Origin of the sequence: Acidovorax kalamii, assembly GCF_002245625.1 — a bacterium.
Classification (GTDB): Bacteria; Pseudomonadota; Gammaproteobacteria; order Burkholderiales; family Burkholderiaceae_C; genus Acidovorax; species Acidovorax kalamii.
The window spans coordinates 112445-167759 of sequence record NZ_NOIG01000003.1; the positions used below are offsets into that span (position 1 = coordinate 112445).

At 65.2% G+C, this 55315-nt stretch carries 49 protein-coding genes and 2 tRNA genes (1 of these 51 only partly in view); 18 read left to right on the plus strand and 33 right to left on the minus strand.

Annotated features, from left to right (window positions below; translation table 11 throughout):
* Together CBY09_RS02815 and CBY09_RS02820 are read right to left on the minus strand one after the other, a co-directional pair.
* Positions 1–92: the 5' portion of an NUDIX domain-containing protein gene (locus CBY09_RS02815; protein ID WP_094286202.1), read on the minus strand. The gene continues 538 nt to the left of window position 1, outside the view; the window shows 92 of its 630 coding nt (coding positions 1–92); it begins with the start codon at positions 90–92; the stop codon falls past the left edge of the window.
* Positions 89–499, minus strand: a complete 411-nt coding sequence (locus CBY09_RS02820) for a DUF4406 domain-containing protein (protein WP_094286325.1) — start codon at positions 497–499, stop codon at positions 89–91. The genes CBY09_RS02815 and CBY09_RS02820 overlap by 4 nt, the downstream gene beginning before the upstream one ends.
* A 75-nt stretch (positions 500–574) precedes the next feature.
* Between CBY09_RS02820 and CBY09_RS02825 the strand changes: the two genes are divergently transcribed.
* The gene (locus tag CBY09_RS02825; RefSeq protein WP_094286204.1) at positions 575–1336 is read left to right on the plus strand and encodes a DeoR/GlpR family DNA-binding transcription regulator; all 762 of its coding nucleotides are present in this window, start codon (positions 575–577) and stop codon (positions 1334–1336) included.
* 8 nt (positions 1337–1344) lie between these two features.
* On the opposite strand, the gene CBY09_RS02830 is transcribed toward CBY09_RS02825, so the two are convergent.
* Positions 1345–2250: a LysR substrate-binding domain-containing protein gene (locus CBY09_RS02830; RefSeq protein WP_094286206.1), complete on the minus strand. Its 906-nt coding sequence runs from the start codon at positions 2248–2250 to the stop codon at positions 1345–1347.
* Positions 2251–2397: 147 nt separating this feature from the next.
* Between CBY09_RS02830 and CBY09_RS02835 the strand changes: the two genes are divergently transcribed.
* Complete coding sequence (locus tag CBY09_RS02835) at positions 2398–3363, plus strand: DMT family transporter (RefSeq protein ID WP_240515561.1); 966 nt, start codon at positions 2398–2400, stop codon at positions 3361–3363.
* A 93-nt stretch (positions 3364–3456) separates the two neighbouring features.
* On the opposite strand, the gene CBY09_RS02840 is transcribed toward CBY09_RS02835, so the two are convergent.
* The 5 genes from CBY09_RS02840 to aceE form a co-directional block, all read right to left on the minus strand.
* Positions 3457–4878, minus strand: coding sequence for an aspartate kinase (locus CBY09_RS02840; protein ID WP_094286208.1), 1422 nt, complete (start codon positions 4876–4878; stop codon positions 3457–3459).
* A gap of 503 nt (positions 4879–5381) precedes the next feature.
* Complete coding sequence (locus CBY09_RS02845) at positions 5382–7106, minus strand: EAL domain-containing protein (protein ID WP_094286223.1); 1725 nt, start codon at positions 7104–7106, stop codon at positions 5382–5384.
* Positions 7107–7296: 190 nt separating this feature from the next.
* Positions 7297–9147, minus strand: a complete 1851-nt coding sequence (lpdA, locus tag CBY09_RS02850; protein WP_094286225.1) for a dihydrolipoyl dehydrogenase — start codon at positions 9145–9147, stop codon at positions 7297–7299.
* 19 nt (positions 9148–9166) lie between these two features.
* Positions 9167–10834 (minus strand): dihydrolipoyllysine-residue acetyltransferase, encoded by a 1668-nt coding sequence (gene aceF / locus CBY09_RS02855; protein ID WP_094286226.1) that lies wholly within the window; start codon positions 10832–10834, stop codon positions 9167–9169.
* Positions 10835–10853: 19 nt separating this feature from the next.
* On the minus strand, positions 10854–13562 hold the full coding sequence (aceE, locus tag CBY09_RS02860; protein WP_094286228.1) for a pyruvate dehydrogenase (acetyl-transferring), homodimeric type: 2709 nt from the start codon (positions 13560–13562) through the stop codon (positions 10854–10856).
* Between the two features lie 168 nt (positions 13563–13730).
* On the opposite strand from aceE, the gene CBY09_RS02865 reads away from it, so the two are divergent.
* From CBY09_RS02865 to CBY09_RS02885, 5 genes are all read left to right on the plus strand, one after another.
* Positions 13731–16292 (plus strand): PAS domain S-box protein, encoded by a 2562-nt coding sequence (locus CBY09_RS02865; protein ID WP_094286230.1) that lies wholly within the window; start codon positions 13731–13733, stop codon positions 16290–16292.
* Complete coding sequence (locus CBY09_RS02870; protein WP_015013997.1) at positions 16289–16915, plus strand: response regulator transcription factor; 627 nt, start codon at positions 16289–16291, stop codon at positions 16913–16915. The genes CBY09_RS02865 and CBY09_RS02870 overlap by 4 nt, the downstream gene beginning before the upstream one ends.
* Before the next feature lie 76 nt (positions 16916–16991).
* Entirely contained in the window at positions 16992–17846 is an 855-nt protein-coding gene (gene folD / locus CBY09_RS02875; RefSeq protein ID WP_094286232.1) for a bifunctional methylenetetrahydrofolate dehydrogenase/methenyltetrahydrofolate cyclohydrolase FolD, read from the plus strand.
* 81 nt (positions 17847–17927) lie between these two features.
* On the plus strand, positions 17928–19973 hold the full coding sequence (locus CBY09_RS02880; protein WP_094286235.1) for a M3 family metallopeptidase: 2046 nt from the start codon (positions 17928–17930) through the stop codon (positions 19971–19973).
* 71 nt (positions 19974–20044) lie between these two features.
* Positions 20045–20698, plus strand: coding sequence for a glutaredoxin family protein (locus CBY09_RS02885; protein ID WP_094286237.1), 654 nt, complete (start codon positions 20045–20047; stop codon positions 20696–20698).
* 131 nt (positions 20699–20829) lie between these two features.
* Here the strand turns inward: CBY09_RS02885 and rpiA are convergent, their stop codons facing one another.
* The gene (gene rpiA, locus CBY09_RS02890) at positions 20830–21525 is read right to left on the minus strand and encodes a ribose-5-phosphate isomerase RpiA (protein WP_094286239.1); all 696 of its coding nucleotides are present in this window, start codon (positions 21523–21525) and stop codon (positions 20830–20832) included.
* Between the two features lie 36 nt (positions 21526–21561).
* On the opposite strand from rpiA, the gene CBY09_RS02895 reads away from it, so the two are divergent.
* Positions 21562–22614 (plus strand): quinone-dependent dihydroorotate dehydrogenase, encoded by a 1053-nt coding sequence (locus tag CBY09_RS02895; protein ID WP_094286241.1) that lies wholly within the window; start codon positions 21562–21564, stop codon positions 22612–22614.
* A gap of 94 nt (positions 22615–22708) precedes the next feature.
* On the opposite strand, the gene CBY09_RS02900 is transcribed toward CBY09_RS02895, so the two are convergent.
* From CBY09_RS02900 to uvrB, 16 genes are all read right to left on the minus strand, one after another.
* A complete protein-coding gene (locus CBY09_RS02900; RefSeq protein WP_420807436.1) occupies positions 22709–23056 on the minus strand; it encodes a hypothetical protein in 348 nt (115 codons plus the stop codon).
* Positions 23053–23448: a phage holin family protein gene (locus CBY09_RS02905; protein ID WP_094286243.1), complete on the minus strand. Its 396-nt coding sequence runs from the start codon at positions 23446–23448 to the stop codon at positions 23053–23055. Before CBY09_RS02905 ends, CBY09_RS02900 begins: the two co-directional genes overlap by 4 nt.
* Before the next feature lie 51 nt (positions 23449–23499).
* Complete coding sequence (locus CBY09_RS02910; RefSeq protein ID WP_094286245.1) at positions 23500–23802, minus strand: DUF883 family protein; 303 nt, start codon at positions 23800–23802, stop codon at positions 23500–23502.
* A gap of 147 nt (positions 23803–23949) precedes the next feature.
* Positions 23950–25047, minus strand: coding sequence for an NAD(P)/FAD-dependent oxidoreductase (locus tag CBY09_RS02915; protein WP_094286247.1), 1098 nt, complete (start codon positions 25045–25047; stop codon positions 23950–23952).
* 48 nt (positions 25048–25095) lie between these two features.
* A complete protein-coding gene (locus CBY09_RS02920) occupies positions 25096–26136 on the minus strand; it encodes a histone deacetylase family protein (protein ID WP_094286249.1) in 1041 nt (346 codons plus the stop codon).
* Positions 26137–26306: 170 nt separating this feature from the next.
* Positions 26307–26381: transfer RNA gene (locus CBY09_RS02925), tRNA-Val, on the minus strand.
* 47 nt (positions 26382–26428) lie between these two features.
* A tRNA-Val gene (locus tag CBY09_RS02930) sits at positions 26429–26503 on the minus strand.
* 38 nt (positions 26504–26541) lie between these two features.
* A complete protein-coding gene (gene dnaQ / locus CBY09_RS02935; RefSeq protein ID WP_094286251.1) occupies positions 26542–27255 on the minus strand; it encodes a DNA polymerase III subunit epsilon in 714 nt (237 codons plus the stop codon).
* Position 27256: 1 nt separating this feature from the next.
* A complete protein-coding gene (fdx, locus tag CBY09_RS02940; protein WP_094286256.1) occupies positions 27257–27595 on the minus strand; it encodes an ISC system 2Fe-2S type ferredoxin in 339 nt (112 codons plus the stop codon).
* A gap of 42 nt (positions 27596–27637) precedes the next feature.
* Positions 27638–29509 carry a Fe-S protein assembly chaperone HscA gene (gene hscA, locus CBY09_RS02945; RefSeq protein WP_094286329.1) on the minus strand — a complete coding sequence of 624 codons (1872 nt, stop codon included), beginning with the start codon at positions 29507–29509 and terminating at the stop codon, positions 27638–27640.
* A 73-nt stretch (positions 29510–29582) separates the two neighbouring features.
* Positions 29583–30101, minus strand: coding sequence for a Fe-S protein assembly co-chaperone HscB (gene hscB / locus CBY09_RS02950; RefSeq protein ID WP_094286258.1), 519 nt, complete (start codon positions 30099–30101; stop codon positions 29583–29585).
* A 104-nt stretch (positions 30102–30205) separates the two neighbouring features.
* Positions 30206–30529 carry an iron-sulfur cluster assembly protein IscA gene (gene iscA, locus CBY09_RS02955; RefSeq protein WP_063459049.1) on the minus strand — a complete coding sequence of 108 codons (324 nt, stop codon included), beginning with the start codon at positions 30527–30529 and terminating at the stop codon, positions 30206–30208.
* Positions 30530–30544: 15 nt separating this feature from the next.
* The gene (gene iscU / locus CBY09_RS02960; protein WP_094286261.1) at positions 30545–30949 is read right to left on the minus strand and encodes a Fe-S cluster assembly scaffold IscU; all 405 of its coding nucleotides are present in this window, start codon (positions 30947–30949) and stop codon (positions 30545–30547) included.
* 38 nt (positions 30950–30987) lie between these two features.
* Positions 30988–32208, minus strand: a complete 1221-nt coding sequence (locus CBY09_RS02965) for an IscS subfamily cysteine desulfurase (protein ID WP_094286263.1) — start codon at positions 32206–32208, stop codon at positions 30988–30990.
* Between the two features lie 111 nt (positions 32209–32319).
* Positions 32320–32856 (minus strand): Fe-S cluster assembly transcriptional regulator IscR, encoded by a 537-nt coding sequence (gene iscR, locus CBY09_RS02970; RefSeq protein WP_015013980.1) that lies wholly within the window; start codon positions 32854–32856, stop codon positions 32320–32322.
* Between the two features lie 243 nt (positions 32857–33099).
* Complete coding sequence (gene uvrB, locus CBY09_RS02975; protein WP_094286331.1) at positions 33100–35190, minus strand: excinuclease ABC subunit UvrB; 2091 nt, start codon at positions 35188–35190, stop codon at positions 33100–33102.
* Positions 35191–35295: 105 nt separating this feature from the next.
* Here uvrB and CBY09_RS02980 point away from each other — a divergent pair, with 105 nt between their 5' ends.
* Together CBY09_RS02980 and CBY09_RS02985 are read left to right on the plus strand one after the other, a co-directional pair.
* A complete protein-coding gene (locus CBY09_RS02980) occupies positions 35296–36492 on the plus strand; it encodes an amino acid aminotransferase (RefSeq protein WP_094286265.1) in 1197 nt (398 codons plus the stop codon).
* Entirely contained in the window at positions 36485–37114 is a 630-nt protein-coding gene (locus CBY09_RS02985; protein WP_094286270.1) for a nucleotidyltransferase family protein, read from the plus strand. The genes CBY09_RS02980 and CBY09_RS02985 overlap by 8 nt, the downstream gene beginning before the upstream one ends.
* 84 nt (positions 37115–37198) lie before the next feature.
* Here the strand turns inward: CBY09_RS02985 and ygiD are convergent, their stop codons facing one another.
* Positions 37199–38062 (minus strand): 4,5-DOPA-extradiol-dioxygenase, encoded by an 864-nt coding sequence (ygiD, locus tag CBY09_RS02990; RefSeq protein ID WP_476692197.1) that lies wholly within the window; start codon positions 38060–38062, stop codon positions 37199–37201.
* Positions 38063–38237: 175 nt separating this feature from the next.
* Between ygiD and CBY09_RS02995 the strand changes: the two genes are divergently transcribed.
* The 3 genes from CBY09_RS02995 (at position 38238) to CBY09_RS03005 (ending at position 42823) form a co-directional block, all read left to right on the plus strand.
* Entirely contained in the window at positions 38238–39128 is an 891-nt protein-coding gene (locus CBY09_RS02995; protein ID WP_094286276.1) for a CoA transferase, read from the plus strand.
* 14 nt (positions 39129–39142) lie between these two features.
* Positions 39143–39835: a DUF1294 domain-containing protein gene (locus CBY09_RS03000; protein ID WP_094286278.1), complete on the plus strand. Its 693-nt coding sequence runs from the start codon at positions 39143–39145 to the stop codon at positions 39833–39835.
* Between the two features lie 465 nt (positions 39836–40300).
* Positions 40301–42823: an EAL domain-containing protein gene (locus tag CBY09_RS03005; protein ID WP_240515562.1), complete on the plus strand. Its 2523-nt coding sequence runs from the start codon at positions 40301–40303 to the stop codon at positions 42821–42823.
* 45 nt (positions 42824–42868) lie between these two features.
* Here CBY09_RS03005 and CBY09_RS03010 read toward each other — a convergent pair whose 3' ends face one another.
* On the minus strand, positions 42869–45370 hold the full coding sequence (locus CBY09_RS03010; protein WP_094286280.1) for a YgiQ family radical SAM protein: 2502 nt from the start codon (positions 45368–45370) through the stop codon (positions 42869–42871).
* Between the two features lie 191 nt (positions 45371–45561).
* Here CBY09_RS03010 and CBY09_RS03015 point away from each other — a divergent pair, with 191 nt between their 5' ends.
* A complete protein-coding gene (locus tag CBY09_RS03015; RefSeq protein WP_094286282.1) occupies positions 45562–46524 on the plus strand; it encodes a bifunctional helix-turn-helix transcriptional regulator/GNAT family N-acetyltransferase in 963 nt (320 codons plus the stop codon).
* A gap of 40 nt (positions 46525–46564) precedes the next feature.
* Positions 46565–47113, plus strand: a complete 549-nt coding sequence (locus tag CBY09_RS03020) for a GNAT family N-acetyltransferase (protein WP_094286284.1) — start codon at positions 46565–46567, stop codon at positions 47111–47113.
* 85 nt (positions 47114–47198) lie between these two features.
* Here the strand turns inward: CBY09_RS03020 and CBY09_RS03025 are convergent, their stop codons facing one another.
* Entirely contained in the window at positions 47199–47390 is a 192-nt protein-coding gene (locus CBY09_RS03025) for a hypothetical protein (protein ID WP_094286286.1), read from the minus strand.
* A 205-nt stretch (positions 47391–47595) separates the two neighbouring features.
* On the opposite strand from CBY09_RS03025, the gene CBY09_RS03030 reads away from it, so the two are divergent.
* Together CBY09_RS03030 and CBY09_RS03035 are read left to right on the plus strand one after the other, a co-directional pair.
* Entirely contained in the window at positions 47596–48189 is a 594-nt protein-coding gene (locus CBY09_RS03030; protein WP_094286288.1) for an IMPACT family protein, read from the plus strand.
* A gap of 83 nt (positions 48190–48272) precedes the next feature.
* The gene (locus CBY09_RS03035) at positions 48273–48488 is read left to right on the plus strand and encodes a YjfB family protein (protein WP_094286290.1); all 216 of its coding nucleotides are present in this window, start codon (positions 48273–48275) and stop codon (positions 48486–48488) included.
* A 35-nt stretch (positions 48489–48523) separates the two neighbouring features.
* Here CBY09_RS03035 and CBY09_RS03040 read toward each other — a convergent pair whose 3' ends face one another.
* From CBY09_RS03040 to CBY09_RS03055, 4 genes are read right to left on the minus strand one after another with little or no spacing between them, the layout of a single operon-like run.
* Positions 48524–49669 (minus strand): NAD(P)/FAD-dependent oxidoreductase, encoded by a 1146-nt coding sequence (locus CBY09_RS03040; RefSeq protein ID WP_094286292.1) that lies wholly within the window; start codon positions 49667–49669, stop codon positions 48524–48526.
* 13 nt (positions 49670–49682) lie between these two features.
* Positions 49683–51245: an amidase gene (locus CBY09_RS03045; protein ID WP_094286294.1), complete on the minus strand. Its 1563-nt coding sequence runs from the start codon at positions 51243–51245 to the stop codon at positions 49683–49685.
* Positions 51246–51279: 34 nt separating this feature from the next.
* Positions 51280–52266 carry a Bug family tripartite tricarboxylate transporter substrate binding protein gene (locus CBY09_RS03050; protein ID WP_094286296.1) on the minus strand — a complete coding sequence of 329 codons (987 nt, stop codon included), beginning with the start codon at positions 52264–52266 and terminating at the stop codon, positions 51280–51282.
* A gap of 45 nt (positions 52267–52311) precedes the next feature.
* Complete coding sequence (locus tag CBY09_RS03055) at positions 52312–53664, minus strand: D-serine ammonia-lyase (RefSeq protein WP_094286297.1); 1353 nt, start codon at positions 53662–53664, stop codon at positions 52312–52314.
* Between the two features lie 93 nt (positions 53665–53757).
* On the opposite strand from CBY09_RS03055, the gene CBY09_RS03060 reads away from it, so the two are divergent.
* The gene (locus CBY09_RS03060; protein ID WP_094286298.1) at positions 53758–54711 is read left to right on the plus strand and encodes a LysR substrate-binding domain-containing protein; all 954 of its coding nucleotides are present in this window, start codon (positions 53758–53760) and stop codon (positions 54709–54711) included.
* Positions 54712–54729: 18 nt separating this feature from the next.
* Here the strand turns inward: CBY09_RS03060 and CBY09_RS03065 are convergent, their stop codons facing one another.
* Positions 54730–54948, minus strand: a complete 219-nt coding sequence (locus CBY09_RS03065; protein WP_133066228.1) for a hypothetical protein — start codon at positions 54946–54948, stop codon at positions 54730–54732.
* Between the last annotated feature and the right edge of the window lie 367 nt (positions 54949–55315).

Below are 55315 nucleotides of genomic sequence, written 5' to 3' on the forward strand. Positions count from 1 at the left end.
TTGTCGGAGAGCACCTGCACATCCAGCAGCTTCACGTGCTCGGTGCGGGCGTTCAGCTCGGCGATGGGGATATCGGGCACGGGGCGGATCATGCGGCGTGCCCCTGGTTGCGAACCGGGCGCAGGGGCAGCTCCTCCACGTGATGGAACACCGGGAGCCCGCGTGCGCGGGCCTTGGCCACATCCATGTCCGCGCCACGCGAAGCGCCGGGCAAGCGCAGCACTGCATCGCAGCGCGCCAGCAGACGCTCGGCCACGGGGTACTGGTAGGCGTGAAAGACCGCGTCGCCCGGCTCACGCCCGCCCGCCGCATGGATGATGGGCAGGGCCAGCCACTCGCCCACCAGGGGCAGATGGCCGCGTTCGTAGATTGGCAGTGCGGCCGCCTCCAGGCGGGCCCGGTTGGCGGCGATGCGGGCGGGGTCTCCGTCGGTGCCCGAGAGGTAGGGGCCGGCGATCAGCACCAGCAGAGGGAGGTCAGTGTCAGGGGCGGCGGACATGGTGTTGCGCAATTTAATTTACGCAATATCATGCACAAACATGCAAATTCGTGCAATCTTCTTTTGTAGCCCCCCATGCTGACCACCCAACGCAAGCAACTCCTGCTCGACCGCCTGCGGCAGGACGGACAGATCGTGGCCAAGGCCTTCAGCGAAGAGCTGGGCATCTCGGAAGACACCGTGCGGCGCGACCTGCGCGAGCTGGCTGCCGAGGGCCGCTTGCAGCGTGTGCACGGCGGCGCCCTGCCCGCCTCGGCCGCTGTGGGCAGCTTGCAAGTGCGTGAGCAACTGGCCCCTGAAGACAAGCGCGCCCTGGGCCGCGCCGGGGCCGCCCTGGTGTTGCCCGGCCAGGTGGTGATCCTGGATGGGGGTACCACCTCACTGCAGGTGGTGCAGCACCTGCCGCTGGACTTGCGCGCCACCGTGGTCACGCACAGCCCGGCCGTTGCCGTGGCGCTGGCCGGGCACCTGCACGTGGAGGTGCTGGTGCTGGGTGGCCGGCTGTTCCGCCATTCCATGGTGAACGTGGGAGCCAGCGTGGTCGAGGCCGCAGCCCAGTTGCGGGCCGACCTGTACCTGATGGGCGTGACCGGTGTGCATGCCGAAGCCGGCCTGACCACGGGCGATTTTGAGGAGGCCGCCGTCAAGCGTGCCCTGCACCAGCGGGCGGCAGAAACGGTGGTGCTGGCCTCGCTCGACAAGCTGGGCACGGCATCGCCATTCAGTGTGGCCCCCTTGCGCGAACTGGCCGCGCTGGTGGTGCCTGCCACCACGCCGCAGGCCTTGCGCAAAAAGCTGCAGGCCGGTGGCGCCAAGATGGAGGTTGCTGCAGGCTGATCAGGCCATCAGACAGTAGCGGTGCCAGCGCCCAGGCGCAGATGTGAGACCAAGGCTGCAGCAAAGCCCGTCAGTACTGCCCCCTTGCGCACGCAGATCTGCAGATCACGCTGCGCCCAGGGTTCATCCAGCTCCACCAGCACCGGCGGTTCGCTCAGGCCCGCCACCTGCAGGGCCGCCCCCCGGGGCACCAGCCCAATGCCCACGCCCGCGCCCACCATGCGGCACACGGCCTCGAAGCTGCGCACCTGAATGCGCACGTCCAGGTGCCGCCCCAGCGCGGCGGCGGCGTTGGTCGTGAAGGTGTGGATGGCCGAGCCCGCGTGCAGCATCACAAAGGCCTGGTCCAGCACCTCGGCAAAACCCACACGGCCGCGCCCTGCCAGCGCATGGCCTGCGGGCACGATAAGCACCAGGCGGTCCTGCCGATAAGGTGCCAGCTCCACCCCGGCGCCCGTGCCGCTGTCTGCCAGCACGCCCACCTCGATCTCGCCGTTGGCCACGGCGACCACAATCTCGGCGCTGGTGCGCTCTTCCAGGCTCACGCTGACCTGGGGATGCCGCTTGAGGAAGCCTGCCAGGTCGTCGGGCAAAAAGGTGTGCGTGGCATGCGTGTTGGCCCACAGGCTCACATGGCCGCGAATGCCGGTGGCAAAGGGCGAGAGATTGGCATGCATCTGCTCGATGCTGGCCAGCACCTGGCGGGCGTTGCGCAGCAGGGCCTCGCCCGCCCGGGTCAGCGCCACGCCGCGCGTCTGGCGCTCGAACAGTGAGGTGTTCAGCGCCTCCTCCAGCCGCCGCAGCCGGTGGCTGGCCGACGACGGAGCCAGGTAGGCACGCGCCGCGCCCCGGGTGAGGTTGCGCTCTTCGGCAATGGCGACAAAAAGGCGCAGGTCGGTGAGGTCGTAGTTCAAGGCGGCTCCTTGCGTTCGTATAAAACGAATGCACGCTTGCTGGATCAACAATTGTGCCGTGCTGTATATGGGTGCAGGATCCTTGTCATCCAATAAAAAGCACGCAAATCGTTCGGCCCAGCCGCATGAAATGCACGAACCCACTCCATGCCCTGGAAAAACTGGTCCTCCGAACGCCTTGGTCTTGCCCTCGCCATCCTGGCGGCGCTGGGCTTCTCCTTCAAAGCCATCTTTGTAAAACTGGCCTACGCCGTGCCCCAGGCCGTGCCAGTGGACTCCGTCACCCTGCTGTGCCTGCGCATGGCGTTTTCGGTGCCGGTGTTCGCCTGGGTGGGCTGGCGCGCCAGCCGCCACCTGGCGCCGCTGCAAGGGCGCGACTGGCTGGCCATTGTGGCGCTGGGCCTGCTGGGCTATTACGGCGCGAGCATCCTCGACTTCATCGGCCTCCAGTACATCACCGCCAGCCTGGAGCGGCTGATCCTCTTCACCTACCCCACGCTCACCATCGTGATCGGGGTGCTCTTCATGGGCAAGCGCGCCTCGCGGCGCGAGCTGGGCGCGCTGCTGCTGTCCTACGCAGGCATTGGCCTGGCTTTTGCGCACGACTTGCATGTGGCGGGCGACACGCGGGCCGTGCTCATCGGCGCGGGCTTCGTGTTCGGCTCGGCCGTGTCGTATGCGTTCTACCAGGCGGGCAGCGAGCCCGCCATCCGGCGCATGGGTGCGGCGCGCTTCACGGCACTGGCCATGCTGGTCTCCACCGGCGCCACTCTGCTGCATTTTGTGGTGTCGCAGCCTGTGGGCGCACTGGTGCAGCCCGCGCCGGTCTACCTGCACGCGCTGGGCATGGCCGTGTTCTCCACCGTGTTGCCGGTGTTCATGACCTCCGCCGCCATCCGCCGCATTGGCGCCTCAAAGACGGCGCTCATCGGCACGCTGGGCCCCATCCTCACCATCTTTTTTGGTGCGTGGCTGCTGGGCGAGCCGTTGTCCGTCTGGCAACTGGGGGGTGCCGCCCTGGTGCTGGCGGGGGTCTTGCTGATCAGCAAAATCAGCATTCAAACAGGCTTTCTGCGCCTGATGGACAAGACTTTATTGCTATATAAAAAGTAGCAAAATCTCTGCCGCGTTTAATCCACCTCAGGCAAACAAGGGCGCAAAAAAAGCCCGCACGGGGCGGGCTGTGGGCTGGACGCAGAAGCCTTCTCAGGCGCGCGGAACAGGTGAGCCGGAGTTCACGCACAGCGCCATGTTCAGTGCCTTGATGGCGGTCTTGTAGTCCTCGCGTTCGATCACGAACTGCATGTTCACCTGCCGCAGGGTCTGCGACACGCAGTTCACGTTGACCTGCGCATCCGCCAGCGCCTGTGCGGCCTTGGCCAGCACGCCGGGGATGCCGATGTTGGAGCCGATGGTGCAGACGATGGCACTGGGCTTGATCGTCACGACCTGGTAGTCCTCCTGCAGCTGCGCCACCAGCTCGGGCGTGACCTGGCTGTCCCACACCAGGTGCGCGATGGAGTTGGCGTTGGTCGCCTTCAGGATGTAGCTCACCTCGTGCTTGCAGAACACGTTCATCAGGCCCGCATCGAAGCCCACGGTGCCCACCATGCTGGGGTCATGGATCTCGATCAGCGTGACCTTGTCGGTGCCGGTCACGATCTCCACGCGGGCGCGCTCGCCCACGAAGTCTTTGGTGATCAGCGTGCCGGGGTGGTCGGGCTCGAACGTGTTCTTCAGGCGGATCGGGATGCCTGCCAGCTCCATCGGCTTGGCGGCCTTGGGGTGGATGGCTTCCATGCCCACGTCAGCCAGCTGGTCGGCCACGTCGTAGTTGGTGGCGCCCACCACGATGGCGTTTTCCAGGCCCACCAGGTTGGGGTCGGCGGACGACAGGTGGAACTCCTTGTGGATCACGGCCTCGGCGGGGCGCACTTCCACAGCGATCTTGCTGAACGTGACCTCGGAATAGCCCCGGTCAAACTCGCGCATGATGCCTTCGGTGCCCTTGGTGTAGCCGGTGGCCACCACCACCTTGTCGCTCAGGTCCAGGCCCTTGAAGCTTTGCGCAATCCGCTCGTCAATGGTCCAGGCTTCGTTGTCGTCAAAGCCGGCCAGATCCATCAGCACGGCCTTCACGCCGTTGGCCTTGAGGATCTCGACCGAGTTGAACGCACTGTGCGATTCGCCGATGGAGGCGAGCACCTCGCGTGCGGCCAGCAGCACATCGTGGCGGCTCAGGTAGCCGCTGGCAAGCACGTGCTGCATGGCGCCCAGGTACTCGCGCGCCTGGCCAATGCGCTGGTCGATGAAGGCATCGGCCACATCCAGCGGCAGGCCCAGTTCGGCGTAGCCCGCGTTGAGCTTTTTCAGGCTGGTGGCCAGGTTGACCAGCGCATCCTGGTAGCCCTTGCCTTCGGCAAACAACGCATAGATGCCACGCTCGCCCGTCTTCTTATGCTCCAGCAGCTGGTTGGTCACGCCGGAGTAGGCGGACACCACATAGATCCGGCCATAAATGCGCTTGGGATCGTGCAGCATGATGTGGCGCAGCACATCGCCAAAGGCGGTCATGGAAGTGCCGCCGATCTTCTCGACAGAGATCTTGGAGTTTTGAACGTCTTGCATGGACTGACAGGCTCAGGGGAGCTAAAAAGTTGGAAAGCCGGACGGGTGTTCTGCCAAGGGGCTCAGCGGCAGGAAACCCTCTATTTTCCACGACTTTTTGCCGGGGTACCTTGACGCAGGCCATCTCGATCGGGCGCTGTCCGCGCAAGCGTGGCATGAACCCGCAAAAGAGGCGCACGACCATGCGCCGATTCAACATCAGACTTGGGAGGTGGCAGCGTGTGCGGAAGGCGCTGTGGATGCCTCTTCGACCTCCAGGCCCCACGGGCCCAATCCTCAACAAACAACTCCCAGGGTGCCGGGCCCGGTCAGAACCCTTGCCACTGCGCATGGCTTGGCGATGACGCGGCTGGACGCTGTCGGGGGAACAGGCCGTTGTTGATGTGCCTTGGCCTGGTCTTCGGCTGGCAGTGTCGCGCACTGAGGACGGACGGCGGCACTTCGCGACGAGGAGGTCATGCCCCCAAACTGAGCGATTCCTGTGACCGCCTAGCGCAACGTCGTCAGGAGCCAGACATCCTCAACAACTGCTCTCGCGGCACCGCTTTGCTGAACAGAAAACCCTGCGCGAACTGACATCCTTCCGCCGCCAAGAAATCGGCCTGCTCGCGCGTTTCCACGCCTTCCGCGACCACCTCTTGCTTCAGGCTGCGCGCAATCGACAAAATGGCCCTGATGAGTTCGGCCCTGAAATGGTCAGTGGTTGCACGGTGGATGAACGACTTGTCAATTTTGAGCGTATCGATGGGAAAACGGGCCAGATAGGAAAGGGCCGAATAGCCGGTGCCGAAGTCGTCAATCGCAATGGTGGACCCCATGTCACGCAGCGCCCGCAGAGCTTTGACCGCAACACCGTCCTCGTCCAGAAGCAAGCTCTCGGTAATTTCGAACTCCAGCCACTGAAACCTGCACCCGGTTGCGGACACGATTCTCTGCACTTGTGCCACGAAGCCGGCGGCCTGGATCTGGCGGGCCGAGAGATTGACCGCCACCTTGCGAGGCTGTGTGGCCCCGGCATTCCACACCACGGCGGTGCGGCAGGATTCACGCAGCACCCAGGCACCCAGCTCAATGATTAAGCCGGAGTCTTCCGCTACGTTGCGTGAAACAGTGATGAAATGGGGACGCGCATCCGCACTGGTCCGCATTTGCGATATTGACAATTCAAACCAGCGCAGACCCAGAGGGGTCATGACCGAGATGACATGACCCAATGACACGCCCTTGCGCTCGGCTTCGGAGAACGCCATTTGGGCAATGGCCACGCTTTCAGGCGACAGCACTTCCTGCACTGTCCGGCCCAGCAAAGCCTCCCGGCTTGCAGCCAACAACTCGGGGCTGCGTGTCCAGACGTTCAGGTAGCGGCCCTCCCAGTCGGTTTCGAACAATACGTCCGGGAAGGCATCGATCACTCCTTGCGCAAAAGCCAATGCCTTTTGGAGGTCGCTCTCCGTGCGTTTGCGGTCGGTTATGTCTCTGGAGTAGCCAACAGTGCCCACCACCTTGCCGTGCTGGTGTAGCGGGGATTTCCACACCTCCATCCAGCGCCGCTGGCCGTGCTCATCGACGTACAACTCCTCCACATAATGGGCCTCACCCGCCGCCATGACCGCCCGGTCATCGGCGACATACATTTCCGCCAAATCCTTGGGGAAGAAATCGATTTCAGTCCGTCCCTCCAGTTCCGCAGTGGAGGCTACCCGCGCCACTCTGGCGTACGCGGTATTGGCTGCCAATAAACGGCTGTGTTCGTCCTTGAGCCAGACAAAAAAAGGAAACTCGTCCAGCAAAGTGCGCCAATACTGCTGGCGCTGCTGTAGAGCTTCCTGCAGCCGCTGGGCTTCCGACATGTCGCGGACGATGGAGACAGCAAACAAGCGGCCCTCACGTCGCAGAGTCACCCCATGCACCTGCACCGCAATCAGTTTGCCGCTCTGAGTCTTGTGCACCGTGTCGATGACGAAAGACTGGCCTTCCGGGCTTTGCAGGATTTCCAGGCACTGCTCCCTGGAAATATTCGGATCGATGTCCGGCGGCCCCATGAGCAGCAGCGCCTCGCGGCTGTACTCCAAGGCGCGGGTTGCGGCATCGTTCACATAGACGAAGCGGCCCTCTTCACCCAGGATGAACACGGCATCCTGGTACAGGTCCAGCCCCCTGCCTAACAGCACCCAGGCCAGGTTCGGGTCGCCGTCAGGCCGGGCGACGATGGTTGGCGTTAGGGGCATCCTGCTTCCAGATCAACAATCTGCTGGTTGTAGTCATACGTCTGCCCTGGGGCTGGGGGGTCGCGTCAGTCAGTACCGATGCGCAACATTTTGCAACGATTGCATGGGCGCGCAAATGCGCAAAAGCCCGAACCGTTGCCAGTTCGGGCTTTCCTTTCTCAACGTAGCTCGAAGCTTGGAGGCCAGCTACTTACTTTTTCTGCGGCGGCACATCCGTGCAAGAACCATGCGCAATCTCCGCCGCCATGCCGATGCTCTCGCCGAGCGTCGGGTGCGGGTGGATCGTCTTGCCGATGTCCACTGCGTCTGCGCCCATCTCGATGGCCAGCGCGATCTCACCGATCATGTCGCCCGCATGCGTGCCGACCATGCCGCCGCCCAGGATCTTGCCGTGGCCGTGGGCCTCGGGCGAGTCGTCGAACAGCAGCTTGGTCACGCCTTCGTCGCGGCCGTTGGCGATGGCGCGGCCGGAGGCCGTCCAGGGGAACAGGCCCTTCTTGACCTTGATGCCTTGCGCCTTGGCCTGGTCTTCGGTCAGGCCGACCCATGCCACTTCGGGGTCTGTATAGGCCACCGATGGAATCACGCGGGCGTTGAAGGCGGCAGCGGCCAGCTCCTTGTTGCCTTGCAGTTCACCGGCAATCACTTCAGCCGCCACGTGCGCCTCGTGCACCGCCTTGTGCGCCAGCATGGGCTGGCCCACGATGTCGCCGATGGCGAAGATGTGCGGCACGTTGGTGCGCATCTGGATGTCCACGTTGATGAAGCCACGGTCTGTGACGGCGACACCAGCCTTCTCGGCAGCGATCTTCTTGCCGTTGGGCGTGCGGCCCACGGCCTGCAGCACCAGGTCGTACACCTGTGGCTCGGGGGCCGTGCCGCCCTCTTCCGCTGGCGCGAACGTGACCTTGATGCCTTCAGGCGTTGCCTCGGCACCGACGGTTTTCGTCTTCAACATGATGTTGTCGAAGCGCTTGGCGTTCATCTTTTGCCAGATCTTGACGAGGTCGCGGTCGGCGCCCTGCATCAGGCCGTCCATCATCTCAACCACATCCAGGCGTGCGCCCAGGGTGCTGTAGACGGTGCCCATTTCCAGGCCGATGATGCCGCCGCCCAGGATGAGCATGCGCTTGGGCACTTCCTTGAGTGCCAGGGCGCCGGTGGAATCGACCACGCGCGGGTCGTTGGGCATGAAGGGCAGGCGCACGGCCTGGCTACCTGCGGCGATGATGGCCTTCTTGAAGGCAATGACCTTCTTGGTGCCCGTCTTCTCCTGGCCGGTGCCGGTGGTTTCTTCCACTTCAAGGTGGTTGGCGCCGACGAAGGCACCGTAGCCACGCACGGTGGTCACCTTGCGCATCTTGGCCATGGCGGCCAGGCCGCCGGTGAGCTTGCCGATGACCTTCTCTTTGTGGCCGCGCAGCTTATCGATGTTGACGGCGGGCGCGCCAAAGTCCACGCCCAAGTCGGCCATGTGGCTGACTTCGTCCATAACGGCTGCCACGTGCAGAAGCGCCTTGGAGGGGATGCAGCCCACGTTCAGGCAAACGCCGCCCAGAGTGGCATAACGCTCGACGATGACGACCTTGAGACCCAGGTCGGCGGCACGGAAGGCGGCGCTGTAGCCACCAGGGCCGCCGCCGAGCACGAGCACGTCACAGTCCAGATCGGCCGATCCAGCGAAGCTGGATGCTACTGGATTGATAGCTGCTTGCGCTTGCTGAACGGGCGCAGGGGCCTGTTTTTGCTCAGAAACTGCAGGCGCTGGGGCGGCTGCAGGTGCTGGCGCTGCCGCGCCTGCGCCCTGCACTTCCAGCGTCAACACCACCGAGCCTTCGGCGATCTTGTCGCCGAGCTTCACTTTCAGCTCCTTCACAACCCCAGCATGGCTGGACGGGATCTCCATGGAGGCCTTGTCAGACTCCACGGTGATCAGGCTTTGCTCGGCCTTGATTGTGTCGCCGGGCTTGACCAGCACTTCGATGATGGCCACTTCGGCGAAGTCGCCGATGTCGGGCACCTTGATGTCAATGATTGCCATGGTGTGTCTTGCCCTTTCGTTACATCACGATGCGGCGGAAGTCCGCCAGCAGCGAGGCAAAGTACACGTTGAAGCGTGCAGCAGCGGCGCCGTCGATCACGCGGTGGTCCCAGCTCAGGCTTAGGGGCAGCATGAGGCGCGGTGCGAACTGCTTGCCGTCCCACTTGGGTTCGATGCTGCTCTTGCACACGCCCATGATGGCGACTTCGGGCGCGTTGATGATGGGCGTGAAGTAACGGCCACCGATGCCACCCAGCGAGCTGATGGAGAAGCAGCCGCCGGTCATGTCGGCCGGGCCCAGCTTGCCATCGCGCGCCTTCTTGGCCAGGTCGCCCATCTCTTGCGAGATCTGCACGATGCCCTTCTTGTCGGCATCACGGATGACGGGAACCACCAGCCCGTTGGGCGTGTCGGCCGCAAAGCCGATGTGGAAGTAGTTCTTCATCACCAGCTGGTCGCCGTCGAGCGAGCTGTTGAACTCGGGGAACTTCTTGAGCGCAGCCACGGCGGCCTTGATCATGAAGGCGAGCATGGTGACCTTGACGCCACTCTTCTCGTTCTCCTTGTTGAACTGCACGCGGAAGGCTTCGAGGTCGGTGATGTCCGCGTCGTCATGGTTAGTGACGTGCGGGATGACGACCCAGTTGCGGTGCAGGTTGGCACCGCTGATCTTCTTGATGCGCGAGAGGTCCTTGCGCTCCACCGGGCCAAACTTGGTGAAGTCCACCTTGGGCCAGGGCAGCAGGTCAAGGCCGACGCCCGAGCCGCCGGACGCCGCAGCGGGCGCCTTGGCGGCCTGGGCCTTGGTCTGCACGGCGCCTGCCATCACCTGCTTGGTGAAGGCGGCCACGTCGTCCTGGGTGATGCGGCCCTTGGGGCCGGTGCCCTTGACTTCGTCGATGGGCACGCCCAGTTCGCGGGCGAACTTGCGCACCGAAGGCGATGCATGGGGCAGTCCTGCCGTGGGGGTGCCGGGCTGGTGGGCGGGGACCGAGGCGGTGGCAGCGGCGGGTGCTGCGGCAGCCACTGCGACTGCAGGAGCAGCCACGGGGGCAGGTGCGGGCGCAGCGGCTGCAACGGGTGCGGCGGCAGGCGCTGCAACAGCAGCCGCGCCTTCCAGAATTGCCACCAGATCACCGATGTTTACGGTGTCGCCAATCTTGACCTTGAATTCCTTGAGCACGCCAGCGGCGGGCGACGGGATCTCCATGGAGGCTTTGTCGGATTCGACGGTGAACAGGGATTGTTCGACCTTGATGGTGTCGCCGGGCTTGACCAGCAGCTCGATCACGGCCACGTCCTTGAAGTCACCGATGTCGGGTACGCGCACTTCGACTGGACCAGCGGCCGCAGGGGCCGGGGCTGGTGCTGCCGCCGCCACTGGGGCGGGGGCTGCGGCTGCTGGAGCAGGAGCCGGTGCAGCGGCCGGGGCTGCCGCAGCGCCCGCGTCAGCGGACTCCACCACCGCAATCACGGAGCCTTGCTTGACCTTGTCGCCCAGCGCAATCTTGAGTTCCTTGACCACGCCAGCGTGGCTGGATGGGATCTCCATCGACGCTTTGTCGGATTCGACGGTGATGAGCGACTGCTCGGCCTTCACGGTGTCGCCCACCTTGACCAGCAACTCGATCACGCCCACTTCGTCGAAGTCCCCGATGTCCGGGACTTGAATGTTGACCAATGCCATTGTTCTGTCTCCGTTCGTTTTATGCGTAGAGCGGGTTGATCTTGTCTGCATTGATGCCGTACTTGGCGATCGCCTCGGCCACCTTGGTGGCGGGCAGCACACCGTCTTCGCTCAGCGCCTTGAGGGCGGCCACAACAATGTAGTGGCGGTTCACCTCGAAGTGCTCGCGCAGCTTGCTGCGGAAGTCGCTGCGGCCAAAACCGTCGGTGCCCAGCACCTTGTAGTTGCGGCCCTTGGGGACGAAGGGACGGATCTGCTCGGCATAGGCCTTCATGTAGTCGGTGGATGCGACCACGGGGCCCGTACTGGCACCCAGTTGCTGCGCCACAAACGGCACACGCGGCGTTTCCAGCGGGTGCAGCAGATTCCAGCGGTCAGCGTCCTGGCCTTCGCGGGTGAGTTCGTTGAAGCTTGGGCAGCTCCACACATCGGCCTGCACGCCCCAATCGGCGGCCAGCAGGGTTTGCGCGGCCAGCGATTCGCGCAGGATGGTGCCCGAGCCCAGCAGTTGCACGCGCTTGTCACCTTCAGCGCCTGGCTTGCACAGGTACATGCCCTTGATGATCTGCTCTTCGGTGCCCGCCGTGAGGCCCGGCATGCTGTAGTTCTCGTTGAGCAGCGTGATGTAGTAGAAGACGTTCTCTTGCTGCTCGACCATGCGCTTCATGCCCTGGTGCATGATCACCGCGACTTCGTGGGCGAAAGTGGGGTCGTAGCTCACGCAATTAGGGATGGTGTTGGCCAGGATGTGGCTGTGGCCATCTTCGTGCTGCAGGCCTTCGCCATTCAGCGTGGTACGGCCCGATGTGCCGCCCAGCAGGAAGCCACGCGCCTGCATGTCGCCCGCCGCCCAGGCCAGATCGCCAATGCGCTGGAAGCCGAACATGGAGTAGTACACGTAGAACGGCACCATGATGCGGTTGTTGGTGCTGTAGCTGGTGGCCGCAGCAATCCAGCTGGCCATGCCACCGGCTTCGTTGATGCCTTCCTGCAGGATCTGACCGGCCTTGTCTTCCTTGTAGTACATCACCTGGTCGCGGTCGACCGGGGTGTAGAGCTGGCCCTTGGGGTTGTAGATGCCGATCTGGCGGAACAGGCCTTCCATGCCGAAGGTGCGGGCCTCATCCACCAGGATGGGCACCACACGCGGGCCCAGGGCCTGGTCGCGCAGCAGTTGCGTGATGAAGCGCACATAGGCCTGCGTGGTGGAGATTTCGCGGCCTTCGGCCGTGGGCTCCAGGATGGCCTTGAAGGTGTCGAGCGCAGGCACGGTAAAGCTCTCGTCGGCCTTCACGCGGCGGTGCGGCAGGTAGCCGCCCAGGGCCTTGCGGCGCTCGTGCAGATACTTCATCTCCGGCGTGTCGTCAGCCGGCTTGTAGTAAGGGATCTCGGCCAGCTGGCTGTCAGGCACCGGGATGTTGAAGCGGTCGCGGATGTACTTGATGTCTTCGTCCGACAGCTTCTTGGTCTGGTGCACGGTATTCTTGCCTTCACCGGCCTTGCCCATGCCATAACCCTTGACGGTCTTGACCAGCAGCACGGTGGGCTGGTTCTTGTGCTCGTTGGCGGCGTGGAAGGCGGCATACACCTTGGCGGGCTCGTGGCCGCCACGGCGCAGTTCGAACACTTCTTCGTCGGTCATGTGCTCGACGAGCTTGAGTGTTTCGGGGTACTTGCCGAAGAAGTTCTTGCGCACGAAGGCGCCATCGTTGGCCTTCATGGCCTGATAGTCGCCGTCCAGCGTTTCCATCATCAGCTGCTTGAGCTTGCCGCTCTTGTCGCGGCGCAGCAGCTCGTCCCAGCCATTGCCCCACAGCAGCTTGATCACGTTCCAGCCCGCACCACGGAACTCGCCTTCGAGTTCTTGCACGATCTTGCCGTTGCCCCGCACCGGGCCGTCCAGGCGCTGCAGGTTGCAGTTGATGACAAACACCAGGTTGTCGAGGTTTTCACGCGCGGCCAGGCCGATGGCGCCCAGGGATTCAGGCTCGTCCATCTCGCCGTCGCCACAGAACACCCAGACCTTGCGGTTGGCGGTGTCGGCAATGCCGCGGGCGTGCAGGTACTTGAGGAAGCGGGCCTGATAAATCGCCATCAGCGGGCCCAGGCCCATGGACACCGTGGGGAACTGCCAGAACTCGGGCATCAGCTTGGGGTGGGGGTAGCTGGACAGGCCCTTGCCGTCCACTTCCTGGCGGAAGCTGTCGAGCTGTTCTTCGGTCAGTCGGCCTTCGAGGTAGGCACGGGCATAGATGCCGGGGGCGCTGTGGCCCTGGATGTAGAGCAGGTCGCCGCCGTGGCCTTCGCTCTCGGCATGCCAGAAATGGTTGAAACCGGCGCCAAACATGCTGGCCACCGAGGCGAACGAACCGATGTGACCACCCAGGTCGCCGCCGTCGGCGGGGTTCAGGCGGTTGGCGCGCACGACCATCGCCATGGCGTTCCAGCGCATGTAGGCGCGCAAGCGCTTTTCGATGGCGATGTTGCCGGGGCAGTGCGCCTCTTTTTCGGGCTCGATGGTGTTGACGTAACCCGTATTGGCGGAGAACGGCAAATCAATGCTGCTCTGGCGGGCGTGTTCAAGAAGCTGCTCCAGGAGGAAATGGGCGCGCTCAGGGCCCTCCTTGTCGATCACGGCGGACAGCGCGTCCATCCATTCACGGGTTTCCTGTTGATCGGCGTCCGTGCCGATGCCGAAACCGGCCTGAGGGTCGGGCTGAGCTGACATGCTTTGTCTCCTGTAGATGTGGCAGCAAATTTAGTACGTTGGCTCTAGTTTCGCACATTTTTTGAGAATTTCAAATGGTGCCCATGCATTTCATATTGCAATATTTTGCTGCGGGCGCACATACACTGAATGGAGGAATGCAGCACACGGCTCCCCTACACTTGCAGGATGGATTCGATGCCCCCTGCCCCCTCCCCCACGGTGCCGACCGTGGCTGCGCCGATACGCTGGTGGCGCAAGTGGTGGCGCGGCTTGTCGCCCACCCGCCAAGACCGTTTCGCGGCACTTGCCCCCCTCGCGGCGGTGCTGATGTTTCTGGCGGCCATCGTGGCGGCCTTCTGGTACCTGCGGGCCGAAGAGGCCGAGCGCGAGCAGGAAGCCCTGCGGCGCGATGTGGAATACGCTCAGCAGCGCGTGCGCCTGCGCCTGCTGGAACGCCAGGAGCAGCTCATGCGCATTGCGCGCGACCTGTCCAACCAGGACCTGGGCCGCGCTGAATTCGTAGTCCGCGCCGAAGCGCTGATCAGCCAGTACCCCGAGCTGCAGGCCATCACCTGGATCGACGACCGCCGCCGCATCCGCGCCAGCCATGCCGCTCCCACCCTGGCCAGCAGCGAGCTGCGCATTGCGGGCGAGGTGCTCAAGCCCGGCGACACGGCCGACACCTTTGGCCTGGCGCGCGACCTGCAGCAGCCCGTGTATGCGCAGCCTGCCGCCACCTCGGGCGACGCCACCCCGCTGCTGCAGCTGCAGGTGCCGCTCAACAACCAGGGCAAGTTCAGCGGCGTGGTGCTGGGCGAGTACTCCATCGACAGCCTGCTGCGCTACGGCACCCCTACCGAGGTGCTGGCGCGCTACGCGGTGACGCTGCTCGACAGCAAGAACCAGGTGCTGGCGGGCACGCCGCTCGGGCCACGCAACAAGGCCACGCAGTTGCTGCCCTGGACACCCAAGGCCAACGAATACGAGATCCCCGTCTCGCCGGTCGGCAACGGCCTGGTGCTGCGCGCGCAGGCCTACCGCACGTCGCTCGGCGTGGTGGGCAGCGGCCTATTCTGGCTGGTGGGCACCCTCAGTGCGATGACAGCCTGGATGCTGATTGCCACCTGGCGCCACACCCGGCGCCGGATGCAGGCACAAGAGGCGCTGGTGGCCGAAACCAACTTCCGCCGCGCGATGGAGAATTCCATCCTTACCGGGATGCGCGCCCTGGACATGGAAGGCCGCATCAGCTACGTGAACGCCGCCTTCTGCCAGATGACGGGCTGGAGCGCAGAGGAGCTGGTCGGCCTGAAAGCGCCCTTCCCCTACTGGCCCGAGGCCGACCACGAGACCCTGCAGGCCAAGCTGCGCGACGAGCTGCGCGGCAACACCATGGCGGGAGGCTTTCAGGTGCGCGTCAAACGCAAGAGCGGCACGCTGTTCGACGCGCGGCTGTATGTGTCGCCGCTGATCGACGCCCACGGTCACCAGACCGGCTGGATGACCTCGATGACCGACATCACCGAGCCCAACCGCATCCGCGAGCAGCTCTCGGCCTCGCACGAGCGCTTCACCATCGTGCTGGAATCGCTGGATGCGTCGGTGTCTGTGGCACCGCTGGGCAGCGAGGAGCTGCTGTTTGCCAACAAACTCTACCGCCAGTGGTTCGGCTCACAAACCGGCGGGCACCTGCAACTGGTGGCACAGGCGGGCGTAGTGCCCGTGGCGGGCAAAGAACACAGCGGCATGGACGATGAAGACGGCCTGATGGGCCTGCCCACCGACCCGCTGACCAGCGCCCGCACCGAGAACGCCGAAATCTACCTGCCCGACCTGGGCAAATGGCTGGAAGTGCGCTCGCGCTACCTGAACTGGGTGGACGGCCGTCTGGCGCAGATGGTGATCGCCACCGACATCACCCCCCGCCGCCTGGCCGAGGAGCAGGCCGAACGCCAGGCCGAGCGCGCCCAGTCGGTGAGCCGCCTCATCACCATGGGTGAGATGGCATCGAGCGTGGCGCACGAGCTGAACCAGCCGCTCACCGCCATCAACAACTACTGCAGCGGCATGGTCTCGCGCATCCAGAGCGGCCAGCTGACCGAAGAAGCCCTGCTCACAGCACTGCAGAAAACGGCCCACCAGGCCCAGCGCGCAGGCCAGATCATCCAGCGCATCCGGTCCTTCGTGAAAAAGAGCGAGCCCAACCGGGCGCTGGCCGACGTGCACTCCATGGTGAACGAGGCCGTGGAACTGGCCGACATCGAGCTGCGCCGCCACAACGTGCGCCTGACCCACTATGTGGCCGCCCGCCTCCCGCCCGTGATGGCCGACACCATCCTGATCGAACAGGTGCTGGTCAACCTGATGAAGAACGGCGCCGAAGCCATCCAGCACGCCAACCGCCCCGCCGCAGGCCGCAGCGTGGAGCTGCGCGTGGTGCCCAAGCAGATCGACGACCGCCAGGTGGTGGAGTTTTCGGTGCAAGACACTGGCAAGGGCCTGGCACCCGAAGTGCTCGAACGGCTGTTCGAAGCCTTCTTCTCCACCAAGGCCGAAGGCATGGGCATGGGCCTCAATTTGTGCCGCAGCATCGTCGAGTCGCACCAGGGCCGGATGCAGGCGGAGAACCTCTACAATGGCCCGGAGGTCATCGGCTGCAGGTTCTCCTTCTGGCTGCCGCTTGCCAAGCCTGCTGATGGCACTACAAATTCTGTAGCAAACGTACAAACCCCAAGGACTGTTGCATGAGCTTGATTCCGAAAAAAGGCACTGTTTACGTTGTAGACGACGACGAGGCCGTCCGCGATTCCCTGCAGTGGCTGCTGGAAGGCAAGGACTATCGCGTACGTTGCTTTGATTCGGCCGAGACCTTTCTCTCCCGCTACGACCCGCGCGAAGTTGCCTGCCTGATCGTGGACATCCGCATGGGCGGCATGACGGGCCTGGAGTTGCAGGACCGCCTGATCGAGCGCAAGTCACCCCTGCCCATCGTCTTCATCACCGGCCACGGCGACGTGCCCATGGCCGTGAACACCATGAAGAAGGGCGCACTCGACTTCATCCAGAAGCCTTTTGACGAGGAAGAACTGGTCGGCCTGGTCGAGCGCATGCTGGACCACGCCCGCGAGAGCTTCGCTGGCTACCAGCAGGCCGCCAGCCGTGACGCCCTGCTCTCCAAGCTCACCAGCCGCGAAGCCCAGGTGCTCGAACGCATCGTTGCCGGTCGCCTGAACAAGCAGATCGCTGATGACCTGGGCATCAGCATCAAGACGGTGGAGGCACACCGCGCCAACATCATGGAAAAGCTCAACGCCAACACCGTGGCCGACCTGCTCAAGATCGCCCTGGGCCAGAACGCACCCAAGGGCTGATATTTACTCACTTTTTTATAGCTTCTTGCGCTTATCCAATGCGCGCAGACGGCATTTTTGACCAGTATTTTTTGATATGACAGCACAGCTCATCGATGGCAACGCCCTCTCCCGCCAACTGCGCGCCGACGTGGCGCAGCGCGCGGCGGCCCTGAAAACCCGGGGCGTCACGCCCGGGTTGGCCGTGGTGCTGGTGGGCGACAACCCGGCCAGCCAGGTCTACGTGCGCAACAAGGTCAAGGCCTGCGAAGACAGCGGCCTGCACTCGGTGCTCGAAAAGTACGACGCCGACATGACCGAGGCCGCACTGCTGGCCCGTGTCGAAGCACTCAACAATGACCCGGCCATCCACGGCATCCTGGTGCAGCTGCCCTTGCCCAAACACATTGATGCGCAAAAGGTGATCGAAGCCATCTCGCCCGCCAAGGACGTGGACGGCTTCCACATTGCCAGCGCGGGCGCGCTGATGACCGGCATGCCTGGCTTCTGGCCCTGCACGCCCTACGGCTGCATGAAGATGCTGGAGAGCATCGGCTACAACCTCAAGGGCAAACACGCCGTGGTCATCGGCCGCAGCAACATCGTAGGCAAGCCCATGGCATTGATGCTGCTGGGCCAGAACGCCACAGTCACCATCTGCCACAGCGCCACCCAGGACCTGAAGGCCCAGACGCTGCAGGCCGACGTGATCGTGGCCGCGGTGGGCAAGCGCAATGTGCTGACCGCCGACATGGTCAAGCCCGGCGCCGTGGTGATCGACGTGGGCATGAACCGCAACGACGAAGGCAAACTCTGCGGCGACGTGGACTTTGACGGTGTCAAGGAAGTGGCGGGCTGGATCACCCCCGTGCCTGGCGGGGTTGGCCCCATGACCATTACCATGCTGCTGGTCAACACCATCGAATCCGCCGAGCGCACCGCTGCGCACTGAGCTCGCCGCACAGTGCCCCCGAGGTCGGCATCGGCCGCTTTGCAACTTGAACCTGTGCCACCTGGCGCCATCTAATTTCGCATGAGCAACGCCCTTCTCGACTTCTCCGACCTCCCCCTGTTCGACCGCATCACGCCGCAGGACGTCGCCCCGGCGATGGATGTGCTGCTGGAGCGCGCGAACCAGGCGCTGGAGACCGTCACCGCCCCGGATTTTCCGGCCCGCTGGGACGCCATTGCCAAGGTGCTGGATGTGGCCACCGAGCAGCTGGGGCGCTCCTGGGGCGCCGTGAGCCACCTCAACAGCGTGGCCGACACGCCCGAGCTGCGGGCCGCCTACAACGCCGCCCTGCCCCGTGTCACCGAGTTCTGGACCCGCCTGGGCGCCGACGAACGCCTGTACGCCAAGTACAAGGCCATCGACCCCGCCACCCTCACGCCCGAACAGCGCCAGGCCCACTCGAATGCCGTGCGCAACTTTGTTCTCTCCGGCGCCGAGTTGACCGGTGCCGCCAAGGAGCGGTTCGCCCAGATCCAGGAACGCCAGGCCGAGCTGAGCCAGAAGTTCAGCGAAAACGCACTGGACGCGACCGACGCTTACGCCTACTACGCCACGGCCGAAGAGCTGGAGGGCATCCCCTCTGACGTGCAGCAGGCCGCCCTGGCTGCGGCGCAGGCCGAGGGCAAGCCGGGTTACAAGCTCACGCTCAAGATGCCCTGTTACCTGCCGGTGATGCAGTTTGCCGCGCGCAGCGACCTGCGCGCCAAGCTCTACCGCGCCTATGTCACCCGTGCCTCTGAGCAGGCCGAAGGCGACGGCCGCAAATTTGACAACTCCGCACTCATTGGCGAGATCCTGGCGCTGCGCCGCGAAGAAGCCCAGTTGCTGGGCTACGCCAACTTCGGCGAAGTGTCCGTGGTGCCCAAGATGGCACAGTCGCCCGCCGAGGTGATCCGCTTCCTGCGCGACCTGGCCCGCCGCGCCCGCCCATATGCCGAGAAGGATGTGGCCGACCTGCGCGCCTTTGCCGCCGAGCACCTGGGTTTGAATGATCCACAGGCCTGGGACTGGCCCTACATCTCTGAAAAACTCAAGGAAGCCCGCTACGCATTCAGCGAGCAGGAGCTCAAGGAATACTTCACCGCGCCCAAGGTGCTGGCGGGACTGTTCAAGATCATCGAGACACTGTTTGAAGTGTCGATCCGCCGCGACTCGGCGCCCGTGTGGCACCCGGCGGTCGAGTTCTACCGCATCGAGCGCAACGGTGCCCTGGTCGGCCAGTTCTACCTGGACCAGCCCGCCCGCACCGGCAAACGCGGCGGCGCCTGGATGGACGATGTCCGCACCCGCTGGCAGCGCCCGGACACCGGCGTGCTGCAGATGCCCGTGGCCCACCTGGTCTGCAATTTTGCAGATGGCGTGGACGGCAAACCGCCCCTGCTCACGCACGACGACGTGATCACGCTGTTCCACGAATTCGGCCATGGCCTGCACCACATGCTCACGCAGGTGAACGAGCGCGATGTCTCCGGCATCGGCGGCGTGGAATGGGATGCGGTGGAGCTGCCCAGCCAGTTCATGGAGAACTTCTGCTGGGAATGGGACGTGCTCAAGCACATGACCGCCCATGTGGATACGGGCGAACCCCTGCCCCGCGCCCTGTTCGACAAAATGATCGCGGCCAAGAACTTCCAGAGTGGCATGGCCACGCTGCGCCAGATCGAGTTTGCGCTGTTCGACATGCTGCTGCACACCGAACACGACCCGGCCCAAGACTTCATGCCGCTGCTGACCCAGGTACGCCAGGAAGTGGCCGTGCTGCAGCCGCCAGCCTTCAGCCGCACGGCCCACACCTTCAGCCACATCTTTGCGGGTGGCTACGCCGCCGGTTACTACAGCTACAAGTGGGCCGAGGTGCTCAGCGCCGATGCTTATGCAGCGTTTGAAGAAACGACAGGCAGCGACGGGCTGCCCAGCGCTGAAACCGGACGCCGCTACCGCGAAGCGATTCTGGAAGCGGGCGGCAGCCGCCCCGCCATGGAGTCTTTCAAGGCCTTCCGGGGCCGCGAGCCCAGCCTGGACGCCCTGTTGCGCCACCAGGGCATGGCGGAAGAACTGACTGCCTGAGCCCATGGAAAGCACAGGCCCGCACGATCCCCGCAGAGCAGCCACAACGAACTGGAATAAGGAGAACAACCATGCACAAGCCCTTGTTGGCCCCTCTGTTGGCCTCGTTGCTGATGACCTTGGCTGGCGCCAGTGCCCAAGCGCAAGGCGTGTATCGCATCGTCGGGCCCGACGGCAAGGTGACCTTCTCTGACCGCCCGCCCGCCGATGCACCGGCCCAAGCTGCACGCACCACAGGTGCGGCGCCAGCCCCCGCCAGTGGCAATGCCACCCTGCCCTATGAGCTGCGACAGATCGCCACACGGTTCCCGGTCACGATTTACACCGGCAACGACTGCGCCCCTTGCACGGGCCTGCGCAACGCCTTGGTGGCGCGGGGCGTGCCGTTCACCGAACGCACGGTGACCACCAGCGAAGACGCAGCGGCCCTGCAGCGCCTGAGCGGATCGACCAGCCTGCCCTTTGGCAGCATTGGGGGCCAGCAGCTGGTCGGGTTCTCGGACGCGGAATGGACGCAGTATCTGGACGCGGCGGGCTATCCCAAGCAGTCGCAGCTGCCGTCCAGCTATCGCCCTCCCGCAGCCACGCCGCTGGTGGCAGTCAAGGCCGTGGAAGCAGCGCCTAGCGAAGAGAAGCCTAAGGCCCCCACCCCTTCACGCCCTGCGCCTGCGGCCCGTCCTGCTGAAGGCCCAACGCCCAGCAACCCGGCGGGCATCCGCTTCTGACAGGTACCCGCACGCCGCAACGCCAGTCACATCAAAAAAGAAGGGGTCCCAAGGGACCCCTTCTTTTTTAAAACTCTGTGATGCCATCACGGGCACTGTGCCCCGAGGGCTCCGCCTGGCGACAGGCCACTTCAGCGGGAATAGTCCAGCGTCTTGACCCCCTGGGCCGTCCCCAGCAGGCACACCGTGGCCTTCTGGTGGGCAAACACCCCCACGGTCACCACGCCCGGCCACTGGTTGATTTGTGACTCGAACGCCAGCGGGTCGGTGATCGACAGGCCCTTGACATCCAGGATGTGCTGACCGTTGTCGGTCACCAGCGGCTGGCCATCCTTGAGCCGCAGGCTGGCCTGGCCGCCCATGGCTTGGAAACGGCGGGCAATGTGATTGGCTGCCATGGGGATCACCTCGACCGGCAGAGGGAACTGCCCCAGCGCCTTAACCAGCTTGGATTCATCGGCGATACAGACAAACCGAGCGGCCAGGGCGGCCACGATCTTCTCGCGCGTCAGCGCCGCACCGCCGCCCTTGACCATGTGGCCCTGGCCATCGATCTCGTCGGCGCCATCGATGTAGACGGAGAGCGACTCCACTTCGTTGGCGTCGAACACCGCAATGCCCAGCGCCTTCAGGCGCTCGGTACTTGCCACGGAGCTGGACACCGCGCCCTTGATCTGGTTCTTCATGCCTGCCAGCGCATCGATGAACTTGTTGACCGTGGAGCCTGTGCCCACCCCCACAATCTCGCCGGGCACCACGTATTGCAGCGCAGCTTGGCCAACCAGGGTCTTGAGTTCGTCTTGGGTCAGGGGATTCATCGTCGTCATGGGAGAAAATCGGGGGTAATCCTGAATTATCCCCCCATGTCCCTGATCCCCTACGCCCTCACCCGCCCCTTTCTCTTTGGCATGGACGCCGAAGCCGCCCACGAACTCACCATGGACATGCTGGCACGCGGGCAACGCACGCCGCTGCAGTGGGCCTGGTGCAACGAAACAGTGGACGACCCCATCACGCTGGCGGGCCTGACCTTTCCCAACCGGGTGGGCATGGCGGCGGGTCTGGACAAGAACGCACGCTGCATCGACGCACTGGGCGCCATGGGGTTTGGTTTTGTGGAGGTGGGCACCGTCACCCCCAAGGCCCAGCCAGGCAACCCCAAGCCACGCATGTTCCGCCTGCCCGAGGCCCGCGCCCTCATCAATCGCCTGGGCTTCAACAACGAAGGGCTGGAGGCCTTTTTGCGCAACGTGCAGCAGGCGCAGTTTCGCAAGCAAAACCGCCGCAACCCCATGCTGCTGGGCCTGAACATCGGCAAGAACGCCACCACCCCCATCGAGAACGCCACCAGCGACTACCTCACTTGCCTGGAAGGGGTGTATCCGCACGCGGACTACGTGACGGTCAACATCAGCTCGCCCAACACGCAAAATCTGCGTGCGCTGCAAAGCGATGCGGCGCTGGATGCCCTGCTCTCCGCCATCGCCGAGCGCCGCGAAGCACTGGCAACCCAACACGCCAGGCGCGTGCCCGTGTTCGTGAAAATTGCCCCCGACCTGGATGAAGCCCAGGTAGCGGTGATTGCCGCGACGCTGCAGCGCCATGGCATGGACGGCGTGATCGCCACCAACACCACCATCAGCCGTGCGGCCGTGCAAGGCATGCGCCACGCCGAAGAAACTGGCGGACTCAGCGGCGCGCCCGTGCTGGAGGCCAGCAACCAGGTCATCCGGCAGTTGCGTACCGCCCTGGGCAGCCGCTTTCCCATCATTGGCGTGGGTGGCGTGATGAGCGCCGAAGACGCGGTGAGCAAGATCCGCGCGGGCGCCGATGTGGTTCAGATCTACACCGGCCTGATCTATGAAGGGCCCGCCCTGGTGGTCAAGGCGGCCAAGGCCATCAAGGCCATGGGCTGAGGCCGTTCCAAGGGATTTGCCTTTCCCTTGGCTCAAAAAAAGAGCCACTGTGCAGTGGCTCTTTTCATGGGACGGGCCTGGCGCGGCCAAGTGCTTATCGCCGCAGGCGCAGCAGCATGGGCAGCAGGACACCCGCCCAGCGGATCAACCTCCGTGGCCCGGCCACCACGGCCACACCCGCGATGGCTGCCACAGCCAGGGGGTGCTCGCGGGCAAAGCCTGCGGCGCGCAATGCGAGCGAGTCCTCCGCGCCCCCTGCGGCCGCACGCTGGCTCTCTGTCAAAGCCTGGGCCTGGGCCCGCGCAGCACGGCGCGCGCGCAGCCGTTCGCGCTGCAGGGCGATGCGGTCCAGGATGCGCTGCTGCTGGGCCGTGGGCCTGGGCAGCGCAGGTCCGCCTTGCTCAGGCGCGACGGGCCGGGAAGAGGTAGACGGGGTACTCACAGACGCTCCTTGATGTCTCGCCAGTCCTGGGCCAGCTCACTGCGCGTCAATGCAAAACCATTGCCTGCGCGCTGTGCCACCGACACCAGCGCCACCAGGGCGGCTACCCACCCCAGCGTCCAGACGCCCGCCACCAGCCAGGCAACCAGGGTGCGCTGCGGCGTGTCCCAGAAGTGCACCAGCACGGCGATCGACAGCATGATCAGCGCCACCACCGTAAGCCCGGTGACCACAATGGTCAGCACCAGCAGTTGCTGAACCCGCTGCTTCAGATCGGCCCACTCCAGGCGGGCCAGGTCCACACGGTCTTCCACCGCAATGGCCCCCTCGATCACGTTGGCGCGCCAGCGCGCCGCCAGGCCCTCCAGGCCCAGAAGCGACAGCCAGTTCATGCGGGGAGGCCCTCAGGGCCCGCCATGGTCAGCGTGCGCATGGCGCGGCGCTCAGCGGCGCGCCAGCAGGAAACCGACCAGGGCCCCCACAGCCAGTGCAGCGCCTGCCACACGCCAGGGTTCATCATGGGCATAACGGTCGGCCGCAATGGCTGCCTCCTTGGCCTGGCGGGCGGCATCCTGTGCGGCACGCACCGCAGATTCGCGCACGTTGTGCATGCCATCGTCCAGGCGCTGGCGCAGCAGCTTGATCTCTGGCACCGTGTCCAGGTCCTTGTTGGCCAGCAGGCCACGCAGGTCGGAAACCAGTTTTTCCAGTTCGCCTTGGGTGGTGGTGGTGTCGGAAGCAGTCATACAAGCAGCCTTTCTTTCAATCAACAAGCGGTTTGGAAAACCCTAGAACAGGGACCTCGGGCCATCTTAGCCACCCGTCCAGAGACCCCTCGTAGGACGGGGACGCAAGAGGTTACCGATTGCAACGAATTTGCCCCAGATCAACCTTCAAACCAGCGCGGCCACATGCTCCGCAATGGCCAGGGAACTGGTCAAACCGGGCGATTCGATGCCAAACAGGTTGACCAGTCCGGGCACGCCATGGACCGCAGGCCCCTGGATCACAAAATCGGCCGCAGGCTGGCTCGCACCGTGGATCTTGGGGCGGATGCCTGCATACCCCGGGGCCAGTGCACCATCCCGCAGACCGGGCCAGTACTTGCGCACCTCCGCGTAGAAGGCATCGCCCCGCGTTGGGTCCACCAGCAGGTCGTCGGCCGATGTGACCCACTGCACATCCGGCCCGAACTTGGCTTGGCCGCCCAGGTCGAGCGTGAGGTGCACCCCCAGCCCTGCGGCCTCGGGCACCGGGTAGATCAGATGGCTGAAGGGTGCTTTACCGGTCAATGTGAAATAGCTGCCCTTGGCAAAGTGGGCCGTAGGCACATGGACAGGGCCCAACCCCACAAAACGGGCAGCCAGGACCGGTGCGTACAGGCCCGCCGCGTTCACCACCGCGCGGGCCTGCAGGCGCGTGCCATCAGATGCTTCCAAAATAATAGCATCTTCCGCACACTGGGCACGCGCAAGAGGCGAATTGAACGCCACGAGGCCGCCAGCGTTCTCCAGGTCGCCCTGCAGGGCCAGCATCAGCGCATGGCTGTCCACGATGCCCGTGCTGGGTGAGTACAACGCGCCCACACATTCCAGCGCGGGCTCCAGCGCCAAGGCCTCGTCACGGCTGAGCCACTGCAGGTCGAGCACGCCATTGGCCCGCGCACGCGCCTGGATCGACTCCACGCTGGCCAGTTGCGCGGCCGAGGTGGCCACCAGCAGCTTGCCGCAGCGCCGGTGCGGCACCCCGCGTTCGGCGCAATAGGCGTAGAGCAGCTCCTTGCCCCGCACACACAGCTGCGCCTTGAGCGAACCGGTGGGGTAGTACAGCCCGGCATGGATCACTTCGCTGTTGCGCGAGCTGATGCCTGTGCCAATGGCATCGGTCGCCTCCAGCACCATCACCTCGCGCCCCTGCAAGGCCAGCGCGCGGGCCACGGCCAGACCCACCACACCAGCGCCCACCACCACACAATCCACCGTATCGGTCATTCGCTCGCTCCTTCCGCTGCAAACCAGCCCTTCTCCCCCAGGCTGGAGTTATGCCTGCTCAAACCCATCCAGCACATTGACGGCGTTGGTCCCCAGCTCAGCGGCGGCATATCCACCCTCCAGCACAAACACGGTGGGCAACCCCAGGCGGGCCAGGCGCTCGCCCAAACGGGTGAAGTCGGCGGATGCCAGCGCGAAGCGGGAGATCGGGTCGCCTTCGAAGGCATCGAGGCCCAGCGAGATCACCAGTGCATCAGCCTGGTAGCCTCCGATGCGCGTATAGGCCTGCTCCAGGGCTTCGAACCAGGTGGCAGCGCTGGTGCCTGCGGGCAGCGGCAGGTTCAGGTTGTAGCCAGTTCCCTTGCCCTCCCCCACTTCGTCCGCATGGCCCAGGTAGAACGGGTACTCGGTGCGCGGGTCGCCATGGAGACTGACGAAAAGCACATCGTCGCGGGCGTAGAAGATGCTTTGCGTACCGTTGCCATGGTGGTAGTCCACATCCAGCAAGGCCACGCGCCGGGCGCCCTGGTTGCGCAATGCTTGTGCTGCCACGGCGGCGTTGTTCAGGAAGCAGTAGCCGCCCATGAAGTCGGGGCCTGCATGGTGGCCGGGCGGTCGCGTGCAGCAAAAGGCGGCGCGGTCACCCTGCGCCACGCGTGCAGCCGCGCTCGCTGCAGCATCAGCCCCAGCCTTGGCTGCTGCCCAGGTGCCTGCAGCCATGGGCGTGCCGTTGTCCATGGAATACAGCCCCAGCCGGGCCACGAAGTTGTCTGGCTCGACATCGCTGCGCAGTGTGCGCACCGGCCAGACGGAGGGAAATGGCTGAACCGTTGCATTGGCAACCGGGTCCAGCGCCAGCCACTGCTGCCAGGCGGTCTGCAAAAAGCCGAGGTAGCGCGGTGCATGCACCTGGGCCAGCACGGGGCTGCTGTCCACGTCCGGGGCCAGCATGCTGTGGCCGCGCGCACGCAGGGCCTCTTCCACGTAGTCCACCCGTGCAGGCTTCTCGAAACAGGGCACCCGCTCCCCTCGGAAGAACTCATGGACGGGAGCATGCCCCTGGTGCAGGGGATTGTGGAAAGTGATCATCGGATTGGTGCCAGCAAGCAGTGGGGGAAAAGCGCAGCGGGCACACGCCGCTGCAATCCATCAAGCCCAACACTGTAGCGGCATGGCAAGGCGCGCCAGCCAAGTGGCACCCGCATGCATGCAGGCAATAAAAAACCCCTGCAGACCAGAAATCTGCAGGGGTTTGGGATTGGTGGGTGATACATGGATCGAACATGTGACCCCTGCCGTGTGAAGGCAGTGCTCTACCGCTGAGCTAATCACCCGTCGCACCCACCTTGGAGCAAGATAGCGCGAAAGTCTGTCTAAAGCGTGGTGGGTGATACATGGATCGAACATGTGACCCCTGCCGTGTGAAGGCAGTGCTCTACCGCTGAGCTAATCACCCGTGTCGCTGTGACAAGCCTTAGATTATGGCACAGCTTTTCAGGCTTGTTGAGAAGTTCGCCAAATTGTTTTGCCTCCGCTGGCCTTGTCGATCTGGGTGAGCACCTCGGCATGCGCCGCCTGCTCCTGCTCGCTGGCGCGCAGCACCGGCAGCACCAGGCCACGCAAATCGATGGCCGCCACCTTCACGCCGTCGGCACCCTCCTGGGCATCGTCGGCCATGAGCAGTGCGTCCTGCCCGCGCGTGAGGTTGATGTAGACATCGGCCAGGAGCTCGGCGTCCAGCAAGGCGCCGTGCAGCGTGCGGCCCGAGTTGTCCACGCCCAGGCGGTCGCACAGGGCGTCGAGCGAATTGCGCTTGCCAGGGTACATCTCCTTGGCCATGGCCAGCGTGTCGGTCACGCTCTCCACATAGGTGCGGAACGCGGGGCGGCCCACCAGCTCCAGCTCCTTGTTCAGAAAGCCCACGTCAAACGCCGCGTTGTGGATGATGATCTCGGCGCCTTGCAGGTACTGCAGGATGTCGTCCACCACCTCGGCAAACTTGGGCTTGTCCTTCAGGAACTCGTTGCTGATGCCGTGCACCTTCAGCGCGTCTTCGTGGCTGTCGCGGCCCGGGTTGAAGTACAGGTGCAGGTTGTTGCCCGTGAGCTTGCGGTTGAGCAGCTCCACGCAGCCCAGCTCAATGATGCGGTCCCCGCCCTCGGCCGAGAGGCCGGTGGTTTCGGTGTCGAGAACGATCTGCCGTGTCATTTCAATGGTTTTCCTTGGCGTGGTTGATCGTGTACTTGGGAATCTCCACCACCAGGTCCTGCTGCGCCAGGATCGCCTGGCAGGACAGGCGCGATTGCGGCTCCAGACCCCAGGCGCGGTCGAGCAGGTCTTCTTCCTCCTCCTCCGCCTCGTTGAGCGAATTCAGCCCCTGGCGCACGATCACGTGGCAGGTGGTGCAGGCGCAGCTCATGTCGCAGGCGTGCTCGATGTTGATGTGGTTGTCCAGCAGGGCCTCGCAGATCGACGTGCCTGCAGGGGCCGTGATCTCGGTGCCTGCGGGGCAGTACTCAGGGTGGGGAAGGATCTTGATGACGGGCATGGGATGGTCTTGTTTTTGTTCGAGGAGATGCGTTCGGCTGTGTCAGAGGGTCTGCACGTTCTTGCCGGCCAGCGCCTGCTGGATGCCCCGGTTCATGCGCTGGGCCGCAAAGGCTTCGGTACCCTTGGCCAGGGCGTCGGTGGCGGCTTCGATCACAGCCGCATCGTCGGCGTCGCGCTGGTGGCGCAGGGCCACCATCAGGGCATCGATAGCGGAGCGCTCTTGCAGGCTCAGCACATCGCCATCGGCGTCCAGCGCGCTCTGGGTGGCAAGCAGCATGCGGTCGGCGTCCACACGGGCCTCGACCACGGCGCGGGCCTTCATGTCCTGCGCCGCCGTGGCAAAGCCCTCCTGCAGCATGCGCGCGATCTCTTCATCCGACAGGCCATACGACGGCTTCACATCGATGCGCGCCTCCACACCGCTGCCCTGCTCCTTAGCGCTCACGCTCAGCAGGCCATCGGCATCGACGGTGAAGGTCACGCGGATGCGCGCAGCACCTGCGGCCATGGGCGGAATGCCACGCAGCTCAAAACGCGCAAGGCTGCGGCAGTCCTGCACCAGGTCGCGTTCGCCCTGCACCACATGCACCGCGAGCGCCGTCTGCCCGTCTTTGTAGGTGGTGAAGTCCTGCGCCTTGGCGGTGGGGATGGTCTCGTTGCGCGCCACGATGCGCTCGACCAGCCCTCCCATGGTTTCGATGCCCAGTGACAGCGGGATCACATCCAACAGCAGCAGGTCGCCCGCCGTGTTGTTGCCCGCGAGCTGGTTGGCCTGGATGGCAGCGCCCAGGGCCACCACTTCATCAGGGTTCAGGTTGGTCAGAGGCTCTTTGCCAAAAAATTCGGCCACCGCGCGTTGCACTTGCGGCATGCGGGTGGAGCCTCCCACCATCACCACGCCCTGCACCTCGTCACGCGCGAGGTGGGCGTCGCGCAGCGCGCGGCGCACAGCGGCCATGGAGCGCGCCGTCAGCTCGGCGGTCACGGCTTCGAAGTCTGATCTTTTTACGTCAAAATGGGCTTCACCGCTCGACAGTATTGCCTTGAATGCTACCAAATCAGTAGTAGTCAACGCCTCCTTGCAGGCGCGGGCCGCCATGCGCACGGCCGTTTTATCGGCGGCGGTGACGGCCTCCAGCCCCAGTTGCTGCAGCACCCAGTCGGCCAGTGCGGCATCGTAGTCATCGCCCCCCAGGGCCGAATCGCCACCGGTGGCAATCACTTCGAACACGCCCTGGGTCAAGCGCAGGATGGAGATATCAAAGGTGCCGCCCCCGAGGTCGTACACGGCGTAGACACCTTCGCTGGCATTGTCGAGGCCGTAGGCAATCGCCGCCGCCGTGGGTTCGTTGATCAGGCGCAGCAGGTGGATGCCTGCGAGCTTGGCTGCATCCTTGGTGGCCTGGCGCTGGGCATCGTCAAAGTAGGCAGGCACGGTGATGACCGCGCCATACAGGTCGTCGTTGAAGGTGTCTTCGGCGCGGTAGCGCAGCGTGGCCAGGATCTCGGCACTGACTTCAACGGGCGACTTGTTGCCATCCACCGTTGCCAGGCTGACCATGCCCCCTGCACCCGCGTCGTTGGCGGGAACAAAGTCGTAAGGCAGCTTGCCCGCCTCTGCCACGTCGTTCAGGCCCCGGCCCATGAAGCGCTTGGCCGAGGCGATGGTGTTGCGCGCATCCTGGGCCTGAGCGGCCACGGCGTCGTAACCGATCTGGCGCCCGCCGTTCTCCAGATACCGCACCACAGATGGCAGCAGCACCCTGCCCTGCGCGTCGGGCAGGCATTCGGACACACCATTGCGCACGGCAGCCACCAGAGAGTGGGTGGTGCCCAGGTCGATACCTACGGCAATGCGCCGCTGGTGCGGGTCGGGGGACTGGCCGGGTTCGGAAATCTGCAGAAGCGCCATGAAATTTTTGGGTCTCAACGTGGTGGGGCCTGCCGTCATTCCAACGGAGGCCCTGGGGGAAGCAAAAACCGCTCTATTGTCCCAGTTGCTCTCGGCGACGTTCAATGTCGTCGGCAAATCGCGCAATGAACATGAGGGCTCTGACCTGGCGGGCCGCGCCCGCGTAGTCCTGCTGCTGATCGATGAGCTGCCCGCAATGCGCCAGCGCGTCACGGCGTGCCTGGCTGACACCGTCATCCAGCGCATCGAGTTCGCTCTCGGCACGAGCCTCTTCCAGCGCCTCGCGCCACTCCATCTGCTGCATGAGGAAGGCCGCCGGCATGGCCGTGTTGTCTTCGGCGTTGATGGGTGCGCCGTGCAGCTCGCACAGGTAGGCCGCGCGGCGCATCGGGTCTTTCAGGCGCTGGTAGGCCTCGTTGATGCGCACGGACCATTGCATGGCCACACGCTGTGCCGCTGCGCCCTGCGCCGCAAACTTGTCGGGATGGGCTTCGCGCTGCAGCTCTTTCCAGCGCGCGTCGATGGCGCTGCGCTCCTGGGCAAAGCGGCGTTCGAGGCCAAACAGTTCAAAGTCGTCAGATTGCAGGTTCATGCGCAGAAGGGGCGAAGCAAAAAGTGCAAGAAAAAACCGCCAGCACAAAGCGCGTTGGCGGTTTCACGGTGCAGCGCAGCGGGCTCGCGAGCATTCACACCTACTCAGACGCGGAAGCTCTCCCCACAACCGCAGCGGTCACGCTCGTTGGGGTTGTTGAACTTGAAGCCTTCGTTCAAGCCCTCGCGCACAAAGTCCAGCTCGGTGCCGTCGATGTAGGCCAGGCTCTTGGGGTCGATCAGCACCTTGACGCCGTGGTTTTCAAACACGATGTCCTCGGGCTCGCTGTCGTCCACATACTCCAGCTTGTAGGCAAGCCCCGAGCAACCAGTCGTCTTGACTCCCAGGCGCACGCCCAGGCCCTTGCCACGGCGGGCAAGATAGCGATTGACGTGCCGTGCAGCGGCTTCTGTCAGCGTGATGGCCATATCGCTCTCGGTGGATCAGGCAGCGGTGGTGGCAGTGGCCGCGTGCTTGGTCTTGTAGTCGAGCACCGCAGCCTTGATGGCGTCTTCGGCCAGGATGGAGCAGTGCACCTTCACGGGCGGCAAGGCCAGTTCTTCGGCGATTTCGCTGTTCTTGAGCGCTGCCGCTTCGTCCAGCGTCTTGCCCTTGACCCATTCAGTCACCAGCGACGACGAGGCAATGGCCGAGCCGCAGCCATAGGTCTTGAAACGCGCATCTTCGATCACGCCCGTGGCGGGGTTCACCTTGATCTGCAGCTTCATCACGTCGCCGCAGGCGGGCGCGCCCACCATGCCAGTGCCCACCGAATCGTCACCCTTGTCGAAGGAACCCACGTTGCGGGGGTTTTCGTAATGGTCAACCACTTTTTCTGAGTAAGCCATGATGTGTACCTCTTCAATGCTTCAAAAATCTTCGGGATTCAGTGCGCAGCCCATTGGATGGTGCTGATGTCGATGCCGTCCTTGTACATCTCCCACAGCGGGCTCAGTTCGCGCAGGCGGGCCACGTTCTCGCGGATGGTGGAGATCGCATAGTCGATCTCCTCTTCGGTCGTAAAACGGCCGATGGTCATGCGCAGGCTGCTGTGGGCCAGCTCATCGCTGCGGCCCAGGGCGCGCAGCACATAGCTGGGCTCCAGGCTGGCCGAGGTGCAGGCCGAACCCGACGACACCGCCAGGCCCTTGATCCCCATGATGAGCGACTCGCCTTCGACGTAGTTGAAGCTCATGTTCAGATTCTGCGGCACGCGGCGTTCCATGCTGCCGTTGATGAACACCTGCTCGATGTCCTTCAAGCCATTGAGCAGGCGCTGCTGCAGCGCGTGGGCCTTGGCGTTGGACTCGGCCATTTCTTCCTTGGCGATGCGGAAGGCCTCGCCCATGCCCACGATCTGGTGCGTGGGCAGCGTGCCGGAGCGCATGCCGCGCTCGTGGCCGCCACCGTGCATTTGTGCTTCCAGACGCACGCGGGGCTTGCGGCGCACATACAGTGCACCCACGCCCTTGGGGCCATAGGTCTTGTGGGCCGTCATGCTCATCAGATCAACGGGCAAGGTGGCCATGTCGATGGCAACGCGGCCCGTGGCCTGGGCCGCATCCACGTGCAGCAGGATGCCCTTTTCACGGCACAGTGCGCCGATGGCAGGGATGTCCTGGATCACGCCGATTTCGTTGTTCACGAACAGGATGCTCACCAGGATGGTGTCGGGGCGGATCGCGGCCTTGAGCGCGTCCATGTTGACCAGACCGTCTTCCTGAACATCGAGGTAAGTGGCTTCAAAACCCTGGCGCTCCAGCTCGCGCATGGTGTCCAGCACGGCCTTGTGCTCGGTCTTGAGCGTGATGAGATGCTTGCCCTTGCCCTTGTAAAACTGGGCAGCGCCCTTCAAGGCCAGGTTGATGGACTCGGTCGCGCCGCTGGTCCAGACGATTTCGCGGGGGTCAGCACCAATCAGATCGGCCACCTGCACGCGGGCCTTCTCAACGGCCTCCTCGGCCTCCCAGCCCCAGGCATGGCTGCGCGATGCCGCGTTGCCAAAATGCTCACGCAGCCAGGGGATCATGGCGTCCACCACACGGGGGTCCACCGGGGTCGTGGCGCCATAGTCGAGATAGATGGGGAAGTGCGGGGTCATGTCCATGGCTGGCTCAGTAAGGGTGTCTGGCTGGCAGATTTACGAGAAAAAGTCGGTTTCAGAAAAACGCGTTCAGGGCGGCGCCGACCCCAAGGGCCGGCGCGGGCTCTGCAGGTGTCAGGACTTCGCGAAAACGTTGCCCAGTGCAAACACCGAGTTGGGTGCGTTGACGCGAATGGGTTTGACCACGGGCGTCGTCGAGATGGCACGGCGCACCACCGGCTTGTCTTCGATCTGAACGCCCTTGGCGAGTTGTTCGTCCACCAGTTTTTGCAGGGTCACGGAGTCCAGGAACTCCACCATGCGCTGGTTGAGCGATGCCCACAGCTCGTGCGTCATGCAGCGGCCGGCTTCGCCCAGGCAGTTTTCCTTGCCACCACACTGCGTGGCGTCAATCGGCTCGTCCACCGACACAATAATGTCGGCCACCGTGATGTCACCCGCCTTGCGGGCCAAGGTGTAGCCGCCACCGGGGCCACGGGTGGATTCCACCAGTTCATGGCGGCGCAGCTTGCCAAAAAGCTGTTCGAGGTAGGACAGCGAAATCTGCTGGCGCTGGCTGATCGCAGCCAAGGTGACGGGGCCGTTGTTCTGACGCAGTGCCAGGTCAATCATGGCAGTGACCGCAAAACGGCCTTTGGTGGTGAGACGCATTGCAAGCTCCTTGTGCTGAGGCTCGTTCGTTAAAGAAACTGCCTGCGCTGGGTGGTGGTCAGCACGGGCACCGTCTCCGCCCCTTACTCCACACAGCGTTCTGCGCGGAGCCCTTCATCGTTGGGCTTTGTTCTTGAGTGTTTTACGCGAGTATAACACAAATCCCTATTGAATTTGTCGGGATAAAAAACCAACAGGTCGCAATTTGGCCTGAATTGTTTTTTTGGCCCTTCACCTCCCCGGTCACAAGGCCACCGAATCGCCTCCGTGTGCGCCAAACGCCTGGTCCTTGAGCCGCGAGAGCTGGTCGCGCACACGGGCCGCCTGCTCGAACTCCAGATTGCGCGCGTGTTCCAGCATGAGCTTTTCCAGCCGCTTGATCTCGCGCGCCACATCTTTCTCGGACATGTCCTCGACCTTGGCGCGCTGCAGGGCCTCCTGCTCCAGCCGCTCGGCGTCCTTGCCCGCTTTTTCGCTGTAAACCCCGTCAATCAGGTCTCTTACCCGCTTGACAATGCTGCGCGGTGTGATGCCGTGCGCCTCGTTGTGTGCGATCTGCTTGATGCGGCGGCGTTCCGTCTCACCCATGGCTTTTTTCATGGAATCGGTGATGCGGTCGGCATACAGGATGGCCTTGCCATTGAGGTTGCGCGCCGCACGGCCAATGGTCTGGATCAGGCTGCGCTCGGCGCGCAGGAAGCCTTCCTTGTCGGCGTCCAGAATCGCCACCAGCGACACCTCGGGGATGTCCAGCCCTTCGCGCAGCAGGTTGATGCCCACCAGCACATCAAACGCCCCTAGACGCAGGTCGCGGATGATCTCCACGCGCTCCACGGTGTCCACGTCGCTGTGCAGGTAGCGCACCTTCACGCCGTTGTCTGTCAGGTAGTCGGTGAGCTGCTCGGCCATGCGCTTGGTCAGCGTGGTGATGAGCACGCGCTCCTCTTTCTCCACGCGGATGCGGATCTCCTGCAGCACATCGTCCACCTGGTGGGTGGCAGGGCGCACCTCCACCACCGGGTCCACCAGGCCGGTGGGGCGCACCACCTGGTCCACGATCTGGCCGGAATGAGTCCGCTCATAGTCCGCCGGCGTGGCAGTGACAAAAATCACCTGGCGCATGCGCTGCTCGAACTCCTCGAACTTGAGCGGCCGGTTGTCCAGCGCCGAAGGCAGGCGAAAGCCGTACTCCACCAGCGTGGTCTTGCGCGCGCGGTCGCCGTTGTACATGGCGCTCAGCTGCCCGATCATCTGGTGGCTTTCGTCCAGAAACATCAGCGCATCGCGAGGCATGTAGTCGGTGAGTGTGCTGGGCGGGTCCCCCGGCGCAGCGCCCGACAGGTGGCGCGTGTAGTTCTCGATGCCCTTGCAGTGTCCCACCTCGCTGAGCATCTCCAGATCAAACCGAGTGCGCTGCTCCAGCCGCTGCGCTTCGACCAGCTTGCCGTCGGCCACCAGCTGCTGCAGGCGCTCGGCCAGTTCCAGCTTGATGGTCTCGACGGCGGCCAGCACCTTGTCGCGGGGCGTCACATAGTGGCTGCTGGGGTAGACGGTAAAGCGCGGGATCTTCTGCTTGATGCGCCCCGTGAGCGGGTCGAACAGCTGCAGGCTTTCCACCTCGTCGTCGAACAGCTCGATGCGGATCGCCAGCTCGGAATGCTCGGCCGGAAACACGTCAATTGTGTCGCCCCGCACGCGGAACTTGCCGCGCGAAAAGTCCGCCTCGTTGCGCTGGTACTGCATGCGGATCAGCTGGGCAATCACATCACGCTGCCCAGCCTTGTCGCCCACGCGCAGCGTCATCACCATGCGGTGGTAGCTCTCGGGCTCGCCAATGCCGTAGATGGCAGAGACGGTGGCCACGATCACCACGTCCTTGCGCTCCATCAAGCTCTTGGTGCACGAGAGGCGCATCTGCTCGATGTGCTCGTTGATCGCACTGTCCTTCTCGATGAACAGGTCGCGCTGCGGCACGTAGGCCTCGGGCTGGTAGTAGTCGTAGTAGCTCACGAAGTACTCCACGGCGTTCTTGGGGAAGAACTCGCGGAATTCGCTGTAGAGCTGCGCGGCCAGTGTCTTGTTGGGCGCAAAAATGATCGCCGGACGGCCCATGCGCGCGATCACGTTGGCCATGGTGAAGGTCTTGCCCGAGCCTGTCACGCCCAGCAAGGTCTGAAAAGTCTCCCCGTCGTGCAGGCCCTCCACCAGTTTGGCAATGGCCTCGGGCTGGTCGCCCGCCGGGGGGTACGGCTGGAACAGCTCAAAGGGAGAGTCGGGGAAATGGACGAACTCGCCGTCTTGCTTTTCAGTTATGACTTCGGTGATATCTGGCATGGGCGTGGTCAACGGGTGGGGCAGGCCGCCCGTTAAAATCGGCGGAACCAGGCACAGTACACCACGCCCGGATTCTTCGCTACTGACAACCTTTCAAGGATTTTCATGTCTCTGTTCACCGCCGTCGAAATGGCCCCCCGCGACCCCATCCTGGGCCTCAACGAGCAATTCAACGCCGACACCAACCCCAACAAGGTCAACCTGGGCGTCGGCGTTTATTTCGACGACAACGGCAAGCTGCCCCTGCTGCAATGCGTGCAGGCCGCAGAAAAGACCATGATGTCCACCCCCACGGCCCGTGGCTACCTGCCTATCGACGGCATCGTGGCTTATGACAACGCCGTCAAGAGCCTGGTGTTCGGTGCCGACAGCGAACCCGTGAAGTCCGGCCGCGTGGCCACCGTGCAGGCCATCGGCGGCACCGGCGGCCTGAAGATCGGTGCCGACTTCCTCAAAAAGGTCAGCCCCAATGCCAAGGTACTGATCTCCGACCCCAGCTGGGAAAACCACCGCGCGCTGTTCACCAACGCCGGTTTTGAAGTCGATACCTACGCGTACTACGACGCCGAAAAGCGCGGCGTGAACTTCGAAGGTTTCCTGGCCAGCCTGAACGCTGCCGCCCCCGGCACCATCGTTGTGCTACACGCCTGCTGCCACAACCCCACCGGCTACGACATCACCCCCGCGCAGTGGGACCAGGTGATCGCCGCCGTCAAGGCCAAGGGCCTGACCCCCTTCCTCGACATGGCCTACCAGGGCTTTGGCCACGGCATCGCCGAAGACGGCGCCGTGATCGGCAAGTTTGTGGCCGCTGGCCTGAACTTCTTCGTCTCCACCTCGTTCTCCAAGAGCTTCAGCCTGTACGGCGAACGCGTGGGTGGCCTGTCGGTGCTGTGCGCCGACAAGGAAGAAGCCGGCCGCGTGCTGAGCCAGCTCAAGATCGTGATCCGCACCAACTACTCCAACCCACCCATCCACGGTGGCGCAGTGGTGGCCGCCGTGCTGAACAACCCCGAGCTGCGCGCGATGTGGGAACAAGAGCTGGCCGAAATGCGCGTGCGCATCAAGGCCATGCGCCAGAAGCTGGTGGACGGCCTGAAGGCCGCCGGCGTGAAGCAGGACATGAGCTTCATCACCACCCAGATCGGCATGTTCAGCTATTCCGGCCTGTCCAAGGACCAGATGGTGCGCCTGCGCAACGAGTTCGGCGTGTACGGCACCGACACCGGCCGCATGTGCGTGGCCGCGCTTAACAGCAAGAACATTGACTACGTCTGCCAGGCCATTGCAAAGGTTGTCTGAGCAAGATGAGGAAGCGGCGCTCGCGCGCCGCTTCGTGAGCGAAGCGCTCCAGAACCCGCACAACGCGGCCCTTCTGGAGCGTTTGCCGTTTCTGGGCCTGCCCGATGCGTGGCTGGTGGCGGGCTGCCTGTTCCAGACAGTGTGGAACCTGCGCTCTGGTCTGGCGCCCACGGCGCACATCAAGGACTACGACCTGTTCTACTTCGACGGCAACGACTTGTCCGAATCGGCAGAGCAGCAGGTGCAAGCCCAAGTCACCGCCCTCTTCGCCGACCTGCCCATCACCGTCGAAGCCAAGAACCAGGCCCGCGTGCACCTCTGGTACGAGCGCTGGTTTGGCTACCCGTATGCGCCGCTGGAATCGGCCCGCCACGGGATCGAACGTTTTCTGGTGCCCTGCACCTGCGTGGGTCTGCAGCCTGGCAACACACCACAAACCCCGCCGTTGCTGTACGCCCCCTACGGCCTTGCGGAGTTGTATGCCGGGCTGATGCGCCCCAACCCCGCCTACCCCCATCTGCCGCTGTTCCAGGCCAAGGCAGACAGTTACCGGGAGCGCTGGCCATGGCTGACGATCGAGCCGATGTTGACCACTACCGGCGGGTTGCCTGAAAGTTTCTAGCCTTTTTTGGCCTCTTCCGCCTGATGGATAAGCATTGGCAGCTATCAATATCAGAGCAAATTAAGGCCGCGCCGGCGCAACCCGTCACCCCCACAGCACCGACCGCATCGAGATCGACGCCGACTGGTAGCCGGTGTTGAAAAAGCGCGGCATCTCGCTGGACTCCACCGCACCGGCGGCGTACAGCAGCGGCAGGTAGTGTTCGTGCGTGGGGTGCGCCTGCTGGGCCACGGCGCCCAGCTTCTGGAAGTCCTGCAAGGTCCCCAGCTGGCCTTTCTTGATCTGCTCCTGCACCACGGTGTCGAACTCGGCGGCCCAGTCGTACGCCTCATTGGCGGCCGTACCCCGGCGGGTGAGGCGCAGGTTGTGCACGATGTTGCCGCTGCCCACAATGAGCACGCCCCGCTCGCGCAGGGCCTTCAGTTGCTGGCCCAGCGCATAGTGCTCGGCCGGGGCGCGGCTGTAGTCCATGCTGAGCTGCATCACCGGGATGCGCGCCTGGGGGAACATGGGCTTGAGCACCGACCAGGTGCCATGGTCCAGCCCCCATTCGCCCTCGTCCACGCCTAATGCGGCACCAGTGGCAGGAGATTTCAGCTCCTTGGCCAGGCTGCGCGCTACCGCCGGGGCTCCCGGCACGGGGTACTGCTGGTCAAACAGCGCCTGGGGAAAGCCGCCAAAGTCGTGAATGGTTTTGGGGTTGGCCATGCCCGTCAACTGCCAGCCACCGCGCGTGAGCCAATGGGCCGACACACACAGGATGAGCTGCGGCTGCACCGCGCGCGCCATCAGCTCCGCGCCCGTGGCCTGCCAGCTGCGGCGCCAGGCGTTGTCCTCGATGGCATTCATGGGGCTGCCATGGCCCACAAACAGCACGGGCATGCGGGGCGAGGGCTTGAGCGCCTGCAGCAAAGGGGCCGTGGCGGCGCTGCTCAGGGACGTGGTCATGAAAGCTCCCGGAAAGGCGGCCAGGCCTGTGAGGGCGGCCAAAGAGGTTCTGCGTTGCATGGGTCGGGGAGCGTAACAAATTATGTATAACGCTGGGAGTGAGCCCGCGCGACCCGCGAAGTTCCAGCGCCGCACCTTTCATTCATAACCACAACACCGAGACAACCCTGAGCCCATGACCACCACCCTGCCCCAGCCCTTGCGCAACGCCCGCGTCCTCAGCCTCGCCCTCAACCTGCCCGGCCCCGCCGCCCTGATGCGCTGTGCACGCATGGGCGCCGAGTGCACCAAGCTCGAACCGCCCCCGCCCCCCGGCTACCCCAGCGCGGACCCCATGGGCATCTACAGCCCGGCGGCCTATGCCACGCTGCACCAGGGTGTGCGGGTGGTGCATGCCCACCTCAAGACACCCGAAGGCCAGGCCGCGCTGCATGCAGAGCTGGCCCGCACCGATGTGCTGATCACCTCATTCCGCCCCTCGGCGCTCACCAAGCTGGGGCTGGGATGGGATGCGTTGCAGTCCAAATACCCGCGCCTGTCGCTGGTGCGCATCGTGGGCGCAGCGGCCGAGCGGGCCGAAGAGCCCGGCCACGACCTCACCTACCTGGCCGATGCCGGCCTGGTGACCGGCACCGAGATGCCGCCCACGCTCTACGCCGACATGGGCGGCGCACTGATGGCCAGCGAAGCCGTGCTGCAGGCCCTGCTGGAGCGCGCTCACACTGGCAACGGCATGTGCATCGAAGTGGCCCTGGCCGACGCCGCCGCCTGGCTGGCTCAGCCGCGCGACTGGGGCCTGACCACCCCCGAGGGCGACGTGGGCGGCCACCACGCGGGCTACCGCATCTACTCCTGCGCCGACGGCCGCGTGGCCGTGGCGGCGCTGGAGCCACACTTTGCCGCCAGCCTGTGCGCCGCTGCAGGCCTGCCCGCCACGGGCGACCCAGTGGTGCTGCGCGCGCCTGCCACGCACGCCGCCGTAGCGGCCTTCCTGCGCACGCAGACCCGCGCCCAGCTGGATGCGTTGGCCGTGGCGCAAGACATTCCCCTGCACACCCTCGCCTGATCCCTTTTTTACCGATGCAGAAACAAGGCACCGTCATTCGCTGGGACGCGACGCGCGCGTTCGGCTTTATCCGCAGCCCCGACACCTCCGCCGACGTGTTTTTTCATGTGCGGGACTACCGGGGCAGCGCAGCACCCCGCGAAGGGTTGGCCGTGGTCTACGAAGAAATCCACGTGGGCGGCAAAGGCCCCCGGGCCATGGCGGTACAGCCTGCGGCCCAGGCCGGGCGCGCAACCCGCCCAGCCGCCAGCGCGTCTGCAACGGCGCTTCCGCGCAAAATTCAGCACACGCGTCCCCCTGCCCCGTCACCCGCTCCGCGCAGCGAGCGCCCGGCAAAAACGCAGCCGGGGGCCAATGCCCCGGCCCTGCCCACCCTGCTCCTGATGCTGGGCTGGGCCGCGCTGCTGGGCTGGGGCGTCTGGGCGAGCAGGCTCCCGCTGTGGTCCCTGGGCGCTGCTGTGGCCATCAACCTCCTGACCTTTGTCACCTATGCCATGGACAAAAGCGCGGCACAAAGCGGCCGGTGGCGCACACCTGAAAAACACCTGCACCTGCTCAGCCTGGCAGGTGGCTGGCCGAGCGCGTGGTGCGCGCAGCAGTGGCTGCGGCACAAGTCGAGCAAGCAGGAGTTCCGCACCGTGTACTGGACCACGGTGGTGGTGCATTGCGCGGCGCTGGCGGCCTGGGTGGGCGGGTGGCTGCGGTAGCAGCCCCTGAATCGCTTCAATTTTGATAGCTAAAAGCGCATGATGGACGCGCGGCAACGGCCATTTTTGCTTGTATTTTGAGCATCCGGCGCACCACCAAGGCCGCAGCGCAGGAGCAGGCCCTGAGGAGCAATCTCCGGCACCGCATCGGTAGTACCTCCAGGGCACGCCAACTGCCACTGCGCGGGCCGTGCACCCTGCCTGAAACAACAGTGCTGGCACGCTAGCCTCACACCACAACGGCAGCAAGCACGGCCCCTCCGCTTGCCAAACTTTGCATGCGTCTGCCAGTTGATCGCTATATAGTGGTCCGCGGGCGCTGCACCGCAGCACCGCCACCGATCCGAGGCTCCAGCCAGAGCAAAGGCGGTTCACGCACGGTGCAGGCGCAGCGAAGCAAAGCAGCAAGGGCTCGCTGGCCACGGCCAGCGCCCGGCAACGAAGCATGAGGCGGGGGGCCAATCCATGGATGTGTTGCAGCAGCCAGAGCAGCCAGTCGAGCGAAAACCGGTGCCGTTGACCCTGCGGGTGACCTGGCCGTTCATCGTGATGGTGCTGCTGCTGGCCGCCTGTGCCACGGCCAGCTTGCAGGTCTTGTCCGGCGTTCGCGCCTTTGTGGCGGGTGAAAGTCTGTGGACCAAGGGGCAAAAGGACGCCATCTACCACCTCCACCAGTACGCGATCAATGGCTCACCCCAGTCGTTCGACGGGTTTGTGCGCGCCATCGACATCCCCCTCGGCGACCGGGCAGCACGGCTGGCCCTGCAGCCGGGCCAGGTGCAGACCGATGTGGCGCGCGAGGGCTTTCTGCGCGGCGGCAACCACCCCGACGACATCGACAGCCTGATCTGGCTGCTGCGCTACTTCGACCACCTGGACCTGGTCAAAAAGCCCGTGAGCCACTGGCTCATCGGCGACGAATACATCAACGCACTGCGCGAGCTGTCGCACGAGATCCACCAGCGCAACACGGACGGCACGGCAGACGCCGCCACCCGGCAGCGGTGGCAGGACGCCATTTACGAAATCAATGCCGGAGTGACCCCCGTCGCCCGCAACTTCAGCGAGGCCCTGGGCGAAAGCTCGCGCCAGATCGTGCTGCTGCTGATGTGGACCAACATGGGCATGGCGGCCGTGCTCATCGTGCTGACCCTGTGGCACACCCAGGGCCTGCTGGAGCAGCGCCGTCGCGCCGAGCAGGCCCTGGAGGCCGAACGCGAGCAGGCCCGCACCACCCTGACCGCCATCGGCGACGGTGTGGTGACCACCAACACCCAGGGCCAGGTGCTCTACATGAACCCCGCCGCCGAGGCCCTGCTGGCCCGCCCGGCTGCCCAGGCCACCGGCCAGCCGCTGGCGCAGCTGCTGGTGTTCGATGGCGAGGCACCGCCCCTGTCTGCCGACACGCTGGTGCAGAACATCCTGCGCAGCGGCAGCGCGGCCCTGGGCAATGTGCACACCACGCTGGTGCGCCCGGACCAGACCGTCGTGCCGGTCAAGCTGGTGGGCTCGCCCATCCGCCACCGCGATGTGCTGACCGGTGCCGTGCTGGTGCTGCACGACGTGACGCGCGAGCAGCACTATGTGGAGCAGCTGTCGTGGCAGGCCAGCCACGACGCGCTGACAGGCCTCGTGAACCGGCGCGAGTTCGAGCACCGGCTCGAAGCCCTGCTGGCCCAGCCCCGCCCCGTGGGGCGCGAGGGCTCGCTGCTGTATGTGGACATGGACCAGTTCAAGCTGATCAACGACACCTGCGGCCACCAGGCGGGCGACGAGATGCTGCGCGAGGTCTGCCGCATGCTGCAAAGCCATCTGCGCGAGGGCGACACGCTGGCGCGCCTGGGCGGCGACGAGTTCGGCATCCTGCTCAAGGACTGCCCGGCCGGGCCCTCGGCCCGCATTGCCGAGCAGCTGCGCCAGGCCGGGCAGGAGCTGCGGCTGAACTGGGGCGGCCAGCAGCTGCGCACCGGCCTGTCCATCGGCATGGTGCAGCTCATCCCCGCGCTCACCTCCATCCAGGAGGCCATGCGCGTGGCCGACATGGCCTGCTACCGCGCCAAGGAAGGCGGACGCAACCGCGTCTTCATCTACCAGACGGAAGACATCGAGATGAGCCGCCGCGAGGGCGAGATGGACTGGGTGCGGCGCCTGCGCCTGGCGCTGGAGCACAACCAGTTCCAGCTGCACGCCCAGGCCATCGCGCCCCTGCAGCCCAGCGGTGAAAGCGGCCTGCACATGGAGGTGCTGCTGCGCCTGCGCGAGGACGACGGCCAGCTGATTGCGCCCGGCTGCTTCATCCCGGCGGCCGAGCACTACGGCATGATGACCTCGATCGACCGCTGGGTCATCCGCCACACGCTGGAGACGCTGGCCCGGCGCCAGCACCAGCCGGGCCTGCCGCAGGTGCACACCTGCGCCATCAACCTCTCGGGCACCAGCCTGGGGGACGACAGCCTGCTCAAGCTCATCCGCAGCGCGCTGGCCGATTCGGGGGTGGACCCACACATGCTGTGCTTCGAGATCACGGAAACCAGCGCCATATCGCACCTGCCCAATGCCGTGCGGCTGATGAAGGAGCTGCAGCAGCTGGGCTGCCGCTTTGCGCTCGATGACTTTGGCGCGGGCATGTCGTCCTTCAACTACCTCAAGCACCTGCCGGTGGACTACCTCAAGATCGACGGCAGCTTTGTGAAGGACATGCTGCACGACCCCGCCAACCGGGCCATGGTGGAGATGATCCACCACATCGGCCACGTGATGGGCAAACAGACGATTGCGGAGTTTGCCGAATCCCAGGCCATCGTCGAGGCCCTGCGGGAGATTGGCGTGGACTATGCGCAAGGCTATGCGCTGGCGCGGCCGGTGCCGCTAGAGGACTACCTCGCCCTCGGCAACCCCCCCAGGCCAGAGTCTGCGCGGGGTGCCGGAGTGGCACAAGGCCACACGCCGCCGCACAGCACGCCATTCCCCCAGCAGCGCCCGGCCTGATGCGGCCCTGAGGGGCCAGGGCGCATTCGGCGCACCCGGCAGCGGTCAGCGCGCCTTCTTGAACACCTTGCCGTTGCCAGCGGGCTTGGTTTTGGAGGCAGAACCCGTCACACGGGGCGGCAGTCCGGTGTGCTGGGTCAGCATGCGCCCCGGCTGGGGGGCCGTGCCGCGAAAACGCACATCGCCCTTGGGCTCGTTCAGCTCCTGCGGGCGGGGCCGCAGGGCAACGGCCTTGCCATCCTTGTTGATGGTGTAGCCGAGACCTCCGCCGCCCGTGGACGCGGTGCTGTTCTTCTTGCGCGCGCTCTGGTAGCCACCGTCCGTCAGCGGCTGGAAGGTGGGTATCAGGTGGTGCTTGCCGTTGCCGATCAGATCCGCCCGGCCCATGGCCTTGAGCGCTTCGCGCAGCAGCGGCCAGTTGTTGGGGTCGTGGTAGCGCAGAAAGGCCTTGTGCAGGCGGCGGCGCTTTTCACCGCGCACGATGTCCACCGACTCTTCCGCTTCGTCGCGCATCTGGCGGCGCACGCGGGTGAGCGTGTTACGGCCCGAGTGGTACATGGCCGTGGCCGTGGCCATGGGGCTGGGGTAGAAGGTCTGCACCTGGTCGGCGCGGAAACCGTTCTTTTTCAGCCAGATGGCGAGGTTCATCATGTCCTCGTCGCTGGTACCCGGGTGCGCGGCAATGAAGTACGGGATCAAGAACTGCTTCTTGCCCGCCTCTTCGCTAAACTTCTCGAACATCTGCTTGAACTTGTCATAGCTGCCGATGCCCGGCTTCATCATCTTGGTGAGCGGGCCCTGCTCGGTGTGCTCGGGCGCGATCTTGAGGTAGCCACCCACGTGGTGCTGCACCAGCTCCTTCACATACTCGGGCGACTTCACGGCCAGGTCGTAGCGCAGGCCCGATCCGATCAGGATCTTCTTGATGCCCTTCAAGGCGCGGCCACGGCGGTAGATCTTGATCAGCGGGCCGTGGTCGGTGGTGAGGTTCTGGCAGATGCCGGGGTACACGCAGCTGGGCTTGCGGCAGGCGGCCTCGATCTCGGGCGAGCGGCAACCCAGGCGGTACATGTTGGCCGTGGGGCCGCCCAGGTCGCTGATGGTGCCGGTGAAGCCCTTGACCTTGTCGCGGATGTCCTCGATCTCCTGGATGATCGAGTCTTCCGACCGGCTCTGGATGATGCGGCCCTCGTGCTCGGTGATGGAGCAGAAGGTGCAGCCGCCAAAGCAGCCGCGCATGATGTTGATCGAAAACCGGATCATCTCCCACGCCGGGATCTTGGTCGCGCCGTCGTGGCTGCCGTTCTCGTCGGCGTAGCTGGGGTGCGGGCCACGTGCGTACGGCAGGTCGAACACGTGGTCCATCTCGGCCGTGGTCAGCGGGATGGGCGGCGGGTTGATCCACACGTCGCGCGCCGTCACGCCCTCGCCGTGCGCCTGCACCAGCGCGCGGGCGTTGCCGGGATTGGTCTCCAGGTGCAGCACGCGGTTGGCGTGGGCATAGAGCACCGGGTCGCTTTTCACCTGCTCGTAGCTGGGCAGGCGGATCACGCTCTTCTCGCGCAGCGGCACCTTGAGCTTGGCCTTGAGCGCGGGGTTGGCCACAAAGACCATGGGCTGAATGGCGGGGTTGGGCTCGGCTTTTTCAGGGCTTTTTTGGCCGTTACCGCCTGTCTCGCCTGCCTTTGTAGCTACAGAATCAGGAGCATCCTCTTTGCTGCAGGTGCTGCCCTGGGCGGCCGCCTGCTCGCTGGTGGTCATGTAGGGGTTGATGTGCGCTTCCACACGGCCGGGTTCGTCCACGGTGGTGGAGTCGATCTCGAACCAGCCCTTGCCGCTTTCATCATCAGGACGGCGCACAAAGGCCGTGCCGCGCACATCGGTGATGTTCTCCACTGGCTCACGCGCTGCAATGCGGTGGGCCACCTCCACCAGCGCACGTTCGGCATTGCCGTACAGCAGCAGGTCGCACTTGCTGTCCACCACGATGGAGCGCCGCACCTTGTCGCTCCAGTAGTCGTAGTGGGCGATGCGGCGCAGGCTGCCTTCAATCCCGCCCAGGATGATGGGCACGTCCTTGAACGCCTCGCGGCAGCGCTGGCTGTAGACGATGGCGGCGCGGTCGGGGCGCTTGCCGCCCACGTCGCCGGGGGTGTAGGCATCGTCGCTGCGGATCTTCCGGTCGGCGGTGTACCGGTTGATCATCGAATCCATGTTGCCCGCCGTCACGCCCCAAAACAGGTTGGGCTTGCCCAGCACCTTGAAGGGCTCGGCGCTCTGCCAGTCGGGCTGGGCAATGATGCCCACGCGAAAGCCCTGGGCTTCGAGCGTGCGGCCGATCACGGCCATGCCGAAGCTCGGGTGGTCCACATACGCATCGCCCGTCACCAGGATGATGTCGCAGCTGTCCCAGCCCAGTTTTTCCATCTCGGCGCGGCTCATCGGCAGGAACGGGGCCGTGCCAAAGCGCTTGGCCCAGTACGGACGGTAGCTGGTCAAGGGCTTTGCGGCGCGCGCAAAAAAGGAGACGTCAACGGGGGCGTTCATGCAAAGGGGGTCGCGGCCGCCCCCGGTGCGATGGGGCCTTCGTGGGGCGCGTCTGTGGTGGATAACCCGCGATTTTACGTTGGCAAGCGGTTTTTGTCGCCTTTGCAGCACTTGCCCCTCACCGTTGCAGGCTTGATGTCCCTCAAGCCATATACTTGCTTTTGTCAATTAATTAACTGACAAAGGCATTTATGAGCACCACCACGCCAGCCCCATCGGCCCCGACCCCCGTCCCTGCCAGCGCCGTGAAGGCGGTGCGCCGCTTCAACCGTTTCTTCACCCGCCGCATTGGGGTGCTGGACCCGTACCTGGGCAGCGACCTGTCACTCACCGATGTGCGCGTGCTGTATGAGCTGGCCCACCGCGAGGCCCCCGTGGCCAGCGAACTGTCACGGGAGCTGGGGCTGGATGGCGGTTACATGAGCCGCATCCTGCGCCGATTCGAGCAGGCGGGGTGGATCAGCCGCAGCACCAGCGCGCAGGACGCACGGCAAAGCGTGCTGGCCCTGACGGAGGCCGGGCGCGCGGTGTTCGAGCCGCTGCAGCAGCGCTCGCGCGACGAGGCGACCGCCCTGCTCGCCCCCCTGCCCCCCGCGCGCCAGCAGGAAGTGGTGGATGCCATGGAACGCATCGAAACCCTGCTGGACCCGGCATCGAGCGCAGGTGCCCCCCCGCGCATGGCCGTGCTGCGCGACCCCGTGCCCGGCGACATGGGCTGGGTGGTGCAGCAGCACGGCGAAATCTACTGGCGTGAATACGGCTGGGACAGCCGCTTCGAGGCGCTGGTGGCCGACATTGCCGCGCAGTTTCTGCGCAATTTCCAGCCCGAATGGGAGAAAGCCTGGATCGCCGAGCTGGACGGCGAGCGGGTGGGTGCGGTGTTTGTGGTGCGCAAATCCCCCACCACGGCCCAGCTGCGCATGCTGATCCTGGCCCCCAAGGCGCGCGGACTGGGCCTGGGCGCGCGGCTGACCGACGAATGCCTTGCCTTTGCGCGCGCCAAAGGCTACAAGAAGATGGTGCTGTGGACCAACAGCTGCCTGACCGCCGCGCGGGGCATTTATGCCCAGCGCGGCTTTCGCCTGACCAAGTCGGAGCCCTACGACGGCTTTGGCCAGCAACTGGTGGGCGAAACCTGGGAACTGAAGCTGTAACAAACACCTGCTGGCACCGCACACCCACAAGGCAGCCACCATGACCCCTAACCCCCGCCCCACGATCCGCCAGGTCACGCCCGAGGATGATTTGGTGCGCCTCACGGCACTCATCCACGCCGCCTACGCGCCCCACGCCCGCCTGGGCCTGCGCTACTGGGGCACCCATCAGTCGGTGGAAGACACGGCGAAACGCTTTGCGTCAGGCACCGGCTTGGTGATGGTGGACGGAGGCGACTACGTGGGCACGGCCACCTTGCGGCCGCCCCAGCCGGATTCCACCGTACCGCTGTACCGCGACCCCACGGTCTGGTCGCTGTGCCAGTTCTGCATCACCCCCCAGGCCAAGGGCCGGGGCTATGGCAAGCAGCTGCATGCCCATGCCACCACGTTTGCCCGCCAGGCAGGCGCCCGCACACTGGCGCTGGACACGGCCCAGCCTGCGGCGGCCTTGATTGCGATGTATGAATCGTGGGGCTACCAGGTGGTGGGCGAATGCGACTGGCGACCGCTGACCAACTACACCAGCGTGCTCATGGCACGCAGCCTGGTGGACCTGCCGGATGACGGCGGCACGGGCGGCGGCTGAAGTCCAACGCAAGCTGGGCCCCAGAAACGGCAATGGCCCCCAAGAGGGCCATCGATGGCAAAGCCGGGATCGGGCCCCGCACCGCTCACCACTCGCCGACTTCCCGCACGCGCTGGGCCAGGTCGGGCAAGTCGTCTTCTTCCTCCACCAGGTCGTTCACCACGGGGACCGCCATGGGTGTGTGGGGGGCGGTCGGGGCAGACCGGGACATGAACCGGCCAAACACATGGCTGGCAAAACGGGGGGGCACGGGGGCAGAGAACGGAGTGGCAAACATGGCAGTTCCTTTTTCGGGTGGGCCTGGTGCTTTCAAAAACGTAGCGCCAGCGTAGGCCACCACAACAGCTGGGCAGTGTAGGAATGCACGCCGCTCTGGCGTGTGACAGAACGCACACTCCCGGCCCCGATGCCCATCCCACCGCGTGACGAGAACGCCCGGCGTGACATTCGTCACACAGCGCGCGCCGTACACTCGCTGCCCCATGCCCCACACCCTGGCCGCCCCGGCGCACAGCGAACTCATCATCAAGAAAAGCCGCTTCATCGGCTGCGTGCAACCCATGGCCGACCGCGCCAGCGCCCAGGCGGCCGTCGATGCACTATGGAAGCAGCACCCCGGGGCGGCCCACATCTGCTGGGCTTTGCTGGCAGGCGGGCAGTCAGCGGCGGTGGATGACGGCGAGCCCAGCGGCACGGCCGGCCGCCCCATGCTGGATGTGTTGCGCCACCAGGACCTGGAAGGCGTGCTGGCCACCGTGGTGCGCTACTTTGGTGGAGTGAAGCTGGGTGCGGGCGGCCTGGTGCGCGCCTACACCGACACCATTGCCCAGGCTTTGCTCACCGCCCCCAAGGTCACGCTGCAGCGCATGGCCACCCTGCAGTGCGAGGTGCCCTATGCGCTGGAAGGCTTTGTACGGCGCGAGGTCGAATCGGCCGGAGCAGAGCTGGTGGACGTGCAGCATGGCACGCTGGTGCAGCTGCAGATCCGCCTGCCCGAAGCGCAAGCAGGCGCATTTGTGCAGCGCATCAACGATGGCGGGCAAGGCCGGGTGGGCTGGACGGACAACCGGTCCTGACCCCAGCCCCCTGCCAGAGATGTAACACCCCTCAAGCCCGCCGCCGGGATGCCGATAAACCGCCATTACCCCAAGGAATCGCCATGGATGTCGCCCTCGCCAACAGCATCGTCAGCACCGCCACCAACCTGGCCAGTGCCAAAACCTCGGACGCGCTGAACATGGTGGTGCTGAAAAAGGCGCTGGACATGCAGGCCGTCTCTGCCGCCACCATGCTGGATGCCATGCAGCAGTCCATGCCCCAGCCGCAGCTGGCCACCAGCGGCACGCTGGGCACCAACGTCAACACCTTCGCCTGAGGGGCTGAGCCCCTCCCGCCTCCTTTTTAGGCACCTCAGCGCAAACGCGCGGGCGAGAGCCCTTCCACCCCCACGCCCTCGCGCACCAGTTCCTCGGCCAGCGGCTCGCCCCGCAACAGCTGCCGCGCCAGCAACGAGGCGCCCGCCGCGCTCTGAATCCCGTACCCGCCCTGCCCGGCCAGCCAGAGAAAGCCGGGCACATGGTTGTCCCAGCCAATCACCATGTCGCCATCCGGCACAAACGAGCGCAGCCCGGCCCAGGTGTGCGACGGGCGGCGGATCTGGAAACGTGTCATTTCCTCGATGTGATAGATGCCCGTGGCCACGTCCAGCTCTTCGGGCACCACATCGTGCGGGTGCGTAGGGTCAGCATTGGCCGGTGAGCCCAGCAGTTGCCCCGCATCGGGCTTGAAGTAGAAGCTCTCATCAATGCCGATCACCGCAGGCCAGTAGGTGGCGTCCATGCCCTCGGGCACCGGGAAGGTGAATGCCGTGCGGCGGCGCGGCTCCAACCCGATGGGTGGCACACCGGCCAGGCCCGCCACCACGTCGGCCCAGGCGCCCGCAGCATTGACGATAGTCGGGGCAGCAAACAATCGTCCATCGGCCAGCGTCACCTGCCACACAGTGCCTTCGCGGCGCACGGCCGTGACCTCGGCGTTCGTCAGCACCTGCCCCCCGCGCTGGCGCAGGCCGCGCAGGTAGCCCTGGTGCAGGGCGTTCACGTCAATGTCGGCGGCCTCGGGCTCGCTCATGCCGGCTGCCACGGCCTCGGGTTTGAGGCAGGGCAGCATCGCCATGAGATCGGCCTTGTCCACCCATTGCACATTGGGCGAGGTGGCGTGCGCTTCGTCGTAGGTCTGCTTGAGCAGGTCCAGCTGGTCCGGCCCGGCCACATAGACCACGCCCCGGGGCGAGAGGATGGGATCGGTGCCGAACTCGGGCGGCGGCGCATCGTAGAACGCGCGGCTGGCCCGGGTCAGCGCCTGGATGTTGGGCGTGCCATAGGTCGCCATGTACAGCGCGGCCGAGCGGCCGGTGGTGTGGTAGCCGGGCTGCGATTCACGCTCCAGCAGCAGCACGCTGGCGCCCTGCCCAACAGCGCCGGGCTGTACCAGTTGCCAGGCCACGGAGGCCCCGGCAATGCCTGCGCCGATCACGATGGTGTCTACGGTTTGCATCTGTGTCTCCTGCTCAAACAGCGGATACCTGCGCAGCCGATGCCGCTCGGTCGTCGCGCTGCAGGCTGCGGGCGTCACGGGGGTCGGGCGCGCCGGTCACGATGGAGGTCAGCGAGGGCTCGGCGCGCGTCTGCACCAGCTTGGCAATGTCGGGCCGGGGTCGTGCCAGCCCGGCGATGCCCTTGAACGCCTGCTCCAGCGCATGGCCCACACCCAGCGTGTGCCGGTCTGCACGGAACCGACCCACGATCTGCAGGCCAAACGGCATCCCGGCGTCGTCCAGCCCACAGGGCAAGCTCAGCGCCGGGTGCGTGGTGAGCGTACTCACATAGGTCAGCGCCAGCCAGCGGTAGTAGTTGGCCTGCGGCTCGCCGTTGATGTGGCTGGCAAAAAGATCCGTCCACGCAAACGGCGACACCGGCGTGGTGGGCGCCAGGATCACGTCGTACTCTTCGTACAGCTTCTGGAACCGCGCCAGGATGCGTGTCTGCTCGGCCTGCGCCCAGGCGCTGTCCAACAGCGTCATGGCAGCGCCCATTTCGTAGTTGGCGCGGGTGTTGGGGCCCAGGCTGGCGGGGTCGCGCTCGTAGGCCTCGCGCGTGCTGGCCACAAAGGCCTCGGCGCGCAGCACGTCAAAGCAGCGGTGCACGTCGCCCAGGTCGATGTCGATGGCGTCGCAACGCGCAAACAGGTGCTTCATGGCCTGCACCTTGTTGCGGAACACGGCGCGGATGCCGTTGTCCACTGCGCAGGCACCGAAGTCCTCGGTATAGGCCACACGCAGGCGGCTCAGGTCCACGGCTTCGGGCAGGAGGAAGCTCATCGGGTCCAGCGGATAGCTCAGCGGGTCGCCGGGCGACATGCCCGCCGATGCCGCCAGCTGCAGACAGGCCTCTTCCACCGTGCGGCCCATGGGGCCGACCACCGAAATCGGCGTCCAGCCCAGCAGCTTGCGCGAGCTGGGCACCAGGCCGGGCGAGGGCCGGAAGCCCACCACCCCGCAGATGGACGCCGGAATGCGCAGCGACCCGCCCGTGTCCGAGCCCGTGCACACCGGCAGCATGTCGCACGCCAGCGCGGCGGCCGAGCCGCCCGATGAGCCTCCGGCGTTCAGGTTGGGGTTGAAGGGGTTGCCCGTGGCGCCCCACACGGTGTTGCGCGAATTGGCGCCCGCGCCCATCTCGGGGATGTTGGTCTTGCCCGTGACGATGGCGCCCGCAGCGCGCAGGCGCGCCACCAGCACGTTGTCCTCGGCCGGAATGTGCTCACGGTAAATCTGCGATCCATAGGTGGTCAGCAGGCCCGCCGTGGCCTCCAGGTCCTTCACGCCCATGGGCAGGCCATGCAGCAGGCCCAGCGGCTCGCCGCGCAGCACCGCCTGTTCGGCCGCCTTGGCCTCGGTGCGGGCGCGGTCGTAGCAGGTGGCGGTGATGGCATTCACATGCGGGTTCACCGCCTCGATGCGGGCGATGCAGGCGTCGAGCAATTCCACCGGCGAAATCTCGCGCGTGCCGATGCGATGGCGCAGCTCGTTGGCGGTCAGCTCAACCAGGGCTTGGGGGCTTGTTGTTGTCATCTCAGGCTTGTCTCCTTGTTCTGGTCGCATGGGTTCAGTCTGCGGTGATTGCAGCGCGCTGTGCAATGGCACGCATCAGCGGCAGCTCTTTGTCGATCAGCTCGGCCAACACCCTGGACGAAGCATAGGACGGCTCGAACCCCACCGCGATCATCTTGTCACGCGTTTCGGGGTCTGACACCACCTGGGCCAATGCTTGCTCCAGCCGAGCCTTCACGGCCGGTGGCAGGCCACGCGGCGCCACCATGGCGAGCCAAGTGTCCATCTCCAGGCCGGGGTAGCCACTCTCGGCCAGCGTGGGCACCTTGGGCAGCAGGGCCGAGCGTTTGCCGGAGGTCACCGCAATGGCCTTGATCTTGCCGTCTTTGAGCTGCGGCAGCGCGGCCGATACGGTGTCCACCGTGAACGGGATCTGCCCGCCGAGCAGGTCGGTCATCGCAGGCGCGCTGCCCTTGTACGGCACATGCTGGATCTTGAGACCCGCCGCGTGGAAGAACATCTCGCCCGCAAACTGCGAGGTGGTGCCCGCACCGAACGAGCCATACGAATACTTGTCCGGCCCGGCCTTCACCAGGGCCACGAACTGCTTCACATCCGCTACCGGCACGTCCTTGTTGGCCAGCAAGATCAGCCCCGTGCGCCCGGCAATGCCAATGGGCTCGAAGCTCTTGACCGGGTCATACGGCAGCTTGGCGCGCACGGCGGGGTTCACCGTGAAGGTGGTGCCCGAACTCATGAGCAGCGTGTAGCCATCCGGCACCGCCCGCGCCACCGATGACGCACCGATCACCGTGCCCGCGCCCGCGCGGTTGTCGATCACCACGCTCTGGCCCAGCTTGTCGCCCAGTTTCTTGCCAATGAGTCGCCCCAGCACATCGGTGGCGCCACCGGGCGGGAACGGAATCACCAGCGTGATCGGCTTGGTGGGGAACGCCGCCTCCTGCGCCATGGCCGGGGCCAACGCGGTGGACCCCAGGGCGGCACAGAGGGCGGCAGACAAAAGCAGTTGCTTGCGGTTCATGGGGTTCTCTCCAAAGGTCACAAAGGTTGGGAAAGCAAGAAGAAATCAGCCCTGCGCAGCCAGCACGGCCCGCCCGCGCTGCACAAAGCCCTGGTACTGCGCCTTGGGCACCAACAGGCCGCCCGTGGTCCACACCAGATGCGTGGCCTGGTGCAGCACGGCGTCAATGCCCGTGCTGCGCAGCCAGGCCTGCCCGGCGGTGGTACCCGTCAGCAGGGCCGGGCCGCTGAAGCCTGCAGCGGCGGAGGGCTCGATGCGCTCGCCCAGGGCATCCAGCACCCGCACTAGGTGCGTGAACAAGGTGTCGTCGGCCACCGTGAACACGCCCGACAGCAGCGGCCGCATCAGCTCGGCCGCCAGCAGCGATGCACGTGGCACGGCCAGGCCATCGGCCTCGGTGCGGTTGCTCAGGCCCCAGTCGTACACCGAGGGGTGCGCCCCCGGCCCGGCCATCATCTGCACCATGAAGCACGGCGACTGCACCGGCTCCGCAAAAAAGCAGTGCACATGCGGCCCCAGCACCTGCCGCAGGCCAAAGGTGATCCCCGCTGGCGCGCCACCCACGCCACACGGTAGGTAAACGATGAGCGGGTGCTCGGCATCCACCGCCACGCCCTGCTCGGCCAGTTGCTTTTGCAGGTGCAGCGCCGCTGCGCTGTAGCCCAGCAGCAGCGAGAACGATTGCTCGTCGTCCACAAAGTGGCACATCGGGTTGCTGGCCGCCTCGGCACGGCCTGCGGCCACGGCGCGCTCGTAGTCACCCGTGTGCTCCACCACCAACACGCCACGCTGGCGCAGGCGGTCTTTCTTCCATTCCTTGGCATCGGCCGACATGTGCACCGTGGCCTGAAAACCCAGGGCCGACGCCACCACGCCAATGCTCATGCCCAGGTTGCCCGTGGAGCCCACTGCCACCTGGTAGCGGCCCAACACCTCGCGCGCCTGCGTCGTTGCCAGCGCGCGGTAGTCACCACCGGGCTGCACCAAGCCGTGCTGCAGCGCCAGCCCCTCGGCGAACTCCAGCACCTCGTGCATGCCGCCCCGGGCCTTGATGGAGCCCGCCACCGGCAGGCTGTGGTCGGCCTTGATGAACAGGCGGCCTTGGCCTTCCGCCATGCCTAGCACGGGCTGCAGCGCAGTGGCGGGCAGCAGGGGCGACTCCACGACGCCCCCGGTGGCGGCCAGTTCGGGGAACACCTGGGCCAGCAGATCGGCAAAACGGGCCAGGCGCGCAGCCGCTGCGCGCGTATCATCCAGACTAATGGTTCTACCCAGTGCAGGCAGCGCGGCGGCGCGCTGTGCCTGCAGCGCCGGGTTGGTCCACAGGGCGGGCTGGGCGTTGCGCAGGCGGGTTGCCAGCAAGGCATCGATGGCAGTTTGGGGTTCGGCAATCGTCATGGCGCGTTCATCTCGAAAAGTCTTGCCCCCATTTTTCGCCGGTCACGCCTCCGTCACAAACCATTTATATTGAGCACAATATTAGTATTAATAATGGATATTCGCCTCTCCCCCTCCCTGCTCGCCTGGCTGCGCAGTTTTGATGCAGCCGCCCGCCACGGCAGCTTTACCAAAGCGGCGGCCGAGCTGTGTATTACCCAGGGGGCAGTGAGCCAGCAGGTCAAGCAGCTCGAAGACTGGCTGCGCCGCCCCCTGTTCCTGCGCACCCCGCGCGCCCTGGTGCCCACGCCCGAGGGCAAATGGCTGGCCGTGGTGCTGCGCGAGAGCTTCGACGCCATCGAAAGCACCCTGGCCCAGATGCGCCAACCGGCCGAGGCCGCCACCGCCACGCTGAGCTGCTCGCCCTCCTTTGCCATGAGCTGGCTCACCCCCCGGCTGGGCGACTTCTTTCGCCAGCACCCCCACACCGGGCTGCGCGTGTTTGGCGAGTTCCACACGCTGGACCGCACCCGCATGGTGCGCGACGGCGTGGAAGCCGCCGTGCGCTTTGACCTGGGCGGCTACCGCGACCTGAACGCCACCGTGTTCCTCGACGAATGGCTCATCCCCGTGGCCAGCCCCGATTTCCTGGCCCGCCACCCGCCCATCACCCAGCCGCAAGACCTGCACGGCGACTGGCTGCTGCACGACGGCAGCGCCTGGGACGGCGCAGACACGTACGAAGAATGGCAACACTGGTTTGCACAGAGGGGCGCCACGCCACCGCCCTGGGCGGGCGGCCAGCAGTTCAACCTGTCGCAACTCGCCCTGGGCGCCGCGCTGGCCGGCCAGGGCATTGCCATGGGCCGCGCCGCGCTGGTGCTGCAGGACGTGAAAGCCGGGCGGCTGGTGCCGCTGCTGGGGCGCAGCGTGCCGTCACGGGCGGCGTATTCGTTTGTGACCACCGCGCACCCCAGCCCTGCCATGGAGCTGGTGCGGGAGTGGCTGGGGGACGAGGCGCGGAAGTTTAGTGAGGAGCGGGCGCAGGTGCTGCCGCCGCTGGCGTGACGCCCTGCTCCATTGCCGTCACGCATGCCACAACGTCAGCGTGCCCAGCACTAGCATCAACAACACCACTCCCGCTAGCCGTGCGGTTTCTACAGGGCCACGACGGCTGAGGAAATCAGCAGCCCACCTTCTCATCGGATGTTGCTCAGGCAAGAGCTTAGCCCCCGACAACATCAGCGCGACAACAACAAGCCCGGTGATCAACACCATGAGTGAGATAGAAAAAGACGGGTTCACAGAGCAAGCTCCCTTTCAGTGGCGTTGACAGCCCGGCTGCCACAAAACGGATCAACAAAATCTGCGCAGGCTACCAGAAGCGCCGTGGGCCACTGCACGTATTCTCTTTTCGCCAGAATTTGACCAAAAAAGCCCTTTGCGCGCATCCATCATGCCCAAGCAGCTATCATTTTTGATCATCCCGCAACATTGGCCTGAAAACTGACTCCTCGGCAAAAACCGCCCTACCCCTACCCCTACCCCTACCCCTACCCCTACGCCTACCCCTACCCCTACCCCTACCCCCGCAGCCATCCAATCAAGGCGCGCAGCGCCGGGCTGACCTGCTTGCGCCCGGGGTAATACAGCGCAAAGCCAGGCTCGGCCG

Excerpts from the sequence above, each read along its gene's own strand:
- CBY09_RS02820 (WP_094286325.1), bottom strand. The coding sequence starts at position 499 with ATGTCCGCCGCCCCTGACACTGACCTCCCTCTGCTGGTGCTGATCGCC.
- CBY09_RS02825 (WP_094286204.1), top strand. The coding sequence starts at position 575 with ATGCTGACCACCCAACGCAAGCAACTCCTGCTCGACCGCCTGCGGCAG.
- CBY09_RS02835 (WP_240515561.1), top strand. The coding sequence starts at position 2,398 with ATGCCCTGGAAAAACTGGTCCTCCGAACGCCTTGGTCTTGCCCTCGCC.
- CBY09_RS02840 (WP_094286208.1), bottom strand. The coding sequence starts at position 4,878 with ATGCAAGACGTTCAAAACTCCAAGATCTCTGTCGAGAAGATCGGCGGC.
- CBY09_RS02845 (WP_094286223.1), bottom strand. The coding sequence starts at position 7,106 with ATGCCCCTAACGCCAACCATCGTCGCCCGGCCTGACGGCGACCCGAAC.
- lpdA (WP_094286225.1), bottom strand. The coding sequence starts at position 9,147 with ATGGCAATCATTGACATCAAGGTGCCCGACATCGGCGACTTCGCCGAA.
- aceF (WP_094286226.1), bottom strand. The coding sequence starts at position 10,834 with ATGGCATTGGTCAACATTCAAGTCCCGGACATCGGGGACTTCGACGAA.
- aceE (WP_094286228.1), bottom strand. The coding sequence starts at position 13,562 with ATGTCAGCTCAGCCCGACCCTCAGGCCGGTTTCGGCATCGGCACGGAC.
- CBY09_RS02865 (WP_094286230.1), top strand. The coding sequence starts at position 13,731 with ATGGATTCGATGCCCCCTGCCCCCTCCCCCACGGTGCCGACCGTGGCT.
- CBY09_RS02870 (WP_015013997.1), top strand. The coding sequence starts at position 16,289 with ATGAGCTTGATTCCGAAAAAAGGCACTGTTTACGTTGTAGACGACGAC.
- folD (WP_094286232.1), top strand. The coding sequence starts at position 16,992 with ATGACAGCACAGCTCATCGATGGCAACGCCCTCTCCCGCCAACTGCGC.
- CBY09_RS02880 (WP_094286235.1), top strand. The coding sequence starts at position 17,928 with ATGAGCAACGCCCTTCTCGACTTCTCCGACCTCCCCCTGTTCGACCGC.
- CBY09_RS02885 (WP_094286237.1), top strand. The coding sequence starts at position 20,045 with ATGCACAAGCCCTTGTTGGCCCCTCTGTTGGCCTCGTTGCTGATGACC.
- rpiA (WP_094286239.1), bottom strand. The coding sequence starts at position 21,525 with ATGACGACGATGAATCCCCTGACCCAAGACGAACTCAAGACCCTGGTT.
- CBY09_RS02895 (WP_094286241.1), top strand. The coding sequence starts at position 21,562 with ATGTCCCTGATCCCCTACGCCCTCACCCGCCCCTTTCTCTTTGGCATG.
- CBY09_RS02905 (WP_094286243.1), bottom strand. The coding sequence starts at position 23,448 with ATGAACTGGCTGTCGCTTCTGGGCCTGGAGGGCCTGGCGGCGCGCTGG.
- CBY09_RS02910 (WP_094286245.1), bottom strand. The coding sequence starts at position 23,802 with ATGACTGCTTCCGACACCACCACCACCCAAGGCGAACTGGAAAAACTG.
- CBY09_RS02915 (WP_094286247.1), bottom strand. The coding sequence starts at position 25,047 with ATGACCGATACGGTGGATTGTGTGGTGGTGGGCGCTGGTGTGGTGGGT.
- CBY09_RS02920 (WP_094286249.1), bottom strand. The coding sequence starts at position 26,136 with ATGATCACTTTCCACAATCCCCTGCACCAGGGGCATGCTCCCGTCCAT.
- dnaQ (WP_094286251.1), bottom strand. The coding sequence starts at position 27,255 with ATGACACGGCAGATCGTTCTCGACACCGAAACCACCGGCCTCTCGGCC.
- fdx (WP_094286256.1), bottom strand. The coding sequence starts at position 27,595 with ATGCCCGTCATCAAGATCCTTCCCCACCCTGAGTACTGCCCCGCAGGC.
- hscA (WP_094286329.1), bottom strand. The coding sequence starts at position 29,509 with ATGGCGCTTCTGCAGATTTCCGAACCCGGCCAGTCCCCCGACCCGCAC.
- hscB (WP_094286258.1), bottom strand. The coding sequence starts at position 30,101 with ATGAACCTGCAATCTGACGACTTTGAACTGTTTGGCCTCGAACGCCGC.
- iscA (WP_063459049.1), bottom strand. The coding sequence starts at position 30,529 with ATGGCCATCACGCTGACAGAAGCCGCTGCACGGCACGTCAATCGCTAT.
- iscU (WP_094286261.1), bottom strand. The coding sequence starts at position 30,949 with ATGGCTTACTCAGAAAAAGTGGTTGACCATTACGAAAACCCCCGCAAC.
- CBY09_RS02965 (WP_094286263.1), bottom strand. The coding sequence starts at position 32,208 with ATGGACATGACCCCGCACTTCCCCATCTATCTCGACTATGGCGCCACG.
- iscR (WP_015013980.1), bottom strand. The coding sequence starts at position 32,856 with ATGCGTCTCACCACCAAAGGCCGTTTTGCGGTCACTGCCATGATTGAC.
- uvrB (WP_094286331.1), bottom strand. The coding sequence starts at position 35,190 with ATGCCAGATATCACCGAAGTCATAACTGAAAAGCAAGACGGCGAGTTC.
- CBY09_RS02980 (WP_094286265.1), top strand. The coding sequence starts at position 35,296 with ATGTCTCTGTTCACCGCCGTCGAAATGGCCCCCCGCGACCCCATCCTG.
- ygiD (WP_476692197.1), bottom strand. The coding sequence starts at position 38,062 with ATGACCACGTCCCTGAGCAGCGCCGCCACGGCCCCTTTGCTGCAGGCG.
- CBY09_RS02995 (WP_094286276.1), top strand. The coding sequence starts at position 38,238 with ATGACCACCACCCTGCCCCAGCCCTTGCGCAACGCCCGCGTCCTCAGC.
- CBY09_RS03000 (WP_094286278.1), top strand. The coding sequence starts at position 39,143 with ATGCAGAAACAAGGCACCGTCATTCGCTGGGACGCGACGCGCGCGTTC.
- CBY09_RS03005 (WP_240515562.1), top strand. The coding sequence starts at position 40,301 with ATGGATGTGTTGCAGCAGCCAGAGCAGCCAGTCGAGCGAAAACCGGTG.
- CBY09_RS03010 (WP_094286280.1), bottom strand. The coding sequence starts at position 45,370 with ATGAACGCCCCCGTTGACGTCTCCTTTTTTGCGCGCGCCGCAAAGCCC.
- CBY09_RS03015 (WP_094286282.1), top strand. The coding sequence starts at position 45,562 with ATGAGCACCACCACGCCAGCCCCATCGGCCCCGACCCCCGTCCCTGCC.
- CBY09_RS03020 (WP_094286284.1), top strand. The coding sequence starts at position 46,565 with ATGACCCCTAACCCCCGCCCCACGATCCGCCAGGTCACGCCCGAGGAT.
- CBY09_RS03025 (WP_094286286.1), bottom strand. The coding sequence starts at position 47,390 with ATGTTTGCCACTCCGTTCTCTGCCCCCGTGCCCCCCCGTTTTGCCAGC.
- CBY09_RS03030 (WP_094286288.1), top strand. The coding sequence starts at position 47,596 with ATGCCCCACACCCTGGCCGCCCCGGCGCACAGCGAACTCATCATCAAG.
- CBY09_RS03035 (WP_094286290.1), top strand. The coding sequence starts at position 48,273 with ATGGATGTCGCCCTCGCCAACAGCATCGTCAGCACCGCCACCAACCTG.
- CBY09_RS03040 (WP_094286292.1), bottom strand. The coding sequence starts at position 49,669 with ATGCAAACCGTAGACACCATCGTGATCGGCGCAGGCATTGCCGGGGCC.
- CBY09_RS03045 (WP_094286294.1), bottom strand. The coding sequence starts at position 51,245 with ATGACAACAACAAGCCCCCAAGCCCTGGTTGAGCTGACCGCCAACGAG.
- CBY09_RS03050 (WP_094286296.1), bottom strand. The coding sequence starts at position 52,266 with ATGAACCGCAAGCAACTGCTTTTGTCTGCCGCCCTCTGTGCCGCCCTG.
- CBY09_RS03055 (WP_094286297.1), bottom strand. The coding sequence starts at position 53,664 with ATGACGATTGCCGAACCCCAAACTGCCATCGATGCCTTGCTGGCAACC.
- CBY09_RS03060 (WP_094286298.1), top strand. The coding sequence starts at position 53,758 with ATGGATATTCGCCTCTCCCCCTCCCTGCTCGCCTGGCTGCGCAGTTTT.